51 protein-coding genes, 3 tRNA genes and 1 pseudogene (2 of these 55 only partly in view) are annotated in these 57338 nt (G+C 65.6%); 32 read left to right on the forward strand and 23 right to left on the reverse strand.

All coding sequences use genetic code 11. The features are described from left to right. The 5 genes in view from F2P44_RS21085 to mrtJ are tightly spaced (at most 24 nt apart) and all read right to left on the reverse strand, a layout consistent with a single transcriptional unit that may run on beyond the window. Positions 1-182, reverse strand: partial view of a DUF3570 domain-containing protein gene (locus F2P44_RS21085; RefSeq protein WP_167089012.1) — the beginning only. The gene continues 964 nt to the left of window position 1, outside the view; 182 of the gene's 1146 nt are visible here — the first part of the coding sequence; its start codon is at positions 180-182; its stop codon lies off the left edge, out of view. 17 nt (positions 183-199) lie between these two features. Next, positions 200-430 (reverse strand): DUF4266 domain-containing protein, encoded by a 231-nt coding sequence (locus tag F2P44_RS21090; RefSeq protein ID WP_167089013.1) that lies wholly within the window; start codon positions 428-430, stop codon positions 200-202. A gap of 5 nt (positions 431-435) precedes the next feature. Next, the gene (locus F2P44_RS21095) at positions 436-945 is read right to left on the reverse strand and encodes a TlpA family protein disulfide reductase (RefSeq protein ID WP_167089014.1); all 510 of its coding nucleotides are present in this window, start codon (positions 943-945) and stop codon (positions 436-438) included. 21 nt (positions 946-966) lie between these two features. Continuing rightward, positions 967-3075 (reverse strand): choice-of-anchor D domain-containing protein, encoded by a 2109-nt coding sequence (locus F2P44_RS21100; RefSeq protein WP_229423667.1) that lies wholly within the window; start codon positions 3073-3075, stop codon positions 967-969. Between the two features lie 24 nt (positions 3076-3099). Further along, the gene (mrtJ, locus tag F2P44_RS21105; RefSeq protein WP_167089015.1) at positions 3100-3453 is read right to left on the reverse strand and encodes a JDVT-CTERM system glutamic-type intramembrane protease MrtJ; all 354 of its coding nucleotides are present in this window, start codon (positions 3451-3453) and stop codon (positions 3100-3102) included. A 193-nt stretch (positions 3454-3646) separates the two neighbouring features. On the opposite strand from mrtJ, the gene F2P44_RS21110 reads away from it, so the two are divergent. Genes F2P44_RS21110 through F2P44_RS21125 form a run of 4 tightly spaced genes read left to right on the forward strand, consistent with a single transcriptional unit; the run spans position 3647 to position 6821 of the window. Beyond that, positions 3647-4243: an RNA polymerase sigma factor gene (locus tag F2P44_RS21110; protein ID WP_167089016.1), complete on the forward strand. Its 597-nt coding sequence runs from the start codon at positions 3647-3649 to the stop codon at positions 4241-4243. Further along, on the forward strand, positions 4240-4878 hold the full coding sequence (locus tag F2P44_RS21115; protein WP_167089017.1) for a zf-HC2 domain-containing protein: 639 nt from the start codon (positions 4240-4242) through the stop codon (positions 4876-4878). Before F2P44_RS21110 ends, F2P44_RS21115 begins: the two co-directional genes overlap by 4 nt. Beyond that, complete coding sequence (locus F2P44_RS21120; RefSeq protein WP_187363381.1) at positions 4878-6101, forward strand: S8 family peptidase; 1224 nt, start codon at positions 4878-4880, stop codon at positions 6099-6101. Before F2P44_RS21115 ends, F2P44_RS21120 begins: the two co-directional genes overlap by 1 nt. Positions 6102-6128: 27 nt before the next feature. Beyond that, positions 6129-6821, forward strand: a complete 693-nt coding sequence (locus tag F2P44_RS21125; protein ID WP_167089018.1) for a TorF family putative porin — start codon at positions 6129-6131, stop codon at positions 6819-6821. Positions 6822-6893: 72 nt separating this feature from the next. Here F2P44_RS21125 and F2P44_RS21130 read toward each other — a convergent pair. The 3 genes from F2P44_RS21130 to F2P44_RS21140 all read right to left on the reverse strand — a co-directional run bounded on the left by F2P44_RS21130 (position 6894) and on the right by F2P44_RS21140 (position 7405). After that, a tRNA-Arg gene (locus F2P44_RS21130) sits at positions 6894-6970 on the reverse strand. 140 nt (positions 6971-7110) lie between these two features. Beyond that, positions 7111-7187 (reverse strand) — tRNA-Arg (locus F2P44_RS21135). 141 nt (positions 7188-7328) lie between these two features. Further along, positions 7329-7405, reverse strand: a tRNA-Arg gene (locus F2P44_RS21140). A 233-nt stretch (positions 7406-7638) separates the two neighbouring features. Here F2P44_RS21140 and F2P44_RS21145 point away from each other — a divergent pair. Both F2P44_RS21145 and F2P44_RS21150 read left to right on the forward strand, forming a co-directional pair. Then, positions 7639-11550, forward strand: a complete 3912-nt coding sequence (locus F2P44_RS21145) for a two-component regulator propeller domain-containing protein (protein WP_229423668.1) — start codon at positions 7639-7641, stop codon at positions 11548-11550. A gap of 33 nt (positions 11551-11583) precedes the next feature. Further along, entirely contained in the window at positions 11584-12729 is a 1146-nt protein-coding gene (locus F2P44_RS21150; protein WP_167089019.1) for an alpha-hydroxy acid oxidase, read from the forward strand. A 38-nt stretch (positions 12730-12767) separates the two neighbouring features. On the opposite strand, the gene F2P44_RS21155 is transcribed toward F2P44_RS21150, so the two are convergent. Together F2P44_RS21155 and F2P44_RS21160 are read right to left on the reverse strand one after the other, a co-directional pair. Then, positions 12768-13712 carry a D-2-hydroxyacid dehydrogenase gene (locus F2P44_RS21155; RefSeq protein WP_167089020.1) on the reverse strand — a complete coding sequence of 315 codons (945 nt, stop codon included), beginning with the start codon at positions 13710-13712 and terminating at the stop codon, positions 12768-12770. 1 nt (position 13713) lies between these two features. Next, positions 13714-14631 carry a LysR family transcriptional regulator gene (locus F2P44_RS21160; RefSeq protein ID WP_167089021.1) on the reverse strand — a complete coding sequence of 306 codons (918 nt, stop codon included), beginning with the start codon at positions 14629-14631 and terminating at the stop codon, positions 13714-13716. Between the two features lie 133 nt (positions 14632-14764). Here F2P44_RS21160 and F2P44_RS21165 point away from each other — a divergent pair, with 133 nt between their 5' ends. From F2P44_RS21165 to F2P44_RS21195, 7 genes are all read left to right on the forward strand, one after another. Next, the gene (locus F2P44_RS21165) at positions 14765-14959 is read left to right on the forward strand and encodes a hypothetical protein (protein WP_167089022.1); all 195 of its coding nucleotides are present in this window, start codon (positions 14765-14767) and stop codon (positions 14957-14959) included. Continuing rightward, entirely contained in the window at positions 14956-15801 is an 846-nt protein-coding gene (locus F2P44_RS21170) for an alpha/beta hydrolase (protein WP_167089023.1), read from the forward strand. The genes F2P44_RS21165 and F2P44_RS21170 overlap by 4 nt, the downstream gene beginning before the upstream one ends. Before the next feature lie 167 nt (positions 15802-15968). After that, positions 15969-17231 carry an efflux RND transporter periplasmic adaptor subunit gene (locus F2P44_RS21175; protein ID WP_167089024.1) on the forward strand — a complete coding sequence of 421 codons (1263 nt, stop codon included), beginning with the start codon at positions 15969-15971 and terminating at the stop codon, positions 17229-17231. A gap of 5 nt (positions 17232-17236) precedes the next feature. Next, the gene (locus F2P44_RS21180; RefSeq protein WP_167089025.1) at positions 17237-20413 is read left to right on the forward strand and encodes an efflux RND transporter permease subunit; all 3177 of its coding nucleotides are present in this window, start codon (positions 17237-17239) and stop codon (positions 20411-20413) included. 8 nt (positions 20414-20421) lie between these two features. Then, positions 20422-21867 (forward strand): efflux transporter outer membrane subunit, encoded by a 1446-nt coding sequence (locus F2P44_RS21185; RefSeq protein WP_167089103.1) that lies wholly within the window; start codon positions 20422-20424, stop codon positions 21865-21867. A gap of 102 nt (positions 21868-21969) precedes the next feature. After that, the gene (locus tag F2P44_RS21190) at positions 21970-22551 is read left to right on the forward strand and encodes a sigma-70 family RNA polymerase sigma factor (protein WP_229423669.1); all 582 of its coding nucleotides are present in this window, start codon (positions 21970-21972) and stop codon (positions 22549-22551) included. Next, complete coding sequence (locus F2P44_RS21195) at positions 22538-23509, forward strand: hypothetical protein (protein WP_167089026.1); 972 nt, start codon at positions 22538-22540, stop codon at positions 23507-23509. The genes F2P44_RS21190 and F2P44_RS21195 overlap by 14 nt, the downstream gene beginning before the upstream one ends. A gap of 6 nt (positions 23510-23515) precedes the next feature. On the opposite strand, the gene F2P44_RS21200 is transcribed toward F2P44_RS21195, so the two are convergent. Together F2P44_RS21200 and F2P44_RS21205 are read right to left on the reverse strand one after the other, a co-directional pair. Beyond that, a complete protein-coding gene (locus F2P44_RS21200) occupies positions 23516-26395 on the reverse strand; it encodes a DUF2135 domain-containing protein (RefSeq protein WP_167089027.1) in 2880 nt (959 codons plus the stop codon). Positions 26396-26594: 199 nt separating this feature from the next. Then, positions 26595-26933: a hypothetical protein gene (locus F2P44_RS21205; RefSeq protein ID WP_167089028.1), complete on the reverse strand. Its 339-nt coding sequence runs from the start codon at positions 26931-26933 to the stop codon at positions 26595-26597. 188 nt (positions 26934-27121) lie between these two features. On the opposite strand from F2P44_RS21205, the gene ligD reads away from it, so the two are divergent. Then, positions 27122-29683 carry a DNA ligase D gene (gene ligD / locus F2P44_RS21210; protein WP_167089029.1) on the forward strand — a complete coding sequence of 854 codons (2562 nt, stop codon included), beginning with the start codon at positions 27122-27124 and terminating at the stop codon, positions 29681-29683. A gap of 37 nt (positions 29684-29720) precedes the next feature. On the opposite strand, the gene F2P44_RS21215 is transcribed toward ligD, so the two are convergent. Further along, a complete protein-coding gene (locus tag F2P44_RS21215; protein WP_167089030.1) occupies positions 29721-31172 on the reverse strand; it encodes a catalase in 1452 nt (483 codons plus the stop codon). Positions 31173-31334: 162 nt separating this feature from the next. On the opposite strand from F2P44_RS21215, the pseudogene F2P44_RS36620 reads away from it, so the two are divergent. Further along, positions 31335-31668: pseudogene (locus F2P44_RS36620) on the forward strand (transposase); the annotation flags it as partial. Positions 31669-31941: 273 nt separating this feature from the next. Here the strand turns inward: F2P44_RS36620 and F2P44_RS21225 are convergent. From F2P44_RS21225 to F2P44_RS21250, 6 genes are all read right to left on the reverse strand, one after another. Then, positions 31942-32394, reverse strand: coding sequence for a contact-dependent growth inhibition system immunity protein (locus F2P44_RS21225; RefSeq protein ID WP_167089031.1), 453 nt, complete (start codon positions 32392-32394; stop codon positions 31942-31944). Beyond that, entirely contained in the window at positions 32324-32626 is a 303-nt protein-coding gene (locus tag F2P44_RS21230) for a DDE-type integrase/transposase/recombinase (RefSeq protein WP_370662731.1), read from the reverse strand. The genes F2P44_RS21225 and F2P44_RS21230 overlap by 71 nt, the downstream gene beginning before the upstream one ends. A gap of 17 nt (positions 32627-32643) precedes the next feature. After that, a complete protein-coding gene (locus F2P44_RS21235; RefSeq protein ID WP_167089032.1) occupies positions 32644-32979 on the reverse strand; it encodes a hypothetical protein in 336 nt (111 codons plus the stop codon). A gap of 94 nt (positions 32980-33073) precedes the next feature. Next, complete coding sequence (locus F2P44_RS21240) at positions 33074-33310, reverse strand: hypothetical protein (protein WP_167089033.1); 237 nt, start codon at positions 33308-33310, stop codon at positions 33074-33076. 15 nt (positions 33311-33325) lie between these two features. Beyond that, a complete protein-coding gene (ku, locus tag F2P44_RS21245) occupies positions 33326-34324 on the reverse strand; it encodes a non-homologous end joining protein Ku (protein WP_167089034.1) in 999 nt (332 codons plus the stop codon). A 15-nt stretch (positions 34325-34339) separates the two neighbouring features. Further along, on the reverse strand, positions 34340-35335 hold the full coding sequence (locus F2P44_RS21250; RefSeq protein WP_167089035.1) for an SDR family oxidoreductase: 996 nt from the start codon (positions 35333-35335) through the stop codon (positions 34340-34342). A 186-nt stretch (positions 35336-35521) separates the two neighbouring features. Between F2P44_RS21250 and F2P44_RS21255 the strand changes: the two genes are divergently transcribed. The 16 genes from F2P44_RS21255 to arsH all read left to right on the forward strand — a co-directional run bounded on the left by F2P44_RS21255 (position 35522) and on the right by arsH (position 49251). Further along, positions 35522-36958 (forward strand): GGDEF domain-containing protein, encoded by a 1437-nt coding sequence (locus F2P44_RS21255; protein WP_167089036.1) that lies wholly within the window; start codon positions 35522-35524, stop codon positions 36956-36958. 120 nt (positions 36959-37078) lie between these two features. Further along, positions 37079-38713, forward strand: coding sequence for a SulP family inorganic anion transporter (locus tag F2P44_RS21260; protein ID WP_167089037.1), 1635 nt, complete (start codon positions 37079-37081; stop codon positions 38711-38713). Then, positions 38710-39390 (forward strand): phytanoyl-CoA dioxygenase family protein, encoded by a 681-nt coding sequence (locus F2P44_RS21265; protein WP_167089038.1) that lies wholly within the window; start codon positions 38710-38712, stop codon positions 39388-39390. Before F2P44_RS21260 ends, F2P44_RS21265 begins: the two co-directional genes overlap by 4 nt. A gap of 63 nt (positions 39391-39453) precedes the next feature. Further along, positions 39454-40155 (forward strand): 2OG-Fe(II) oxygenase, encoded by a 702-nt coding sequence (locus tag F2P44_RS21270; RefSeq protein WP_167089039.1) that lies wholly within the window; start codon positions 39454-39456, stop codon positions 40153-40155. Positions 40156-40197: 42 nt separating this feature from the next. Further along, positions 40198-40785, forward strand: coding sequence for a DinB family protein (locus F2P44_RS21275; protein ID WP_167089041.1), 588 nt, complete (start codon positions 40198-40200; stop codon positions 40783-40785). Positions 40786-40905: 120 nt separating this feature from the next. After that, entirely contained in the window at positions 40906-42651 is a 1746-nt protein-coding gene (locus F2P44_RS21280; protein ID WP_167089043.1) for a DUF1302 domain-containing protein, read from the forward strand. Between the two features lie 125 nt (positions 42652-42776). Then, entirely contained in the window at positions 42777-43616 is an 840-nt protein-coding gene (locus F2P44_RS21285) for an urease accessory protein UreD (RefSeq protein ID WP_167089045.1), read from the forward strand. Between the two features lie 17 nt (positions 43617-43633). Then, the gene (locus F2P44_RS21290; protein ID WP_167089047.1) at positions 43634-43936 is read left to right on the forward strand and encodes an urease subunit gamma; all 303 of its coding nucleotides are present in this window, start codon (positions 43634-43636) and stop codon (positions 43934-43936) included. Positions 43937-43950: 14 nt separating this feature from the next. Continuing rightward, a complete protein-coding gene (locus F2P44_RS21295; protein WP_167089107.1) occupies positions 43951-44274 on the forward strand; it encodes an urease subunit beta in 324 nt (107 codons plus the stop codon). 1 nt (position 44275) lies between these two features. Continuing rightward, entirely contained in the window at positions 44276-45976 is a 1701-nt protein-coding gene (ureC, locus tag F2P44_RS21300) for an urease subunit alpha (protein WP_167089049.1), read from the forward strand. 11 nt (positions 45977-45987) lie between these two features. Then, a complete protein-coding gene (ureE, locus tag F2P44_RS21305) occupies positions 45988-46500 on the forward strand; it encodes an urease accessory protein UreE (RefSeq protein ID WP_167089051.1) in 513 nt (170 codons plus the stop codon). Next, positions 46497-47162: an urease accessory protein UreF gene (locus tag F2P44_RS21310; protein WP_167089053.1), complete on the forward strand. Its 666-nt coding sequence runs from the start codon at positions 46497-46499 to the stop codon at positions 47160-47162. The genes ureE and F2P44_RS21310 overlap by 4 nt, the downstream gene beginning before the upstream one ends. Before the next feature lie 23 nt (positions 47163-47185). Beyond that, complete coding sequence (gene ureG / locus F2P44_RS21315) at positions 47186-47797, forward strand: urease accessory protein UreG (RefSeq protein WP_167089055.1); 612 nt, start codon at positions 47186-47188, stop codon at positions 47795-47797. 81 nt (positions 47798-47878) lie between these two features. Then, positions 47879-48202 (forward strand): ArsR/SmtB family transcription factor, encoded by a 324-nt coding sequence (locus F2P44_RS21320; RefSeq protein WP_167089057.1) that lies wholly within the window; start codon positions 47879-47881, stop codon positions 48200-48202. Next, positions 48199-48561, forward strand: coding sequence for an arsenate reductase (glutaredoxin) (gene arsC / locus F2P44_RS21325; protein WP_167089059.1), 363 nt, complete (start codon positions 48199-48201; stop codon positions 48559-48561). The genes F2P44_RS21320 and arsC overlap by 4 nt, the downstream gene beginning before the upstream one ends. A gap of 6 nt (positions 48562-48567) precedes the next feature. Then, positions 48568-49251, forward strand: a complete 684-nt coding sequence (gene arsH, locus F2P44_RS21330; protein ID WP_167089109.1) for an arsenical resistance protein ArsH — start codon at positions 48568-48570, stop codon at positions 49249-49251. 14 nt (positions 49252-49265) lie between these two features. Here the strand turns inward: arsH and F2P44_RS21335 are convergent, their stop codons facing one another. Together F2P44_RS21335 and F2P44_RS21340 are read right to left on the reverse strand one after the other, a co-directional pair. Next, on the reverse strand, positions 49266-49658 hold the full coding sequence (locus F2P44_RS21335; RefSeq protein ID WP_167089060.1) for a diacylglycerol kinase family protein: 393 nt from the start codon (positions 49656-49658) through the stop codon (positions 49266-49268). A gap of 127 nt (positions 49659-49785) precedes the next feature. Then, positions 49786-51690, reverse strand: coding sequence for a linalool dehydratase/isomerase domain-containing protein (locus tag F2P44_RS21340; protein WP_167089062.1), 1905 nt, complete (start codon positions 51688-51690; stop codon positions 49786-49788). Positions 51691-52000: 310 nt separating this feature from the next. Between F2P44_RS21340 and F2P44_RS21345 the strand changes: the two genes are divergently transcribed. Then, positions 52001-52948 carry a VirK/YbjX family protein gene (locus tag F2P44_RS21345; RefSeq protein WP_167089064.1) on the forward strand — a complete coding sequence of 316 codons (948 nt, stop codon included), beginning with the start codon at positions 52001-52003 and terminating at the stop codon, positions 52946-52948. 82 nt (positions 52949-53030) lie between these two features. On the opposite strand, the gene F2P44_RS21350 is transcribed toward F2P44_RS21345, so the two are convergent. Further along, positions 53031-57062 (reverse strand): Pls/PosA family non-ribosomal peptide synthetase, encoded by a 4032-nt coding sequence (locus tag F2P44_RS21350; RefSeq protein ID WP_167089066.1) that lies wholly within the window; start codon positions 57060-57062, stop codon positions 53031-53033. 160 nt (positions 57063-57222) lie between these two features. Beyond that, positions 57223-57338: the 3' end of a permease gene (locus F2P44_RS21355; protein WP_167089068.1), read on the reverse strand. Its footprint extends 1180 nt past the window's final position; only the last 116 of its 1296 coding nucleotides appear in the window; the start codon falls outside the window, past its right edge; its stop codon occupies positions 57223-57225.

Genomic DNA, 57338 nt, shown 5'->3' on the forward strand with positions numbered 1-57338 from the left:
GGCGCGCGCACGCGGATGCGGTCCATGCCGGACTGGTTCTCTTCGTAACTGAGCAGCTTGACGCTGATGGAGCCGTGCTCCGGCGGCGTTTCGGCGTGCACCAGGCCAGGCAGCATCAGCGCCGCCGCCAGGAGGGCGTGGCCAAGGGCCGCGGGTTGTGCGGGGGGCAGTGGGGTGGTCATGTGCTTGTTCATTCCTCTTAGTTGCAACCGCAGCCGCCGCCGCCGACACCGCTACCGCCGGACGCCGCCTCGCGGCTCGTGTAAATATGTTCGTTGAAGCGCGTTTCGAGGCCGTCGCCTTCCATCAGCATTTCCGGCTTGGCCAGCGTGCCCTTTTCCCAGGCTTGCACCGGCGTGATGGCCGAGCAGCCGGTGGCGCCGGCGGCCAGCGCCGCCAGCGCGCCGAGGCGGCACAACATTACGCTCATCGTCTTCATTTTTTCGCTCCCAGTGCAGCCTTGATCTTGGTTTCCAGCTGGTCGCGGTCGGCGGCCTTGAAGCCGCTATGCTCGAACAGCACCTTGCCGTCCGCGCCAATGAGCACGCTGCTCGGCATGCCCTTGACGCCGTAGCTGCGCGGCGTGGCGCCGGCCGGATCGAAGCCGATCGCGAACCTGGCCGGGGTGGTGGCCAGGAAGCCGCGCGCGTCGTCCACCTTGGCGTCGACGTTGACGCCGACGATCTGCAGGCCTTGCGCGCCGTACTTGGCCTGCATCTCGTTCATCCACGGGAACGATTGGCGGCACGGGCCGCACCACGATGCCCAGAAGTCGAGGTAGACCACCTTGCCGGCGTATTTTTCGAGCTTGACCGCGCCATCCGGCCCCGCGAGGTCGAACGCCGGTGCGGGCTTGCCCGCATCCAGCGCACTTGCCGGCACCGCCAGCAGCGCCAGGACGAGGGACGCGGCCAGCGCGCGTGTATTGCGTTTGAAGTTGTTCATGCCAATTCCTAAAGTGATCGGTCAGGGCTGCGCCGGATTGCGCCGGCGCCAGAAGAGGACGGCTGCCGCCATCAGTGCCAGCAGGGCCAGCATCGGGTCGCTGCCGTCGCGTACGGACGAACAGCCACCGCCGCCCTGGTTTTGTGCCGGCGGCGCATTGGCCGCAGTAGCCGCAGCCTGGCCGGCCAGCGCGATGGTCCAGCTGCCGCCGCCATCTGCCTGGAGCACGACGCTGCCGTTGCTGGCGCCGGCGGCGGCCGGGGTGTAGCCGATCACCATGTCGCACGATGCACCCGGTTGCAGCGCAAACGGCAAGGCCGGGCAGCCGCTGGCACCAAGCACGCGCGCGAATGGCCCGCTGAAGTTCGCTGCCGACAGGTTGATGGCCGCGCTGCCCGCATTACTGAGCGTGAAGCGTTTGGATGCCGCGCTGGCGCCGAAGTCGAATGATTGCGGCGCCAGCGTGAGCGCCGGCGCGGCGGCGATAGCGGTGCCGGTACCGGTGAGCGGCAGAGAAAACTGCGTGCCGCCGTCGGTGAGCAGCAGCAGGGTGGCGCTGCGCGCGCCCGGTGCGCCCGGCTTGAAGCTGGTCTCGATGGTGCAGCTGGCGGCGGGGCTGACGCTGCCGTTGACGGCGCACGAGCCGCCCAGGACGAAATCGGCGCCGTTGGTGCCATCGGCCACCAGGGTGGCGATCTTGAGCGCGGCGGTGCCGGGATTGCTCAATACCGTCGTGTGCGGCGCGGCGCTTTTGCCGACCTGGATTTGGCCGAAACCGATCGGGCCCGCGTCCGACAGGGTTGGCTTGGCGACGGCGGCGCTGGTGCCGGCGCCGCTGACGCCCACCTGCACGCTGCCGCCGTTGAAGCTGGCCACCAGCGTGGCCGTGACCGCGCCTTCGGCCGTGGGCGTGAACAGCAGCGGCACGCCGCAGCTGGCGCCAGGTGCCAGCGCCGCGCCGCAGTGGTTGCCCGGCGCCAGGCTGATGGCGGCGGACCCGTTGACGGCGAGCGAGGCGAATGTCACGGCCACGTTGCCGGTATTGGTCAGCGCGATGGTTTGCGTCGCGCCGGCCGCGCCGATGGCCTGGCTGCCGAAAGCGAGCACGCTTGGCGTGGCGCTTGCCGCCGCTGCCGCGCTGGCGCCGCTGCCGGCCAGGCCGATGGTGACGTTGCCGTTGGCGGCGTTCGACGCCAGGTTCAGGCTGGCCGCGAAGGCGCCAGTAGCTGTGGGCTGGGCGCGCACCGTCAAGGCGCAGGTGGCGCCGCTGGCGAGCGGCTTGCTGATCGCGCAGTCGCCGCCCAGCGTGAAGATGGCGCTGTTGGCGCCCGTCAGCGTGATGGCGCTGAAGGTGAGGGCGGTCTGGCCGCTGTTACTGACGGTGACGCTCTGTGGCGCGGACGCCACGTTGGTCACCAGCGCGCCGAAATTGAGGCTGGCGGCCGACACGCCGATGGTGGCCTGGGGCGATGCATTTCCGGTGCCGCTCAGGGCCACGCTGCTGCTGCCGCCGGTGCCGTTGTGGGCCACTGCCAGGCTGGCGTTGCGCACGCCGGCCACGCTTGGCTTGAAGCTGACCAGCACCGTGCAATCGGCGCCGGCGGCGAGCGCGCCGCCAGGGGCGCAGGTGCCGCCGGCGATGCTGAAATCGGCGGCGGCCGCGCCGGTCACGCCGATGGTGTCGATGTTCAGGGTGCCTGAGCCGGTGTTGGCCAGGGTGGCGCTCAGGGCGCTGCTGGCCTGTCCGAGCGCGGTGCCGCTGAAGGCCAGGCTGGCGGGGTTCAGGCTGGCCGCCGGCGCCGCGACGACGCCCGGATTGCCAATGAAGGCCGCCAGGTCGGCCAGGTCGACTGCGGTGAATTTACCGGCGTAGATATTACCCATGCCGCCCTTGTTGGCGGCAATCGCGGCGCTGATGGCGGCCGGATTATCGGCCGCGTTCAGGATCTTGCTGACGTTCGCCGCCGGTGAGGCGGTGTGGCAGCGGGCGCAGGCTGCGCCGCCGCTCGGGGGGCCGTTCAGGTACAGGCTTTTTCCGTGCAGGGCATCGGCCGCGTGGGCCTGGCCCATCGCCAGCAGCGCGCACAGCCCGGCGCCGAGGCCGGATTGGTTCAGTCGAAATCCCGTCATTGCTACTCCTGGTTGATGTATTGATTAATAGGTGCTGAAACTGCAAAAACTCAGTGCGAAACCGTTACACAGCGCGTGGACCAGGGCGCACAGCCGCCAGTCGCGCCAGCGGCGATAAACCAGTCCGAAGGCGAGGCCCGGCAACAACACCGCCGTCACCGCCTGCCAGCCCGAGGCCACATGCAGCAGGCTGAATGCGAGCGCCGGCACGCCCAGGACCAGCGCCGCGTGCAAGCGCCGCCGCATCAGCCATTCCTGCAGGCCGGCCCGCACGATCCATTCCTCCAGCAAGGGGGCGAGCAGCAACAGGCGCAACAGGCTGGCCGCCGAGTGATCGAGCAATTGGGGGCCGCACAGGGCGGGGAGGGCGAACAACATGCGGTCCTTGGTCGTCTTGTTGCTCGGTCAATACGCGCCCGCAGCCAAAAGGTTCAATGCTTTTTCAAAATATTTTGTAAAAATAGCCACGTGTAGAATCGTTGCCTGGGTCGGAACACCACATTTTTTCTCGGCAGCATGAACCTTTTCGATGTGAGCAAGTATTCACCGCATAATTGGAGAAAATCGCAGGATGCTTAGACAATGGAGAGCGCGTTTCGGGGGCGCGCCGGCGGCGCCGGCCGGCAGCGCCGAAACGGAGTTGATTGCCCTGATCGCGGGCGGGGACCGGGACGCCTTCCAGGCCCTGTACCGCATCTACTTCGGGCGGCTGGCGCGTTTCCTGGACCGGATGGTGCGCAACGCCGCCCTGATCGAGGAGATCGTCAACGACACCATGCTGGTGGTGTGGCAGAAGGCGCATACCTTCGACCATAGCTGCAAGGTGTCGACCTGGGTGTTCGCCATCGCTTACCGGCAGGGGCTCAAGGCGGTCAACCAGCGCGACGAGCCGGTGGAATCGAATTTTGAGCTGGAAGCGGGCGACGCGCGCCAGGAACCGGAGCACGCCATCGCGCGCCAGCAGTTGCAGCAGGGGGTGGGCGAGGCGCTCAAGGCGCTGTCGCTCGAACAGCGGGTGGTCGTTACATTGACTTATTACCACGACATGGGCTACCAGGAAATCGCCGAGACGATGGGTTGCCCGGTCAATACCGTGAAGACGCGGATGTTTCATGCGCGGCAGCGCCTCAAGGTGCTGCTGTCCGCACATCAGGAAGAACTCTTATGAACCTGAACCAAGAACCGACCAGCGCAGCGCACCAGGCGATGCGCGATTTGCTGCCGTGGTTCGTCAACGGCACCCTGGACCAAGCCGCGGCGGCCCAGGTCAGTGCGCACCTGCCGCACTGCGCCGAGTGCGCGGGCGAGGTCGAATGGCAGCGCCGCTTGCGCGCCGCCGCACCGGCCGAACCGTCCGGCCTCGATCCGGAACGGGCACTGGCGCGCCTGATGCCGCGCCTCGGCCTCCAGCAACGCGCGGCGCCGCCTTTTGCGGCGGGCCTGCGCGCCTGGCTTGGCGGCGGCTGGATGCCGTGGGCGCTGGCGGGACAGGGCGCGCTGATTGCGGTGCTGGCCGTGCGGCTGGCCATGCCTGGCGCCGAAGGCGGCGCTTACCAGGCGCTGAGTAATGGCGAGACGGCGCCGGCCGCTGCGATGGTGGTGATGTTCCATCCCGACGCCAGTCTGCGCGAGGTGCAGCGTATCCTGCAGGCCAGCGGCGCGCGCGTGGTCGACGGGCCGACTGTGACCGGCGCCTTCGTGCTGGGCGCGCCGCCGGAACGCCAGGCCGGCGCGCTGGCTGCGCTGCGGGCCGAACCGGCGGTGCAACTGGCCGAAGCGCTCACGCCGAGGAGCGCGCCGTGATGCGCTATCTGCTGGCGGCGGCGCTGCTGCTCATGTCGCTGGCCTGCCGCGCCGGCGGGCAGGAGGAGCCGGCGGCGGAGGCAAGCGCGCCGCGCCAGATCCTGGTGATGCTGCATTTGCCGGCGCCGCACTTCCGGCCCGACGCCTCGTACGGCGCCAACTACCGTGACGACGCCGGACGCCTGGCACGGCGCCGCGTTGCCGAGGCGCTGGCGCGCGAACATGGCCTGACCATCCTCGAAGGCTGGGCCATGCCGGCCCTGAACGTGGACTGCTACCGCATGGCCGAACCGCCCGGCGCCGAGCCGGGCAAGATCGTCGAGGTGCTCTCGCGCGACGCCCGGGTCGACTGGGCGCAAGCGATCAATACCTTTTCGGCCCAGGCCAGCGACCCGCTGTACCCGGTGCAGCCGGCCGCGCGGCAATGGCAGCTGGGCGAAGTGCGCAAGGCCGCCACCGGGCGCAAGGTGCTGGTGGCAGTGATCGACAGCGGCGTCGAAGCCGACCACCCGGACCTGGCCGGGCAGCTCGCCTTCCAGGAAAACTTCGTCGATGGCCAGCCGTATGCGGCCGAAACGCACGGCACCGGCGTGGCGGGGGTGATCGCGGCGCTGGCCGGCAACGGGGTTGGGATCGAAGGCGTGGCGCCGGACGCGCGCCTGATGGCGCTGCGCGCGTGCTGGCAGGTGGCAGGCGGCGCCACCCGCTGCAACAGCTTCACCCTGGCCAAGGCCCTCAACTTCGCGCTGATGCACGGGGCCCAGGTGATCAACCTGAGTTTGTCCGGCCCGGCCGACCGCCTGCTGCGCGAACTGATCGACGTGGCGTGCGCGCGCGGCGTGCGGGTGGTGGGGGCGGTCGATGCGGCCAGCGCCGATGGCGGTTTTCCGGCCTCGCACCCGGGCGTGTTCGCGGTGGCGGCCGACAGCCGCCGCCAACTGACGGCACAGGTGCTGATGGCGCCCGGACGCGACATCCCGACGGCGGCGCCGGGCGCGCGCTGGGGCATGGTGTCGGGGTCGTCCTATTCAGCGGCGCATATCTCTGGCATGATGGCCGTGCTGAGCGAGCTGCGTCCCGGGCTCACCTTGCCGCAGGTGCGATCGAGCATCGTGCTGCAGCCGGGCGGTATCAACCTTTGCGCCACCGTCACCCGCCTCACAGGAAAATGTACATGCGTTTGCGTCGAGGTCACGCCGCCCAAGATCGCCCGCCAGCCCTGAACCACGCCGCCGCGCGCGGGGGTGTCGTTGCGTAGATGGCCGCTGGCGCTGGCACTGGCGTGCTGCGGGGCCGGCAGCGACGCGCGCGCCCAGGCCAGCGGCAGCCTGTCGCTGGTCTCCGACTATTATTACCGCGGCGTCGGCTACAGCAGGGGCGACCCGGTGGCCCAGTTCAACCTGTCGTTCGACACCCGCAGCGGCTGGTATGCGGGCGCGTTCGCCTCCCTGCTCAAGATGAACAACACCCCGCGCGGGCTGTACGCGATCGGCTATGCCGGTTACGCGCGGCGGATGGCGGCGGGCGGCTCGTGGGAAGCGGGTGCCTCGAACCATACCTTCACCACCATGTCGGCCCTGAACTACCACGAAGTGTATGTGGGGCTGGGCAGCGACCGGCTCAGCGGCAGGGTGTCGTATTCGCCCGCCTACATGGGCACGGCGATGCACACTGTGTACAGCGAAGTCAATGGCGGCCTGGCCCTGAGCGACGACGTGGGCCTGTTCGCGCGCATCGGCTATCTGCGCGCGGTGTCGGCGGTGCCGCGCTACACCTCGGGCACCCGGCTCGATGGCCGCATCGGCATCGGCATGAGCGTCGATGCGTGGAAATTGCAGGCCGCGTGGGATGCCCTGCATGCGCAGCAGGGTGCGTACGCCCCGTCGCGAGAGGGGATCGCTTCGCGCAATGGGCTGGTGCTGACCGTCAGCCGCGCGTTCTAGGCGGACTGTGCTTTGGACAAAAGAAAAAGGGCCCGGGGATTTCTCCCCGGACCCTTCGTCCTGACGAATTTCTGGTGCGGCTGGCAGGAATTGAACCCACGACCCCTTGGTTCGTAGCCAAGTACTCTATCCAGCTGAGCTACAGCCGCAGAAGCAAAGATTATAGCAGCGTATTTTTGAAATGCCAAATCTTCCTGAGAAGATTTTTACTGATTGCCGAATAAAACACTGCGACACAAAGAAAAAGGGCCTGTAAATTTCTTCACAGGCCCTTCGTCATCACGAATTTTGGTGCGGCTGGCAGGAATTGAACCCACGACCCCTTGGTTCGTAGCCAAGTACTCTATCCAGCTGAGCTACAGCCGCTTAAGCAAATATTATAGCAGCCTATTTTGACTTTGCCAAATCTTCCCAAGCATATGGCGCAGAAAAGCCGAATAAAGAAATGGCACCGTAAAGAAAAAGGGCCTGTGAATTTCTTCACAGGCCCTCGATCTTGACGAATTTTGGTGCGGCTGGCAGGAATTGAACCCACGACCCCTTGGTTCGTAGCCAAGTACTCTATCCAGCTGAGCTACAGCCGCGTAAGCAAATATTATAGCAGCTTCACCTTGTTTCCGGAACCCTTGATTTGCTGGCTCGTTTCTTTCCGGTGCTTCTACCACGCTTCGGATCGCTTGCTTTCCGAAGAAGCGCTATTGTAGGGGCGCCCGCGCCGTTTGTCCAGAGGGGAAACATAAGGAGGAGGACAGCAAGTAATTGTCATCCGCGGCCGGGCATCTGTTAGATTACTCCTATTGCTGCGTGGAACGCCCGAATGAAGCTTCGATTCACCACCCGCCCGAACCCGATGCTGCCCCGTCTGGCCCTGGCCGGGCTGCTGGCGCTGGCGTGCATGGGCGCGGCGCAGGCGGCACCGGTGCGCAGCCTGCGCTTCGAACACATCGGACTCGAACAGGGGCTGTCGCAGGAATCGGTGCACAGCATCCTGCAGGACCGCCAGGGCTTCATGTGGTTCGGCACCCAGGCTGGCCTGAACCGCTATGACGGCTACCGCATGACCGTCTTCAAGAACGACCCGGCCGATGCCGGCAGCATCGCCGACAATTACGTCTCCGCCGCGTTCGAGGACGAGCAGGGCCGCCTGTGGTTCGGCACCAAGGGGGGCCTGATCCGGTACGAACGCGGCCCGCAAAAATTCGTCCGTTACGCCAGCGCCGGCAATGCGTCGGACGGCTTGAACAACCGCGTGGTGTCGGCCATCGTTGGCGACGGGCGCGGCGGCCTGTGGCTGGCCACCGGCGAAGGGCTCAAGCACTTCGACCCGGCCAGCGGCCGTTTCGCCACCACGCGCCACGATCCGGCCGACCCGGCCAGCCTGAGCGACGACCGGGTCAACACCCTGGCGCGCGATACCGATGGCAGCCTGTGGGTCGGCACCGCCTCCGGCCTGGACCGTCTCGCGCCCGGTGCGCGGCGTTTCGAGCGCTTTACCCTCGGCGCGCCGCAGGAAGCCGCGCGCAACCAGGTGCTGTCGCTCTCGCTCGGACCGAACCGCACTTTATGGATCGGCACCGGCGCCGGCCTGCATGCGTGGCAGCTGGGCGGGGCAGCGCCGGCGCGGCGCCAGATCGGCATGGACGACGGCGTCGGCGCGGTGCGCGTGCTGTCGCTGTACCACGATGCCAAGGGCGGCCTGTGGGTGGGAACCGAACTCGATGGCTTGCTGTGGCGCGACCCCGCCAGCGACAGGTTTGTCAGCTACCGCCACCTGGCGCTCGACCGCCATTCGCTGTCGGATAACCGGATCGCGGCCACTTTCCTCGACCGCAGTGGCACGCTGTGGGTCGGCAGTTGGTTCGGTGGCGTGAACCGGGTCGACATTGCCAGCGGCGGCTTTAACCGGCTCGCGCATATTCCGGAGGACGCCAGCAGCCTCAGTTCAAACAAGATCCGTGTCGTCGCGGCCGATGGCAAGGACACCCTGTGGCTGGGCACCACCGGCGGCGGCGTCAACCGGCTGGACGTGGCCAGCGCCACGGTCACGCGCCTGGTTCCCGGCGAACTGGTGACCGCGCTGGCGGTGGCGCCCGAACGCGTGTGGGTCGGCACGCCCACCGGGCTGTCGTGGATTGACAAGCAAAGCGGCCGTTCGACGCCGCTGCCGATCGGCAGCGACGCCGCCACTTCCTATATCCAGCGCCTGATGATCGACCGCGCCGGCATGCTGTGGGTGCTCACGCGCGGCGGGGTGCTGCGCTACGATCCGGCCAGCGGCAAGCGCAGCGCCTGGCGCCACGATCCGGACAATCCGTACAGCCTGGGCGAGAACCACGGCTTCGCGATGCTGGAAGACCGCCAGGGCTTCATCTGGATCGGCACCGACAACGGCCTCGAACGGCTGGACCAGGCCACCGGCCGCTTCACCCATTACCGCTACGACCCGGCCAATCCGGCCAGCCTGCGCCACAGCCGCATCTATTATCTGTTCGAGTCGCGCAAGGGCCAGCTCTGGGTCGGCACCGCGGGCGGCCTGCACCGGGTCGAAACCGGCGCGGACGGGCAGGTGCGTTTTCGCTTCTTCGCGCTCAACGGCGCGGCCGCTTCCGATCCGATCGGGGCCATCCTGGAAGACGACGCGGGCATGCTGTGGGTCAGCAGCACCGCCGGCATGGTGCGCCTCGACCCGTCCAACGGGCAGGTCAAGCGCTACACCTCGCGCGATGGCCTGACCGACGGCTCCTACTTTGTCGGCTCGGCCGCGCGCCTGGGCGACGGCAGCCTGCACTTCGGCGGCATCAATGGCCTGACCTCGTTCCGTCCCGAGGCGATCCGCGAAAACCCGTACCCGCCGGCGGTGGTGATCACCGACTTCCTGATCTTCAACCGCCCGCTGCGCGCCGGCCAGAAGCTCGATGGGGTTATCTTCGATGGCGCCATCGAAGATGCGAAATCGATCACGCTGTCGTACCGCGACAGCGTGCTGTCGCTCGAATTCGCCGCCCTGCATTTTGCCGACCCCCAGCGCAACCGCTACCTGTACCAGCTCGAAGGCTTCGACCAGGGCTGGGTCAGCACCGATGCCGGCAAGCGCTTCGCCACCTATACCAACCTCGATCCGGGGCATTACGTGTTCCGGGTCCGGGCCGGCAACAAGGATGGCGTGTGGGGCGAGGCGCCGACCGCGCTGGCGATCACCATCACGCCGCCGGCCTGGAAAACATGGTGGTTCCGCACGCTGCTGGCGGTGCTGGGGCTTGGCCTGGGCTATGCGCTGATGCGGGTACGGGTGCGCGCGCTGGTGCAGCAAAAATCCCTGCTCGAACGCCAGGTCGGCACGCGCACCGCCGAATTGCTGCTGCAGAAGGATTCGGTGGAGCGCCAGAAGGCCGAAGTCGAGCAGGCGCACCGCAACATCGCGCTCCTGAGCGCCATCGGACGCAAGCTGACCGCCAAACTGGATAGCGAATCGATCATGCTGATGCTGTATGCGCACGTCAATGAGCTGATGGATGCGAGCGTGTTCGGCATCGGCCTGTACCGGCCTGACCGCGCCACGATCGATTACCCGTTCGCGATCGAGGGCGGCAAGCGCTATGCGCCGTACTCGCGCAGCATGGACGATCCCAACCAGCTCGCGGTCTGGTGCATCGTCAACGAGCGCGATGTGTTCATCAATAACCTGGACAAGGAGTACGGCAACTATATCTCCGACCTCTCGCTTACCTCCAGCGAAGACAATCTGGGAACGCTCGAAGACGGCTCGCTGCCGACGCCACCGCGCTCGCTGCTGTACGTGCCGATTGCGGTCAACGGCCGCATGCTGGGAGTGGTGTCGGTGCACAGCTACGTCGAGAATGCCTACGAGCGCATTCACCTCGACATGCTGCGCACGCTCGCCTCCTACGTCGGGGTGGCCTTCGATAACGCCGACGCCTATCGCCAGTTGCAGGACGCGCAAACGCAGCTGGTGTCGCAGGAAAAACTGGCGGCACTCGGCTCGCTGGTGGCCGGCGTGGCGCATGAACTGAACACTCCGATCGGCAACAGCCTGCTGATGGCCAGCACGCTGCAGGAAAAGACCAGCGACATCGCGCAAAAGTTCGACGGCGCCACCATCCGCCGCTCGGAACTGAAGGTCTTCATCGATGCCTCGCAGGAGGCGTCGGCGCTGATCATGCGCAGCCTGTTCAACGCGGCCGAGCTGCTCAACAGCTTCAAGCAGGTGGCGGTGGACCAGGCCAGCGCGCAGCGCCGCCGCTTTCACCTGGAGCAGGCCACACACGAAATCGTCGCCACCATGATGAACCAGGTGCGCAAGGCCGGCCACACGCTCGAACTGGAGGTGGAAGCGGACATCGAGATGGACAGCTATCCGGGACCGTTCGGGCAGGTGATGATCAACCTGATTAATAACGCGATGCTGCATGCCTTCGAGGGCCGCAGCGGCGGGGCAATGACGGTCACCGCCACCCGGCAGGGCACGGAGCGGGTGCTGGTGACCTTCCATGACAATGGGGTGGGCATCCCGGTCGAACACCAGGCGCGCATCTTCGATCCGTTTTTCACGACCAAGATGGGGCAGGGCGGCTCGGGACTGGGCTTGAATATCACCTACAACATCGTCACCTCGCTGCTGGAAGGGAGCATCCGCGTCGAGAGCAGCGCCGAGCGCGGCACCACCTTCTTCATCGACCTGCCGCTGCGCGTGGCGCCGCTGGCGGCATAGAATACGACACGCACGACGTTAACAGGGAGATGCATGACCATCATCACGACGATTGAAGACCTGCGGGTTCTGGCGCGCAAGCGCGTGCCGCGCATGTTCTACGACTATGCCGACGCCGGTTCGTGGACCGAATCGACCTACCGCGCCAACAGCGACGATTTTGCGAAGATCAAATTCCGCCAGCGGGTGGCGGTCAATCTGGTCGACCGCACCACGCGCAGCACGATGGTGGGGCAGGAAGTGGCGATGCCGGTGGCCCTGGCGCCGACCGGCCTGACCGGCATGCAGCATGCCGACGGCGAAATCCTGGCAGCGCGCGCCGCCGAACGGTTCGGCGTGCCGTTCACGCTGTCGACCATGAGCATCTGTTCGATCGAGGATGTGGCGGCGCACACCACCAAGCCGTTCTGGTTCCAGCTGTACGTGATGAAGGACCGCGAATTCATCAACCGCCTGATCGACCGCGCCAAGGCGGCGCGCTGTTCGGCGCTGGTGCTCACGCTCGACTTGCAGGTGCTGGGCCAGCGCCACAAGGATATCCGCAACGGCATGACGGCCCCGCCCAAAATGACGCTGGCGAACATCGTCAACCTGATGACCAAGCCGCGCTGGGTCATGGGCATCCTGCGCACGCCGCGGCGCGGCTTCGGCAATATCGTCGGCCATGCCAGCGATGTATCGGACATGTCGTCGCTGTCGGCCTGGACCTCGCAGCAGTTCGATCCGGCGCTGTCGTGGGCCGATGTGGAGTGGATCAAGCGGCGCTGGGGCGGAAAGCTGATCATCAAGGGCATCATGGATGCCGAGGATGCGCGCCTGGCGGCCGACAGTGGCGCCGATGCGCTGATCGTGTCCAACCACGGCGGACGCCAGCTCGATGGCGCGCAGTCGAGCATCGGCGCGCTGCCGGCCATCGTGGAGGCGGTGGGCAAGCGCATCGAGGTGCACATGGATGGCGGTGTGCGCTCGGGGCAGGATGTGATCCGGGCGCTGGCGCTCGGCGCCAAGGGCGTGTATATCGGGCGGCCGTTCCTGTACGGCCTGGGAGCGCTGGGCGAGCAGGGCGTGAGCAAGTGCCTGGAGATCATCCGCAACGAGCTTGATCTGACGATGGCGTTTTGCGGCCTGCGCGACGTCAACGACGTCGACCGGAACATCCTGTTGCCAGGGACGTTCTGAGGCCCTGCCGCCGCGCGCGCGATGTGCGTCAGACGCGGTCAGACCACGTTCAGCGGCCGGCCGGCCTCGAACGCCTCCACGTTATCGATCAGCATATCGGCCAGGGTTTGCATCGCCCCCGCGCTGGCCCAGGCCACGTGCGGCGTCAGGATGAAATTCGGCAGGCGCAGGGCCAGCAGCGGGTTGTCCGGCGCCGGCGGCTCCTGGCTCAACACGTCGAAGCCGGCGCCACCGAGCACGCCGCCGGTCAGCGCGCGGGCCAGCGCCGCTTCGTCCACCAGGCCGCCGCGCGCCGTGTTGATCAGAAGGGCGCCGGGCTTCATTTGGGCCAGCTGCTGCGCGCCGATCATATTGGCCGTCTGCGCGGTCAAAGGCAGGTGCAGGCTGACCACATCGCTGGTGCGCAGCAGTTCATCGAGCGTGAGCACCTCGACCCCGGGGTCGTCCACTGTCGAGCGTGACACCACGGCGATGCGCATGCCGAAGGCGCGCCCGATGGCCGCCACCTTCTTTCCCAGCGCGCCGTAACCGACGATGCCGAGGCGGCTGCCCGCCAGGTCGGCAATCGGATGACTGTGCAGGCAAAACTGGCTCGACCTCTGCCAGTGCCCGGCATCGACGTCGGCGCCGTACGCTTTCAGGTTGCGGCGCAAGGCGAGAATGAGGCTGAAGCAGTGCTCCGGCACCGCCACCAGCGAGTAATCGCGGATGTTCGAGACGATGATGCCGCGCTCGCGGCAGGCATCGAGATCGACATTGTTGGTGCCGGTGGCGGAAATGGCCACCATTTTCAGCTCCGGCAGCTGCGCGATGTCGGCCGCGCGCAGCGCCACCTTGTTGGTGATGGCGATGGTGGCGCCGCGCAGGCGCTCGACCACCTCGCCGGCGCCGCTGGCGGCGTGTTCGCGCCATTCATGTCCGAACGCCGGGCGGCGCACATTGGCCTTGAGACTGGCGCGGTCCAGGAAAACGATGGTATGCATGTCAGAGCCTTTGCAGTTGCAGTTGTGGATAGGTGAGGAACAGGTCGGCCACCCATTCCACGAATACGCGCACCTTGGCCGACAGGTGGCGGTTTTGAGGGTACACCACGTTGATCGGCAGCGGGGTGCTGGTCCAGTCGGCGAGGACGATTTCCAGCGTGCCGGCGGCGACCATCGATTCGGCCATGAAGCTCGACATCTGCACCAGTCCCAGTCCCTGCATGCCGGCCCGCATATACGCGGTCGAATCGTTCACGGCCAGGCAGGCTGGCGCGGCGATGTTGATCACTTCGTCGCCGCGCGCAAAGTCCCAATCGTAGGTCTTGCCGGTCTTGGTGGAGAAATAGTTGATGCAGCGGTGGCTGGCCAGGTCGTTCGGATGCGTGGGCCGCCCATGCTGGTCCAGGTAGGCGGGCGTGGCGCAGGTGACGAAATGCAGGACCCCGACGCGGCGCGCGATCAGGGCCGAATCGGGCAGGTTGCCGCCGCGGATGGCGCAATCGACGCCTTCTTCGATCAGGTCGACCGGACGGTCGCTGCATCCGAGGTCGAGGCGGATGTCCGGGTAGCGATGGAAAAAGTCGGACAGCGAGGGAATCAGGAGGTCGTTGGCGATGCCGCTCGATACATCGACCCGCAGCCGTCCGCTCGGATTGGCGCGGTTGCGCGAGAGCGATTCCTCCGCTTCGCGCACGTCCGACAGGATGCGCAGGCAGCGCTCGTAATAGGCGGCGCCGTCGGCGGTCACGCTTACATGGCGGGTGGTGCGGTGCAGCAACTTGACTGCGAGCGCCAGTTCCAGTGCCTGCACCAGGGTCGAGACGGTGGCCTTGGGCAGCTGCATGTTCTCGGCCGCGCGCGTGAAGCCCCCAGCGTCGACCACCTGCACAAACACTTCCATCGCTTGCAATTTATTCATATTCCTCCGTATTGTTCAGAATCCTGAACAATCAATTCGCTGTTGCCCTCTTTATCAGATTGTAGAACAAGTTTAAAGTGGCCGTACTGCATCAAAGGATGTCAGGACAACGGGAAGGAAAGGGGAACTTTTTATGCGTTATCAAAAAGCAATCATGTTGGTCGCGACACTCGCGATGGCGATGCTGACGCTGACGGGTACCGCCCTGACCGACCAGTTTCCGCAAGCGGCGAGCGCCGAAAGCGTCGGTTTTGACGCACTTGCACACGACCTGTTCGGCAGCACGCTGGTGGCCAGGTCCGATGACGAGCCGGGAGTGGCGGAATGAATCGCGTGGACGCGCCGGCGCAGCTGAAAATCCGCGACCTGGAGGTTGCGGGGGCCGAAGGCCCGCTGGCTGCGCGTCTGTATGCGGGCGGCGACGCCGGCGCCAAGAAGGATGGCTTGATCGTGTTCTTCCACAGCGGCGGTTTTGTCGGCGGCGACCTCGATGAGGCGGACGAATTCCTGCGCCACCTGGCCAGCTGCTCGACCCAAAACCTGGTGCTGGCATCGTGCTATACCCTGGCGACCGAGCGCCCGTTTCCCGCCGCCGCCGAAGATGCGCACGCGGTGCTGGTGTGGGCCAAGAAGCACAAGGCCAAGCTGGGATGGAGCGGCAAGCGCCTGCTGGTATCGGGCATCGAAGCGGGCGCCAACCTGGCCGCCGTGTGCACGCTGATCGCGCGCGACCGGGGCGGCCCGGCGCTGCACGGCCAGATCCTGATCATGCCGATGCTCGACCCGGGCTTGTCGACCTGCTCGATGCGCGAAATTCCGCAGGACCCCAGCCAGGCCAGCGTGGCCGACAGCTGCGCCGCGAGCTACCGCGGCTACCTGCCGAATGCCGCCGACCGCACGCACCCGTATGCGTCGCCGCTGCAATCGAGCCGGCTCAAGAACCTGCCGCCGGCCCTGATCCTGTCGGCCGAAGACGATCCCCTGCGCGACGAGGCGGAACAATATGGCGCCAAGCTGGCCACCTGCGGCGTCACCACCACGGTCAAGCGGATGGCGCCGGCGCCGCTGCAAGACCCGGCCGCGCGCAACGACTGTGCCTGCAAGGCCGTTGCGCTGCATGAAATCGGCAATTTTTTACATGGCCTGGATGCCCCGCCCAGCCCACCCTGATACGACGCGTTACCCGTAACACCACCACCAGTTACCCCCGTGCAGCTGCGCTGAGAGATCCTCGGCGCAGCGTACGGACCCTTTTCGCCTTTTCGCAACACCGCAGGGCGCTGTAGCCTCGCTTACCGCCTGATTCATTAAATATTTTCATCAATAAGAGGAACAACATGAAAACCACTAATCGATTAATGACCTTCGCCCGGCCGCTCGCCGCCGCGATGGCACTGGCGGGGCTGGCGGCATTGTCGCTGGCGGGTTGCGACGACGCGAACAGCAAGGCCCAGCCGGCAGCACCGGCCGGGCCGCCGATCACCGCCGCCACCGTGATCGAGCGCTCGGTCAACGAGACCCAGGAGTTTTCGGGCCGCCTGGAAGCGGTCGACCGGGTCGACATCCGGGCGCGCGCGAATGGCTTCATCACCTCGGTGAACTTCAAGCCGGGCAGCGTCGTCAAGAAGGGCGATGTGCTGTTCGTGATCGACCCGCGTCCGTACCAGGCGGAAGCAAACCGCGCCGAAGCGGCGGTCAGCTCGGCCCGCGCGCGCGCCGACCTGGCCAAGCTGGAACTGGCCCGCGCCGAGCGCCTGCTGGGCGACAAGGCGATCGCGCAGCGCGAGTTCGACGAAAAGGCCTCGGGCCTGAAGGAACTCGACGCCAACGTGCGCGCGGCGCAGGCCTCGCTCGAAGCGGCGCGCCTGAACCTGAGCTACACCAATGTGCACGCGCCGATCGGCGGGCGCGTCTCGAAAGCCGAAGTCACCCTTGGTAACCTGGTCGATGGCGCCGTGATCCTGACCTCGGTCGTGTCGAGCAATCCGATCTACGCCACCTTCGACGGCGACGAAGATACCTACCTGCGCGTCGGCCGCGTGGCCCAGAAGGGCGCGACGGTGCCGGTCAATATCGGGCTGGCCAACGAAAGCGGCTTTCCGCACGAAGGCAAGCTCGAATTCGTCGACAACCGCCTCGATTCGGCCACCGGCAGCGTGCGCATGCGCGCCATGTTCGACAACACCGACAACACGCTCGTCCCGGGCCTGTTCGCACGCGTCCAGTTGAGCGGCAGCGACAGCACGCAAGCGAAGGCAATCCTGATCAGCGACCGCGCCATCGGCACCGACCAGAATCGCAAATTCGTCTACGTGATCGGCGCCGACAGCAAGGCCGAATACCGCGCCGTGACGCTCGGCCCGTCCATCGACGGCCTGCGCGTGGTACGCAGCGGCGTCAAGCCGGGCGAGAAGATCGTCGTCAACGGCTTGCAGCGCGTGCAGCCTGGCGCGCCGGTGACGGCCCAGATCGTGGCGATGGACCAGGACAGCAAGGCGCCGCAAGCAAAAACGGACGACACCAAGACAGCCGAACCGAAGCCCGCCGACACCAAGGCCGAGATCAAGGTCGCCGACGCATCGGCTAAAACCAAGGAATAATTCACATGAACTTTTCACGATTCTTTATCGACCGGCCGATTTTCGCGGCCGTCCTGTCGATCATCATATTCGTGGCCGGCCTGCTGTCGATCTTCAAGCTGCCGATCTCCGAATACCCTGACGTGGTGCCGCCATCGGTGGTGGTGCGTGCCCAGTACCCAGGCGCGAACCCGAAAGTGATCGCCGAAACCGTCGCCGCCCCGCTGGAAGAGCAGATCAACGGCGTCGAAAACATGCTGTACATGTCGTCGCAGAACACCTCCGACGGTTCGCTGACCCTGACGGTGACGTTCAAGGTCGGCACCAACGTCGAACAGGCCGAGTCGCAGGTGCAAAACCGCATCCAGCGCGCCTTGCCACGCCTGCCCGAGGAAGTGCGCCAGATCGGCGTGACCGCCGTGAAAAGCTCGCCCAACCTGACCATGGTGGTCCACCTGGTCTCGCCAACGGGCCGCTACGACGACGTCTACCTGCGTAACTACGCGGTGCTGAACGTGAAGGACCAGCTGGCCCGTATCCAGGGCATGGGTGAAACCCAGCTGTTCGGCGCGGGCGACTACGCCATGCGCATCTGGCTCGATCCGCAAAAGGTCGCCGCGCGCGGCATGACCGCGTCCGACGTCGTCGCCGCGGTACGCGAGCAGAACGTGCAGGTTGCCGCCGGCGTGATCGGCGCGTCGCCCTCGAAAGGTTCCGAGTTCCAGCTGACCGTCAACACCCAGGGCCGACTGACCAGCGTCGAGGAATTCGGCGACATCATCGTGCGCACCGGCTCCGACGGCGCCATTACCCACCTGCGCGACGTGGCCCGCATCGAACTGGGCTCGAACTCGTACGCCCTGCGTTCGCTGCTGAACAACAAGTCGGCTGCGGCCATCGCGATTTTCGAGGCGCCGGGCGCCAACGCGCTGCAACTGTCGGCCGATGTTCGCGCCAAGATGGCGGAACTGAAGAAGGACTTCCCGGATGGCGTCGACTTCAGCGTCGTGTACGACCCGACCCAGTTCGTGCGCGAGTCGATCAAGGCGGTCATTCACACCCTGCTCGAAGCGGTGGCCCTGGTGGTGCTGGTGGTGATCATCTTCCTGCAAACCTGGCGCGCATCGATTATTCCGCTGCTGGCCGTGCCGGTATCGATCATCGGTACCTTTGCCGTGATGCTGGGCTTCGGCTTTTCGATCAACACGCTGTCGCTGTTCGGCCTGGTGCTGGCGATCGGTATCGTGGTCGATGACGCGATCGTGGTGGTGGAAAACGTCGAACGCAACATCCAGGATGGCTTGAGCCCGCGCGACGCCACGGTGCAGGCCATGAAAGAGGTGAGCGGTCCGATCATCGCCATCGCGCTGGTGCTGTGCGCGGTGTTCGTGCCGATCGCCTTCGTGGCCGGCCTGTCGGGCCAGTTCTATCGCCAGTTCGCGCTGACGATCGCCATTTCGACCGTGATTTCGGCATTCAGCTCGCTGACCCTGTCGCCGGCCCTGGCCGCCGCCTTGCTCAAACCGCACCATGCGCCGAAAGATCGCCTGACCCGCGGGATGGACAAACTGTTCGGCGGTTTCTTCGCCTGGTTCAACCGCTTCTTCGGCCGCGCATCGACCCGCTACGAAGGTGGCGTGAACATTGTCCTCAAGCGTAAAGGCATCTCGCTGGTGGTGTACGCCGTGCTGGCCGTGGCCGCCGTGTTCATGTTCAAGGTAGTGCCGAGCGGCTTCGTACCGGCCCAGGACAAGCAGTATCTGGTCGGCTTCGCCCAGTTGCCCGACGCCGCCTCGCTGGACCGCACCGATACCGTGATCCGCAAGATGTCGGACATCGCCGCCAGTGTGCCTGGCGTGGAATCGTCAATCGCCTTCCCTGGCCTGTCGATCAACGGTTTTACCAATGCGCCGAATTCGGGCATCGTGTTCTTCTCCCTCAAGCCGTTCGACCAGCGCACCGGCAAGGGCGAATCGGGTCCGGAAATCGCGCAGGAAGTGAACAAGCGCCTCGGCGCCATCCAGGATGCATTCATCATGGTGTTCCCGCCACCGCCGGTCAACGGCCTGGGAACCATCGGCGGCTTCAAGATGATGCTGGAAGACCGCGGCAACGTGGGCTACGACGAGTTGTACAAGGCCAGCCAGGCGATGCAGATGAAAGCGTGGCAGAACCCGCAGCTGGCCGGCGTGTTCTCCAGCTTCCAGATCAACGTGCCGCAGCTGTTCGCGGACGTCGACCGGGTCAAGGCCAAGCAGCTCGGCGTGCCGCTTGCCACCATCTACCAGACCTTGCAGATCAATCTGGGCTCGCTGTACGTGAACGACTTTAACCAGTTTGGCCGTACCTACCAGGTGCGTGTGCAGGCCGATGCGCCGTTCCGCTCGCAGCCCGACCAGATCGCCCAGCTCAAGGTGCGTAACGACAAGGGCGAAATGATCCCGCTGTCGTCGCTGATGCGCGTCAAGGACACCTATGGTCCGGACCGCGTGCAGCGCTACAACGCTTACGTCTCGGCCGACATGAACGGTGGCCCGGCTCCCGGCATTTCGTCCGGCCAGGCCCAGGCCGCGCTGGAAAAGATCGCCGCCGAAGTGCTGCCGAAGGGTGTCGCGTTCGAGTGGACCGAGCTGACCTACCAGGAGATCTTGTCCGGTAATACGATGGTGCTGGTGTTCCCGCTGTGCGTACTGCTGGTGTTCCTGGTGCTCGCCGCGCAGTACGAAAGCTGGACCCTGCCGCTTGCCGTGATCCTGATCGTGCCGATGTCGATCCTGTGCGCGCTCATTGGCGTCAAGCTCACCGGTGGCGACAACAACATCTTTACCCAGATCGCGCTGTTCGTGCTGGTCGGGCTGGCGTCGAAGAATGCGATCCTGATCGTCGAATTCGCCCGCGAACTCGAAGACCATGGCCGCACCATCGTCGAAGCCGCGCTGGAAGCTTGCCGCCTGCGTCTGCGTCCGATCCTGATGACGTCGATCGCGTTCATCATGGGTGTGGTGCCACTGGTGTTCTCGAGCGGCGCCGGCGCCGAAATGCGCCATGCGATGGGCGTGGCGGTGTTCGGCGGCATGCTGGGCGTGACCTTCTTCGGTCTGTTCCTCACGCCGGTGTTCTACGTGCTGCTGCGTACCTTCGCCAAGAAGATGGAAAAGAAATCAAGCGTGGCAGTGCCTGCGCATCTGGAAGGAGCAGTGTAATGACTGATATGACGAGAACCATCACCAGGCGCGTCGCGCCCTTGCTGGCGGCGCTGCTGCTGGTGGCCTGTTCCAGCGTGCCGGAACTGAAAGCGCCGGCGCTCGACATGCCGTCGAGCTTCAAGGAATCGTCCGAGCCGCTGCAGGCGGCCGACGGCACCCGCTGGAAGGTGGCGCAGCCGGCCGAAGGGCAGGCGCGCGGCGAGTGGTGGCTGGCGTTTAACGACGCCAACCTGACCGCCTTGATCAAGGAAGCCACCGACGCCAACGCCAGCCTGGCGGTGGCTGCGGCGCGCGTGAAGCAGGCCAGGGCGCTGGCCGGCCTCGCCGAGGCGGACCGTTCGCCGCAGCTGGGGGCGGGCATGGGCGCGCAGCGCAGCCGCACGTCGGGCGTGTCGCGCGGCCTGGCCGACGATGCGCCGGCCGTACCCGGCAATGTGTACCAGGCCAGGCTGAGCGCAAGCTACGAGCTCGATCTGTTCGGCCGCGTGGCCGCCAGTGTCAGCGCATCGCGAGCCGATGCGCAAGCTTCCGAGGCGACCTACAAGTCGGTCTTGCTGGCCTTGCAGGCCGACGTGGCGCAGACTTACTTCAAGCTGCGCGAAACGGACGCCGAACTGGCGACCCTGGCGCGCACCGTGGACCTGCGTGCGCAAAGCGTGAAGGTGAACCAGAGCCGCTACGACAATGGCGACATCGGCGAATTCGACCTGGCCCGCGCCAGGACCGAACTGTCGACGGTGAAGGCCGAGGCGATCGGCTTGCAGCGTCAGCGCGTGCAGTATGAACACGCACTGGCGGTGCTGCTGGGGAAACCGGCGGCCATGTTCAGCGCCGACGTCAACCCGTTGCTGGAATCGGCGCTGCTGCCGGCCATTCCGGCCGGGCTGCCATCGTCACTGCTTGAGCGCCGTCCCGACATCACCGCCGCCCAGCGCGCGATGATTGCCGCGAACGCCCGCATCGGCGTGGCCAAGACGGCGATGTATCCGTCCCTGAGCCTGACCGGCGGCCTGGGTACCGAGTCCGGCAGCGGCGGCAATCTGTTCAGCTGGAGCGCGCGTTCATGGGTGCTGGGCGCGCTGCTGTCGATGCCGATCATCGACGGTGGCCGCAACAAGGCCAATATCGCGCGCAGCGAAGCGGTGCTGGAGGAGTCGGTTGCAACGTACCGCCAGAACGTGCTGGTGGCCTTTGCCGAAGTCGAAGACAACCTGGCCGGCCTGCGCATCCTGGCAGGCCAGACCGAGCAGATCGACGCGGCGGTGGTGTCGGCGCGCCGTTCGGCCGACCTGGCGCAGAAGCTGTACCAGGCGGGCCGTTCGAGCTATCTCGACCTGCTCGACGCCCAGCGCAACCTGGCTGCGGTCGAACGCAACGCGGTCAAGCTGCGCGGCGACCGCGCCACGACCACCGTGGCGCTGATCCGCTCCCTGGGCGGCGGCTGGCAGTAATGATCCGGTAATCATCAGGTAAGATTCCCACCATCGCAATTGGCGCGGCTTTCATGCCGCGCCAATTGCGTATTCACAGGGCAGGCCATACAATGGCCGCACATGCGCGCCACCTTACCAGACGAGCAGCTGATGCTGCGCTACCGCGATGGCGACCTGCTCGCCTTCGAGGAACTCTATCGCCGTCACTCTGCGGGCCTGTACCGCTTCGTCGCCTGGCGTTCGCCGCGCGCGGACTGGGTCGACGAGATCGTGCAGGACAGCTGGATCAACCTGCATCATGCCCGCAGCCGCTACCAGCCGGAGGCCGCGTTCCGCACCTATCTTTACCAGATCGCCCGCAATCGCCTGCTCGACCTGCTACGCCAGCAGCAACCGGTGCTGGCGGCGGAACTGGGTAGCGGCACGGATGGCCGCGACGTATTTGACTCGCTGGCCGATGCGGCGCAGGATGTGGTTTCGCCCGACGTCGCGCTCGAACACAAGCAGCAGCAAGACAGCCTGCACCTGGCACTGGCCAGTTTGCCGAGCGAGCAGAAAGAGGCGCTGGTATTGCAGCAGTTTTGCGGCATGAGCCTCGAAGACATCGCCGCCCTGGTGGCAGCGCCGGTGGAAACGGTCAAGAGCCGGTTGCGCTACGCCATGCGGAAACTGCGCGAAGGGAGACTGAGTGAACAACGATGACATGAGCGACGAGGAGTTCGACGCCTTCCTGCGCGGGGAAGACGATCTGTCGCGCCGTCTGCACGGGGTGACCCAGCCGGCATCGAGCGCGCAGCTCGATGCCGCGATCCTGGGGTATGTGAAGGCGGGGCTGGCGCAAGAGGCGCGGCCGGCGGCGGCCAACGACGCCACCGGCGGCGATGCATCGCCACGCCTGGCGCCGGGCCTGGGCCGGCGCTGGCGCATCCCGGCCGGGATTGCGGCGGGCGTGCTCGCCGGCGTGCTGGGACACCAGCTGTACCAGGGAGGCGTACGGATGGAAGGCGAGATGACCGCAGCCCAGGTGGTGCGGCACGAACCGCCCGCAGCGATGGCGCCGGAGCCGGCGCCAGTGGTGGTCGCCGAGGCGGCGCCCGCGGCGGCTCCACCGCCACCGCCAGTGATGGCGCAAGCGCCTTCGGCGCCGCCACGGGCGCCAGTGACGGTTGCCGCCGCGCCGGCCCTTTCCAAGCCCACCGCGCCGCCGCCTGTCGTGGACGAAGGCAAGGCAAGCGCCGCTGCCGAGCCGAAACAGCAAATGCAGGATAACTATGCGTCTGCGCCAGCATTGGCGCGCGTGCGGGGAGAAAAAGACATTGCGGCGGACCTGCCGGCAATGAAAGCGGCGGCTGCTCCACCGTCGGAACGCGTGGCCGTCGACGCGAAGCGCAGCGCCGAGACGACGACCCAGCGGTTCTCCAACCATGCAGCGGCGCCGGGCCTGGCGGTGCGCAAGGAAAACGAGGCGTTCGGGCGGCGCGCGGACCAGGAAGCGGCACATGCCAAGCGCGCGCGCGACTGGCTGTCGGTGATCGACGCGATGCTCAAGGCGGACTTGAAAAGCGACGCGCTGGCCGAGTGGACCAAGTTCCGCGTCGCCTATCCCGACTATCCGGTGCCGGACGAGATGCTGGCCCGGATCGCGGCAGTCAAGCGCTGATGCTCTTCACGGCTTGACTTCGAACTCTCCCACAAACACCGTTTCGCTGCGCTCTTTCAGGCGCAGCGTGATGGACTGCTCTTTCTGGCGCGGCGTGCCGAACGCCGTAAACAGCTTCACCTGCAAGGTCGTGGCGCCCGCCACCAGCTGCTGGCGGTTGCCGTAATAATTTGCTTCGATCCGGTATTTGCCGGGCGCGGCGCGGCGCAGCGAAAACTCTTCCGGTCCGTAGCCGCCCATGAAATCGTTCGACATGCGCGCGCCCTGGCTCGACAAGCGGTGCTGGTAGCTCGATTTTTCGCCGTTCGGCGCCGTCACCCACAAGTCCATATCGCTGTTGTCGGCGTCCCAGGTCAGCACCACGCGCAAGTCGAGCGGCAGGCTGGCGCGCAGGCGCGGATCGATGCGGCGCACGTCCAGCGGCTTGGCCGACGCCGCCACAATGGCGTTGATTTCAGCCAGGACGATCGTCTCGATATCCGGAAAGCGGCCGTCCCAAGGGCGCTCGACGACCTCGTACAGCGTGTCGATGGCTTCCTGCGTGCGGCCGGTGGCCGCCAGCGCCAGGCCCAGGTCGCGCCAGGACTGCGGTTCTTCACCGGCCAGGCGCTGCACCTTCTCGAATACCGGCACCGCCAGCTGCGGCGCATTGGCCTGCAGCAGGCGATAGCCGAGAATGCGCAGCACCGCGCGGTTTTCCAGGTCCATTTCGGCCAGGTTGGACAGCACCCGCAGCGCCAGGTCGCGCTGGCCTTTTTCCAGCAGGATGTCGGCGGCGTCAAGGTAAAAGGCGCTGCTGTCGGCGTAGTCCGGCTTCTGGTCCAGATAAATGGCGTACACGCTGCCGGCATCGGCGTCGCGCATGCGCTGGATGTAGGGCGCGTTGGGCACCCATTTTTTCAGCCCCATGCCAATCGCTGGCGTCTTTTGTCCGCTCATCGTTTCGTGCTGCCGCACCAGCATCCCGGGTTTGAAATTGCTTCTTTCATCCACGGCCGACGAGAACCTGTTGAAGCTGGCCGGCGTATCCGCCACCATTTTCGCTGAAGGCGCTGGTGCCGGCGCCACCATAACCGGCCGCGAATATTCCTGGGTGAGCGCTGGCGCGACCTTCACCGGCACGCGCGGGAACGTGCTGTTCCACCAGGCCGTACGGTTCTGGAAATTCCTCACTACCTCGTCAAGGTGCTTCACGCGCGCCGCGCCGCGACCGGCATTGAGCAGCTCCTTGCGTTTGCGCCAGGCGTCAAGATCGTCCGCCGGTGGTTCGATCTCGTAGCGCACATAGTCGTCAAGCGTCTCCAGCACGATCAGCGAGGTATCCCGGGTCGGGATGCCGAAGCGGCGTCCGATGCGGGCAATTTCGGCGCGATGCAGGTCGGCGTCCGCTTCGAGCGCGTGCAGGCGCATTGCCGCCCACGTCAGTGCGGCCAGGGGATGCTGCGGCGCGCCGGCATCCACCTGCAATTTGATGGTGTCGGTCTTTGCGCCGTTCGCCAGCGTCACGGACAAGGTGGTGTCGGGTGCCAGCAGGCGTCCCGCGATGCGCAGCATGCCGCCTTCGACCGTTCCCGTGCCGGCTTGGATATCGGTCGCGCCGGTCGCCTCCACGTGTTCGACGCGCATCGGTGCGAACATCAGCGCACCGATGCCGTCCGCTGCGCCTTCCCCGATCCTGATGAACTGGCCATGATGACGTTCAGCCAGCGCCGCGAGGCGGCCGCTATCGGCCGACAATGACGAGGTCATGGCAAACAGCGACTGGTGCGGCGCCAGCACGGGCGCCCTGGCCGGTCCATAGTTGGACAGGCCATCGCTCATGAGCAGGTACTGGTCGACATCCGCTTGCGGCTTCCAGTCATTGAGTGCGCTGGCCCCATCGTAGCGGGTGCTTTCCAGTGCGCGCCGCAGTGCGCTCCAGTTGCCGCCGCGGATATCGAACACTTGCTGCGCTTCCGGGCGGTCGCGCAAGCGCGTCAGGCGCACCTGCACCTGGCCAAGCGCACGGAAGTACTGATCGAGGGTGGCCAGTTCGGCGTTGATGTCGCGTTTTTCGGCCGATCCGGAGCTATCCCACAGCAGGCCGATGATGCGCGGTGGCGTACGCCGTTCCAGCACTTGCGCCACCGGGATCTCGGCCAGGAACCACCTTTCACCGAGGCGCTTCTCGGTGTAGACGCGCGTTTTGCTGCCGGCGGCGGTCCGGATGACGATATTTCCGCTGGCTGCGAAGTCCTGGCGCCGCATGTGTGCCTGCCAGGCGCCCGCAGTCGGCTCAAACTGCAAGCCGGGTTCCAGTCCGTCCACCACCGGGGCCGTGGCGGCGCCGTTCACACGGACGGTCAGGTCCATGTCGCGCACTTTTCCATATTCGAGCGGCAGCCGCCAGGTCGCCAGGCCGCCGTGCTGGGACAAGGCTTCGCCGTAGCTCAGTTCCACCGTGCGTGTACTGCGCCCCATGATCGGATACACGCGCAGCTTGAAGTTGTTCCCCTCGGTGACTTCGAGCAGGGCCGGGTCGACCCCGCGCCGGACGATTGCCTCGAATACGGCGCGGCCACGCTCTTTTTCGACCGGAACCGCAGGGCGCATCTTGCCGCCGATGTCGAGGGCGAAGGCATTGATCTGCTGGCCCGCGAGCAGGGGGAATTGCAGATTGCCTTCGAGCTGGCGCGGGTTCGGGTTGTAGAACACCATGCGCACGGTGGTCTGGGCCATATTGCCGCTGATGACGGCACTGACGGTCAACTGGCGCAGCTCGATCGGCTGGGCCGCTGCTTCGGTTGGCATCAGGCGTACCGGCCGTGGTTCGGACATGGTGCGCGATGCATGGGTGAGGGGGCAAGCGAGGCACAGCAGCGCCGCGGCTAAAAATCGGTTCAACATGGGAGGCTCCGGTTGGCCGGTCGTACCGGCATTGCCTGTGAAACGGAGCATCGGGTGAAAAGGGGTTAGAACGGAAGCAAAGCGCGCTGTTTTTTGTCGAAATATTGTTTCTTTATGGCATTGAAAAAGAATATTCGCAAACGTGCGGACGAAAAAAAAGACAGGCAAGCTGTCTTTTTCTTCTCACTACCGGTGAAACTTACTTCATTGCTGCGTCTTTTTTGGCTTCAGCATTGTCGACAGCTTTGTCGGCTTTGGCTTCTGCTTTGGCTTTTTTCGCTTTCGAATGCGCTTTTGCCTTCGATTTGGTGGCGTCAGCGTTGGCTACAGCGACGTCGGACTTGGCTTCAGCGTGCGCTTTTTCTACTTTTGCATCAGCTTTGGCATCGGCTTTGGCTTCTTTTGCGTCGGCTTTGGCGACCGCTTTCATTTCTTTCGCTTCTGCTTTGACCGCTGGTGCGGCGGGAGCGGCGGGAGCCTGGGCGAAAACCGAGGTAGCGAACAGACCGGCGATCAACGATGCGATAACTTTTTTCATGGTGTTTCCTCAGTGTGGTTATATGGTGGAGCAATTCTTGGGTGCTACAGAGTCACTAACGCGGCCGCTTGCGCATCAGTTGACGCGATTTACAACTACTTACATTCAGCTCCGTTAGCTGGCGAACAGTCGTGCGGCCTGCCTGGCTCTAGACTCGGCAAAAAAACCACCAAGCGGAGGTCGCCGTCATGGCGGAGGCACTGAAGGTCTATCGGTCCAAGCGCAATTTCTCGATCACGTCTGAACCGGCCGACGGCGGCGAACCTGCGGCCGGCGCGCTGACCTTCGTGATCCAGAAGCACTGGGCCAGCCGCCTGCACTACGACTTCAGGCTGGAACTGGACGGCACCATGAAAAGCTGGGCCGTGCCCAAGGGGCCGAGCTACGACACCAGGGACAAGCGGATGGCGGTGCACGTCGAGGATCATCCGATCTCGTACGCCAGCTTCGAGGGCACGATCCCGGAAAAGCAGTACGGTGCCGGCAAGGTGATCATCTGGGACAAAGGGACCTGGCAGCCGCTCGACGATGCGCGCAAGGGCTACGAGAGCGGGAACCTCAAGTTCGAGATGCACGGCCATAAAATGCACGGAAAATGGGTGCTGGTGCGGATGAAGGGCAAGGGCGAAAAGCAGGAGCCCTGGCTGCTGATCAAGGAAAAGGACGATTTCACCAGGCCCGCCGCCGAGTTTTCGGTCGTCGACGAGATGCCCGACAGCGTCGGCAAGCTGCCGATGCCGGGCTTAAAAGCCGTGAAAGCGAAGGCAAAGGCGGCGCCCAAGGCCGGCGGCCGTGGCATGCCCGAGGGCGCGCTCAAGGCGGCCCTGCCCGCATCGCTGTCGCCGCAACTGGCGACCCTGGTCGACCAGCCGCCCCCTGATCCGGCCGACTGGATCTTCGAGGTCAAGTTCGACGGCTATCGCTTGCTGGCCCGGGTCGACGGCAAACAGGTGCAGCTGTTTACCCGCAATGGCCACGACTGGACCCACAAGCTCGAACCGCTGCACAAGGAACTGGTCAAACTCAAGCTGCCGGACGGCTGGTACGACGGCGAAATCGTGGTCCATGACGAGAACGGACGGCCCGATTTCGGCCAGTTGCAGCTGGCCTTCGATGGCGCGAACACCGCCGATATCGTGTACTTCCTGTTCGATGCGCCGTACTTCAAGGGCTACGACCTGCGCGACGTGCCGCTCGAAGCGCGCCGCGCGCTGCTCGGTGCCGCGCTGGAAAAGACGGCGTCCGGGGCGGTGCGGTTCTCAAGCGAATTCGGCACCGATCCCGGGGAACTGGTCGTTGCCGCCTGCAAGCTGGGACTGGAAGGGGTGATCGGCAAGCGGCGCGACTCGCGCTATGTCACGCGCCGCTCGCCCGACTGGATCAAGCTCAAATGCGGCCAGCGCCAGGAATTCGTCATCGGCGGCTATACCGATCCGCAAGGCGCGCGCGCCGGCATCGGCGCGCTGCTGCTGGGGACCCACGACAAGGATGGTGTGCTGCAGTACGCCGGCAATGTCGGCAGCGGATTTACCCAGGCCGTGCTGCGCGACCTGAAAGACAAATTAAGCGCCCTCGATACCGGCGAGAGCCCGTTTCCACCCAAGGCGGTCGCGGGCCGCAAGCACCATTGGGTCAAGCCCACGCTGGTCGCGGAGGTCAGCTTTGCCGAGTGGACCAGCGCGGGGGCAATCCGCCATGCCGTATTCCAGGGCCTGCGCAGCGACAAGCCAGCCAAAGGAATTCGGCGCGAAGTGGCCAGACATGTGGAGGATGTGATGCAGACGCAAACGACGACAACGGCGGCCAAGACCAAGGCCAGGGCCGCAAGCAGGAAGACGGAACCGGTGGCGCCGGAAGGCAAGCTGCCGGCCACGCTCAAGGTCACCCACGGCGAGCGCGTGATCGACGCGCAAAGCGGCACCACCAAGATCGACCTGATTCGCTATTACGCGCTGGTCGGCACGCTGATGATGGAGCATCTCAAGGGCAGGCCGGTGTCGCTGGTGCGTGCCCCGTCCGGCGTGGGCGGCGAGCTGTTTTTCCAGAAGCATGCGGAGGTGGGCAAGCTGCCCGGCGTGAAGCAGATGGACCCGGCGCTCGACCCCGAGCATCCGCCGATGCTGGAAGTGGGCGGCGTGGGCGGCATTTTGTCGGCGGCGCAGTGGAACGTGGTGGAGTTCCACACCCAGAACGCCATCGGGAAAAGCTACGAGGCGCCCAACCGCATGGTGTTCGACCTCGACCCGGGCGAGGGCGTCGATTGGGGCGCCATCCAGGAAGCGGCGCAGCTCATGCACGCGTTCCTGGACGAACTGGGCCTGCCGTGTTTTCTGAAGACCAGCGGCGGCAAGGGCTTGCACGTGGTGGTGCCGCTCAAGGGCAGCCTCGATTGGGATACGGTGAAGGACTTTTCGCAGGAAGTGGTGCGCCATCTGGCGGCCACGCTGCCGGACCGTTTTGCGTTCAAGAGCGGGCCGAAAAACCGGGTCGGCAAGATCTTCATCGATTACCTGCGCAACGGGCGTGGCGCCACCACCGCGTGCGCGTGGTCGGCGCGGGTGCGGCCGGGGCTGGGGATTTCGGTGCCGGTCGGGTGGGATGAACTGGCCGGACTCAAGTCTGGCGACCAGTGGACCGTGCATAACGCGCACGCGCGGCTGGACCACGGCAACGCACCGTGGGCCGGCTACGCGAAGGCCGCCAAAACGCTGGCGGCCGCCATGAAGAAGCTGGGCTTCAAGAAGGAGTGACGTAGCGCGCGGGCCGCCGGGCCCACGCGCTTCACGCTTATTTGATGTTGAGCGCGTCCCGCACGCCGGCGCCGTAGGCAGTGTCGGCCTTGTCGAAGTGCGCCAGCTGGCGTTGCAGGATCTCGTCGTCGACCTGGCTCAGAGGCCCGGCCAGGTTGGCGCACAGGTTCAGCTTTTCCTGCGGCGTGAGGAGGCGGAACAGGTTGCCGGCCTGGGTGTAGTCGTCTTCCATGCCACGCCCATCGAAGCGGCCGGCGCCGCCGCGCAGCCCCAGTTCCGGTTCGCCGTGGCCCATGCCGCGCGGGGCGCTGCCCACCGCGTTGACGGTGGCGTAGTTCTGCGCGGCGCCGCCGTTGTGCACCGCCATCGTGCCGTCGCGCTGCTGGTTGTGCATCGGGCAGCGTGGCGCGTTCACCGGCAAGTGCTGGTGGTTGGTGCCGACCCGGTACAACTGGGCGTCGTGGTAGGCGAACAGGCGGCCTTGCAGCATCTTGTCCGGCGAGTAGCCCATGCCCGGCACCGCGTTGGCGGGCGAAAATGCCACTTGTTCGACTTCGGCGTGGTAATTGTCGGGATTGCGATTGAGCTCGAAGATGCCGACCGGCTGGAGCGGGAAGTCGCGGTGCGGCCAGACCTTGGTCAGGTCGAACGGGTTCCAGCCGGTGCGCGCTTCCCAGTCGTCCAGTTGCTGCTCGGTCGCTACCTGGAGGCGTACTTCCCACTGCGGGAAGTCGCCGCGTTCGATGGCGCCGAACAGGTCGCGCTGGGCGTAGTCCGGATCTTCGCCGGCGATGCGCGCGGCATCGGCTGCGGACAGGTTCTTGATGCCCTGGCGCGTCTTGAAGTGCCATTTGACGTAGACACGTTCGCCGGCGGCGTTGATCAGGCTATAGGTATGGCTGCCGAAACCGTCCATGTGGCGGTAGCCGTCCGGGGTGCCACGGTCGGAAAACAGCATCGTCACCTGGTGCAGGCTTTCCGGGGCCTTGCTCCAGAAGTCGAACATCATCGTCGGCGACTTGAGATTGCTGCGCGGGCAGCGCTTTTGGGTGTGGATGAAGTCGGGGAACTTGATCGGGTCCTTGATGAAGAACATCGGCGTGTTATTGCCGACCAGGTCCCAGTTGCCTTCTTCCGTGTAGAAGCGCAGGGCGAAACCGCGCGGATCGCGTTCGGTGTCGGCGCTGCCGCGCTCACCGCCAACGGTGGAGAAGCGGGCGAATGTCGCGGTTTGCTTGCCGATGTCGCTGAACAGTTTCGCTTTGGTGAGGTGGCCGATGTCATGCGTGACAGTGAAGGTACCGTAGGCGCCAGAACCTTTGGCGTGCACCACGCGCTCCGGAATGCGCTCGCGGTTGAAGTGCTGGAGCTTTTCGATGAGGTGGAAGTCCTGTAGCAGCAAGGGGCCGCGTGGACCGGCGCTGATGGAGTTCTGGTTGTCGGCGACCGGGATGCCGGAAGCGGTGGTGATCTGTTGGTCTTGGCTCATGCTTGCAACTCCTCAGTGGTGATTCGATGCGAGGAGTGTAGTTGAGTCAGCTATTTAGACAAAGGTAATTAATATTATAGATCTAATAGATTTTTACAATGATCTCGTACTGCAGCTTCGGGGGCAAAGCGAAGACGCATCGGCGGTACGCTTCACCCGGGATTGGGCGATGCAGGATACCAGAGCCTTGAAACACGCGAAGAGAATCTCGACACCAAGGTGACCTGGTACGTCGCCATGAAGCGGTCCAAGCGCACGCCGCTGCCTCCCAACAGGCTCGGTCGAATGACGGAAAAGCCGGAGCACTTGAAGGCAGCGTGCGAGCCAAGGTTGAGTATCCGTTTCATGACGTGAAGGACCTCTTTCGTCATCGGAAAGGGCGTTACGGCGGCTCGGCGAATAACACAGCTCAATTGTTCACTTTTTGCGGCTTTGCGGACCCGTCATGCTCGCAGGCCGACAATGTAGGGTCTCGGAAACGGGCGCTACGTCGTGACGATGAAACGGCGACGAAAAGCCGATAAGACAGAAGCATTGGCTGGCTCAACGGCTTGAACATGAGCGATACGGCCAATCGGAAACGCGGCCCTAAAAATGTCGCGCGGCTGGCAGAATCTTCAATTGATCAGCGCTTCCCCAAGTGCTCATTGCCGGGTAAACGATCTCCCGGTATGCGAGGTGCATGATTGGGCAAGCGCCTTCCCGGAAATAAACGCGCATTTTGCTGCCAAATTATTGTTTATGCACGCATCCGGCGCTCTGCCTTTACCTAAGCTCGGCTGGCTAACTCCATTTTTGCGTACAGCTTCTCCCATTCGGAGATCGATTGGCGCAATCCAGAAACGGTACTGTCCGCAGTCGACATGCTGATCCATGGATCGGTTCCGTACTGCTGGGTAGCGAGCCAGTCGCTCCAGTCGTACTCCAGCGTCAATTGCAGCAGATCCCCGCTGCCTACATCCCCGCAAATCAACGGCTCTTCCGAGACGATAAACAGCCCGAGTGCCAGTGCTATCGTCCCACCCATACGCTGTCGCAATAATGTGCAAAGTTCGTCCGTCATGAGATCCTTTATCGGTTTTCCTCTGGCCTCAGCCACGCGGCGGGTCAGATTGGTACGCGGATCAGCGACATTGCCTTGTCCATCAATTTCATCGATCGACTTTTCCAGCATCCCATCGGACATGAATAAGCGGACAAAAGGATAAATTTTCTGAATCATACAAAGGCTCCAGCGGGCGCTCCACGAAGATGTTGTCCGAGGCGCGGCCCCGCCCATCCATGCTGATATCCACGCTCTCCCGCTTCAAGACGCCCGTGAACGTCAGGCTCGTGAACTGGCTGCCCTGGTCTGTGTTGAAGATATCGGGCGTGCCATGATCGACCAACGCCTCCACCAGGCAGTCCACGCAAAATGACGCATCCATGCTGTTGCTGATGCGCCAGGCCAGCACGCGCCTGGAGTACCAATCTATTCTTTCTCGACGACGATGCCGCGACCATATCCGCCATGCGCGCGCGCGAGCAGCATGCACACCATAAAGCCTTTTTCGCCTTTTGCCATGGTCTCGACCACGTTGCGCTGATCGGCGTAGTCCTCCGTGGCGCGCAATTGTTCCGCCGTTTTGCCGGATTTTTTGATCTGTTCGGCCAGGCGTTCCTTGTCGACGCCCAGCTTGGGGCACTTTGCGGCGGCATAGTCGGCCGACGCCATCGCGCCCGCAACCTGGGCTTGAATGGCTTCTTGCTCGGTAACGTCGGCGAGTGCCGCGCCGGCGCTCAGTGCGAGCAGGGCGGAAGCCGCCAATGTGGCAAATTTCATGGTGATGTCCTGTTAAACGTTGGCAGCTACACTGCGAAGCGACGAACATTATCACATGAGTATCGCCCGTATCGGGGGCTCAAGCATCCTCATTCTTGCGAATGCCGCGCACGTTCAGGGCCAACAGGCCGGCGTTGAGCGCGATGAGGGCATAGGCGGCTTCGCCCCAGCCCCAGGCGATCCACATCAGGTTACCGGCGATGAGCATCCAGAATGCGACGATGCGTTTCCCCGGTTTTTTAGACCCCATCCACCATGCGGCGGCAAGGCTGATCGCCATCGCCGGCCACTCAAGTAAAGTAAAGATCTCTTCCATGCGTCTCCTGCCAGCTCACGCGGCCTTGCGCCGTGCCGGCGCCGCCTTGGCCGGCGCCGCCCTCGGTTTGGCGGCCGGCTTCGCGGCCGTTTTTGCGGCGCTCTTGGCTGCCGTCTTGGTCGCGGTGGTTTTCGATGCCGACTTGCGCGGCTTGGCTGGCGGCGTTTCCTCGTCGTCGGCATCGTCCTCGTCGTCGTTGGCCGCCTTGCCCTTGCCGGGCTTCTTTCCCAGGCTTTGCTGAAGCAGCGCCACCAGGTCGATGACGTTGCCTTTGCCGGCCGGCGCATTTTCCTTCTCCGGCATGGTGATGCTCTTGGTCTGTCTGGCCTTGACCTTCTTTTCGACCAGCGCCAGGATGTCCTCGCGGTAGGTGTCGTGGTACTGCTCCGGCTCCCAGTCCTCGCTCATGCCTTCGACGAGTGCCATCGCCATCTTCAATTCCTTGTCCGTGATGGCGGCAGTCTTCGATTTGGCGGTCGGGATCTTGAGTTCATCGGTGGGACGAATCTCGTCGCTGTAGCGCAGCGTGTTGAGCACGATCGTGTCGCCCTCGCACACCAGCGCCGCCAAGTGCTGCTTGACGCGGATGATCACCGTGGCGATGCCGATCTTGCCGACCTTGCGCAAGGTTTCGCGCAGCAGCGCATACACCTTGTCGCCGCCCTTGCCGGGCGCCAGATAGTAGGGCTGCTCGTAGTACAGCAGCGGTACCGTGCCGGCGTCGACGAATGCCAGGATGTCGATGGTGCCGGTCGCCTCGGGGTTCGCGCGGCGCAGGTCTTCCTCGGACAGCACCACGTATTCGCCGTCGCCGTACTCGTAGCCCTTGACGATATCGTCCCAGGCGACTTCCTTGTTGTTGCCCTTGTTATAGCGCTTGAAGCCGACCGGCGAGAAGTCGCGGCGGTCGAGCATGGTCAGGTCGAGCGCGTTGTCGCGCACCGCCGGATACATCTCGACCGGAATATGCACCAGCCCGAAGCTGATGGCGCCTTTCCATAGACTGCGTCCCATATGCCGGTCCTTTCCCTAGCTGCCTACGCTGCCTGTGACCGGCAACACGATGCCGGTGATATAGCTCGAACACACCGCCGAGGCAAGGAACACATACGCCGGCGACAGCTCCTCCGGCTGCGCCGGACGGTGCATGTCGGTGTCCTGCCCAAATTTGGCGATCTTCCCGGGCGGCTGGTCGGCCGGATTAAGCGGCGTCCATACCGGCCCCGGCGCAACCGCATTCACGCGGATGCCCTGTTCCAGCAGATTGGATGCCAGCGACATCGTGAACGCGTGGATCGCGCCCTTGGTGGCCGAGTAATCGAGCAGCTTGCCCGAACCCTGCAAGCCGGTGACCGAGCCGGTATTGATGATGGCCGCGCCGCGCTTCAGATGGGGCAGGGCGGCTTTGGCCATGTGGAAGTAGCCGTATATATTCGTGCGCATGGTTTCGTCGAAGCGCTCTTCGGTCAGGTCCAGCAGCGACGCCGCATGTTCCTGGAAGGCCGCGTTATTGACCAGCACATCGAGGCGCCCGAATTGCGCGACGACCTTGTCGACGGCCTCCTTGCAGAATGCCATGTCCTTGACATCGCCCGCCACCATGACGCAGCGCCGGCCTTCGGCCTCGATGCAGCGCTTGGTTTCTTCCGCGTCTTCATGCTCGTTCAGGTAAAAAATGGCCACGTCGGCGCCTTCGCGCGCGAACAGCACGGCCACTGCGCGTCCGATGCCCGAGTCGCCGCCGGTGATGATGGCGGTTTGCCCTAGTAGCTTGCCGCTGCCCTTGTAGCCTTCGGCCATGAAGCGCGGTTTGAGTTCCATCGACGCTTCGATGCCCGGCTTGACCAGGTGCTGCGACGGCAGCGGCGGCGCCGGCTGCACCGGACCGCCGGTCTGCACCGCTTCCTTGCTTTCTTCCTTGCTGGCCGAGGCGTCTTTCTGATCCTGCCTGCCCTGGATCGCGCGCTGCTTGTCGGCGACCGCCTCGACTTGTGAATTCAGTCCGTTCTGATCCGTATTTGCCATGGTGCTTGCTCCCTTCAAACAGGCAGTATCCGACCGGGGCGCAGGGCTGACGGTGCGCCCGCGCACACTGCGCACGCGTTGATGTTTGCCGCTTTGGTGCTTTATGGCAAACTGTGAGGCGGGCAGACGCAAGGTATGTTGCCACTGCGTATTTATCCCGCATGATTTCGTGCTCAAGGAGACCCGATGGCGCAGCAGATTGGACTTTTTCTGAATCCGGTAGGACAGCGTCGAGTCGATTTCCAGGGCATGTACGCCGACATGTTCGCGCGCCTGTTCATCGCCGACGGCACCGAGCAGGCCACGCTCCTGCTGGGGCAGGAGCGGGTCGACCTGCTCATCATCGATCTCGAACGGTTCGACAGCAGCTTCGATCTTGACGCGATCGCCGAACTGATCGCGCGCCGCGCCGGTGCGCCGGTGCTGCTGCTATGCCCCTTCATCAGCGCCGGCTGGCTGCCCGCGCTGATGAAAGCCGGTCCGCTGGCCTACGCCATCGCGCCGCTCGACGATACCGACCTGCGCGTCGCGATCACGGCGCAACTGGACACGCCCACCACCTCCGGCACGCCCGCCGACGACCTGCGCGCGCTGCTGGCGCTGCGCACCCGCATGCAGCAGGCGCTGCTTGATGTGGACGACATCACCAACGTGGCCGAGCAGATTTGCGTGGCGCTGTGCGATGTTCCCGGCGCCGTGCACGCCTCGCTGTTTCGCATGGACGTACCGGGCGACCTGCAGCTTGAAGCGCAGTATTCGCCCACCGGCCTGAATCTGGCGCGCGTGCTTCACCGCAGCGACAGGCTGCTGCAATCGCCGCTGCGGCATGCCTTTCCGGGCCTGGTCGCCGCGTGCAGCAACGAGATGGCCCTGCTCGACGCGCCGGCCAAGGCGGGCGAGCCGGAACTGGCACTGTCCCTGGTCGACAAGGGCGTCGAGATGGTCATCGGGCTGCCGCTGGGGGCTGCGCCGGGGAGCGCGCTGGCCGGGTCGCTGTGCCTGATGTTCGGGCGCGCGCGCCAGTTCAGCTGCGCGGAACTCGATTCGTTCATGGCGCTTGCGCAGCTGGCCGGTTTCGGCCTGCGCATGGCCGCGATGAGCCGCGAGAACGAAGCCTTGCTGGGGCGCGTGACGCATTTGGCTACGGTCGATGCGCTGACCGGGGTGGCCAACCGGCGCCACGGCGAGCACCTGCTCGAACTCGAAATCAAGCGCGCCCGCCGCTACAAGGTGCCGGTGGCGCTGATCGGTTTCGACATCGACCGCTTCAAGGCCATCAACGACCAGTTCGGCCATCCGGTGGGCGACGCCGCGCTGCGCACGGTGGCGGAAGTGACCCAGTCGGTGCTGCGTGCCAGCGATGTGCTGATACGCTCGGGTGGCGAAGAGTTTTTGATCATCGTGCCGCATACCAGTGCGATCGACGCGCTCAAGATCGCTGAAAAGATCCGCGTGGCGGTGGCGCAGACCGATATCGCGGGCTGCGACCGACTCACCATTTCGCTCGGCGTGGGCCAACTGGCGGACCAGGAAAGCGCCGATGCGCTGATGCAGCGGGTCGACGCGGCGCTGGGCCGCGCCAAGCGCGCGGGACGCAACTGCGTGGAGCTGGCGATGTCGTAAGCTCCGTCGCCTTCCCGTCGCTCCCGCAGCCACCGTCGCTCCCGGAGCAACGAACGCGCGCGCGCGACGGAGGGTATAATCCGCCATCACCGGCGCAAAGGATAGACAGATCAAGTGGGCATGCTGCATTGGTTAAGAAACTACCAGCGCGTGTCGCTGCCCGGTGATATCAGCGCCGGCATCGTCGTCGCCCTCATGATGATCCCGCAGGGGATGGCGTACGCCCTGGTGGCCGGCCTGCCGCCCGTGGCCGGCATCTACGCCAGCATTCTCCCTCCCATTCTGTACGCTCTGTTCGGATCGAGCATGACCCAGTCGGTCGGCCCGATGGCGATCATTTCGCTCATGACGGCGGCCGCCCTGGCGCCGCTCGCCGCACCCGGCTCCGGCCTGTATATCGTGCTCGCCGCCCAACTGGCACTCGCTTCCGGCGCGGTGCTGCTGCTGTGCGGCCTGCTGCGGCTCGGCTACGTGGCCAATTTTTTCTCGCGTCCGGTCATGAGCGGCTTCACCATCGGCGCCGCCATCGTGATCGCCTTTGGCCAGTTGAAGGTGCTGGCCGGAGGCGCGCTGCCGCTGGTGCACGTGCCGAGCGCCATGCTGGGCGGCGGGGCGATTGCCTTGCTGCTGCTTGCAAAATACTACCTCGCTGCGCTGCTGCGCCGCGCCGGCTTGCCGGCCAGCGCGGCCGATATCGGCGCGCGCCTCGCTCCCATGCTGGTGGTGCTCGGCGCCACGCTGCTGTCGGCCGTCATGGACTTGCCGGCGCTGGGCGTGCAATGCACCGGCGAAGTCGCCTCCGGCCTGCCTGGCCTGAACCTGGCCACCTCCGGCGCCCACTGGCGCGCGCTGCTGCAACCGGCCCTGCTGATCGGCTTCATGATCTTTTTGCTGGGGATGTCGGCCGCCCAAACGCTCGCCCTCAAGCGCCAGGAAAAACTGCAAAGTAATATGGAGCTGATCGGCCTGGGCGTGGCCAACATCGGCAGCGCGCTCACCGGCGGCTTGCCGGTCACCGGCAGCCTGTCGCGTTCAGGGGTGAATTTCGCCGCCGGCGCCAACACGCCGCTGGCGAGCATCATCACCGGCGTGCTGCTGGCACTGGCGCTGGTCGCGCCGACCGGCTGGCTGGCGCTGCTGCCGCTGCCCGCGCTGGCGGCCACCATCATCGTCGCGGTACTGGGCATGCTGGAACTGGACACCCTGCGTACCGCGTGGCGCTACGATCGCGGCGACGCGCTGGCCCTGCTGGCGACGGCGGGCGGGGTGATCGCGCTGGGTGTGGACTATGGCGTCGTTCTGGGCGTGCTGCTTTCGCTCGGCACCCTGATCTGGCGCGCCAGCCGCCCGCATATCGCGGTTCTGGGGCGGATCGCCGGCACCGAGCATTTCCGCAATATCGAACGCTATCCCGCCTGCACCGTGCCCGACGTGCTGATGCTGCGCATCGACGCCAATCTCTTTTTCGGCAATGTGGAAGCGGTCAACGCGCGCATCGAGGAAGAACTGGCGCTGCATCCCGCCACCCGCCACCTGGTGCTGGTGATGACGGCGGTCAGCTCGATCGATACCTCGGCCCTGTTCGGCCTGGGCGAACTGAATCTGGCGCTGCGCCAGCGTGGCATCGGCCTGCATCTGGCCGAAGTCAAGGGGCCGGTGATGGACCGCCTGAAAGCGAGCGACTTGATTGGCGCGATGAATGGCAGGATTTTCCTGAGCGCGGCGATGGCGTCGGACGCACTGGCGCTCAAATGAAGGCGCACTTCGACCGGCACGGCTACGCACTGGTGCCCGCCGTGCTGTCGGCGGCCGACTGCGCGCAGCTGGGCGAACTAATTCAGCCGGCCACCGCGGCGTCGGGCGGCACGCGCTGCCTGCTGTCGCAGCCGTGGTGCGCTGCGCTGGCCGCGCGCCTGCGCGCCGATCCCGCGCTGGGTGCCTGCCTGGCCCCCGATGCGCTGGCGGTGCAGTGCACCTACTTTGAAAAATCGGCGGGCCGCAACTGGCTGGTGCCGATGCACCAGGACCTGAGCATTCCGGTGGCGGCGCGGGTCGACGCACCCGCCTTGCGCGGCTGGTCGCTCAAGGAAGGCGCCATGTTCGTACAGGCGCCGCCGGCGCTGCTGGAAGAACTGGTGGCCGTGCGCCTGCACCTGGACCCGTGCGGCCCCGATGACGGCCCGCTGGTCGTGGTGCCGGGGTCGCACCGCGCGGGCGTGATCGCACCGGCCGGCGTGGCGGCCGCGCGCGCTGTCACCCCGGCCGTGGCCTGCATCGCCGGTATCGGTGGGGCGCTGGTGATGCGCCCGCTGCTGCTGCATGCGTCGTCCAAGGCGCTCGGGCAGAGCCGGCGCCGGGTGCTGCACTTCGTCTTCGGCCCACGTACCCTGCCGTACGGACTGAATTGGAACGTCGCCGTGCAAGCCGGCTAGTGACCCGGCGGCGCGCCTTGTGTACTATGCCGGTATCAGAAAAACCAGATCCGGAGACCGACGTTGGACGACTTCATCGAGATTTACGACAATGCCTTGAGCAGCGAACAGTGCGCGGCAATCATGGCGCGCTTCGACGCCAGTGGCAAGGTCGCGCGCGGCAAGACCGGCAACGGCGTCGACACGGCCAGGAAGGACAGCTACGACCTGACCATCTCCGCGCACGAGGAATGGCAGGACGTGGCGGGCATCATGTTACAGGCGGTGCGCGAGCATCTGTGCGCCTACATGAACAAGTACCGCATGATGCTGATCGGCGCACTGTCGCCGCAGGTGATCCATCCGGAGACCGGCGAACCGGTGGTGCTGTCGCCGGAGAATTTCGACGAGTGCGGCACCGCCCACATCGATGAGCTGATGCGCATGATGTACCGCGCCGGCCAGATCAACGTGCAAAAATACGTGCGTGCCAGCGGCGGCTACCATCACTGGCATTCCGAGATCTATCCGCAGAACGCCAGCTGCGAGAGCCTGCACCGCGCATTGCTGTTCCAGTTCTACCTGAACGACGTGGAAGAGGGTGGCGAGACGGAGTTTTACTACCAGAAGCGCAAGATCGACGCGCGCCAGGGGCGCCTGATCATCGCGCCGGCCGGCTTCACCCATTCGCACAAGGGCCACGTGGCGCGCAGCGGCGACAAATACATTGCCACCTCATGGATCCTGTTCCAGCGCGCCGAGGTCCTGTACGGCGCACCCGCCTGATCGCATCCCCCGTCTTCCACTTCCACCAGCTATGGTCAAATCATGAACCAATTCTTGCGCTACCTGATCGCCCAGGCCTACAACAATGCCTGGGCCAATCACCGCCTGCTGCGCGCCTGCGCCGAACTGTCGCAGGCGCAGTTTGAACTGGCCACGCGCACCAGCTTTTTTCCGTCGATCAAAATGACGCTTAATCACAACCTGACGGTCGATTGGTTTTATATCGACGCCATCGAACGCGCGGCGCGCGGCGACGAGCCCCATCCCGATTACTGCGAGGCTTTCTTCGAGCCGGAAGAACCGTTTGCCACCTGCGCCGCATTGTGGGCCGCGCAAAGACTGTGCGACCAGCGCCTGATCGCCTATTGCCTCCAGCTCGACGAGGCCACCCTCGCGCGCGACGTCGGCATCCTGCGCGACGACGGGCTCAAACTCGACACGCCCGCGCGCCTGCTGGCGCACCTGTTCCAGCACCAGATCCACCACCGTGGCCAGGTTCACGCCATGCTCGCCGGGACCGGCGTCGAGCCGCCGCAGCTCGATGAATTCTTCAGCCGTGGCGAGAGCGAAGACCGGGCGCCGGACTTCGCGGAACTGGGCTTCACCGAGGCCGATGTCTGGGGTACTTGAGCATCCGTGACAAGCAGCGATGACCCGTGGTAAATTTTAATTGTAACTAAAAGTAAGTATTCTGGCGCAAGCCCCGCAACTTCACAGGCACCCCACATGCATCGAACCAGGCGTCGGCCTTTGCACGCCGTTTTCACCCTTGCCGCGCTGGCCGGAACGCCGGCCTGCGCGCTCGAGACTCAGGCGAGCGGGCGGATCGGCTTCGGCGCCAGCTTCCGCACCGAGGAGTCGGCGCCGCACTTGCTGGCTCCGTACAACGCGTCGGCGGTGGGCCTGTCCGGGGTCGCCAGCGGGGGCCAGAACAGCGACGATGCCAACCTGAACTTCCGGCGCGGCGATGCCGTCTCGCGCGCGCTCAAGGGCTATCTCGACCTGACGGCGCGCGAGGGCGGATTCAGTGCGCTGCTGCGGCTCAAGGCCTGGCACGATTTCGCCCTGAGCGGCCATCCGCGCGCCTGGGGCAACAGCATCAACGGCTACACCGCCGGGCAGCCGCTCGACGATGCCGGCGGCGCGCGCCTGTCGCGCTTTTCGGGCGTGGCGCTGGGCGACGTTTTTGTCCAGCACAGCGTGCAGGCCGATGGCGTGCGCGTGCTCGGGCGTCTTGGACAGCAGTCGCTCGCGTGGGGTGAACGCAGCGGTTTTCCCGGTGGCCTCTCCGCGATCAACGCGGTCGACTTCCCGGCCCGGCGCCGCCCCGACGCCGTGCCGCAGGAAGCCCTGGTGCCGGCGCCCATGCTGTTCGCGCGCGCCGAGGCGGACAACGGTGTCGGGGTCGAAGGCTTTTACCAGACCCGCTTCCGGCCATCGGCGGTGGACCTGTGCGGTACCTTCTGGGCTAGTACCGACTACGTTGCGCAAGGCTGCGACCATGCCCTCGCCGGGCCGATGCCGATTAGCGACCGGGCGCGCCTGGCGCGCGGCGCGTTCGTCAAGCGCATGGACGATCCGGCCCCTGCCGACGATGGCCAGTACGGCGCCGCCTTGACCTGGAAGTCGGTGCCGCTGGCCCTTGACGTGGGCCTGTACCATGCGCGCTATACCAACCGCAGCCCGCTGCCGGGCGCGCGCAAGGCGCAGCGGACCGGCGCCGGCTTGATCGCGGGCGACCCGGATGGCAAGAACATGCGCTACTTCACCGAGTACGTGGGCGGCATCGCCATGACGTCGCTGACGCTCGCGCACCGGCGCGCGCACGGCAGCCTGTTCGGGGAGCTGACCTACCGCCCCAAGCAGCCGATCCAGCTACCGCCCGGGGATGCCTTGCCGGCCTTTGTCAATCCCGCTGTGGTCACCTTGCTGCGCAAGGACGTCGACGCGCTCGCGCCAGGCGCGCTGTATCACGCCTACGACCGCTATCGCACCTACCAGTTGCAGGCCGGCGTGCAGCAGGACTGGCCGCTGCTGGCCGGGATTGCCTTCAGTACGCTGGGCGAAGTGGTGCTCAAGCGCGTGGCCGGACTGCCCGATCGGTCGGTGCGCCGCTACGGCCGCGCCGACCAGTATGGCAATGGCCCCGTCAACGGCGCCTGCCCGGTCACCAGCAGCGACGCCGCCCGCCAGTGCAGCGCCGACGGCTATGTGAACCCAAGCGCCCATGCCTACCGGGTGCGGGTGGATGCGCGCATGGCGCAGGTGGTGAAAGGGCTGAACCTGCACGCATGGGCGCAGCTGCAGCATGAAGTGAAGGGATGGTCGTACGATTTTCTTCTCAACGAGGGCCGCCGCACCATGAACGTGGGCCTGCGCATGGAATTGTTCAAGCGCTACGTGGCCGAGGTGGCGTACCTGCCGGTGTGGGGTGGCGTCTACAACACCCAGGTCGACCGCGATGTGGTGTCGGTGTCGATGGCCGTCAAGTTCTGATTACACGCCGCACGCACCAATCCGGTGCGTATGCGCCGTGGCGGTGCGCCTGATCACCGCTCGCGGGCGCGCCGCACCGCGAGCGTGCCCCGCGCGCTGGCACGCATCCTGCTCTTTCGACAGGTATGCGAGATTGCCACCAGACCGATTCTACCCACACTGCATGGCAGGCCAGCCTGCGGCTGCGCTTTGCCGGCGACGCCGGCACCACGCGCCTGATGGAGCGTGTCCACAGCGGGCCGCTGCGCGTGCAAAAACCGCTGTATCCGGAAGGCCCGCGCATTTGCCACGCCATCATCGTGCATCCGCCCGGCGGCGTGGTTGGGGGCGACCGGCTGTCGGTCGGCATCGGCGCGGGTGCCGCGACCCATGCTTTTCTCACCTCGCCCGGCGCCGCCAAATGGTATCGCGCCAACGGCAAGGTCTCGCGCCAGGAGGTGCTGATCGACGCCGGCGCCGCTGCGGCGGTCGAATGGATGCCGCAGGAAGCGATTTTCTTCAACGGCGCCCACGTGGCGCTGGAACAGCGGGTCGAGCTGGCGGCCGACGCCAGCTACATCGGCTGCGACATCCTGTGTTTCGGCCGGCGCGCCTCGGGCGAGACCTTCGACAGCGGCACCATCAGCCAGCACACGCAGATCCGCCGTGGCGGCAAGCTGCTGTGGTGGGAGCAGGGCGCGCTGCACGGCGGCAGCGCGGCCATGCACAGCCCCCTGGGCCTGAACGGCGCCAGCGTCTGCGCCACCCTGGTCGGCGTGGGCAAGCCGGCCGGCGGCGCGCTGATCGACGCCATGCGCGCGCTCGATCCGGCGCTAGCCATCACGCAAATCAAATCGGTGTTCGTGGCGCGCTACCTGGGCAACGACAGCGAAAGCGCGCGCCGCGCCATCTTCAGCGTGTGGCAGTTATTGCGCCCGCACCTGCTCGGGTGCGCCGCGCCGCTGCCGCGCATCTGGAATACCTAGACAAGAGAGCACGATCCATGGACCTGACCCCGCGCGAAAAAGACAAGCTGCTGATCTTCACCGCCGCCTTGCTGGCCGAACGGCGCATGGCGCGCGGCCTCAAACTCAATTACCCGGAAGCGGTGGCCCTGATCAGCGCGGCCATCATGGAGGGCGCGCGCGACGGCAAGACCGTGGCGCAGCTGATGTCCGAGGGCGCCGCCATCCTGACCCGCGCCGACGTCATGGAGGGCATCGCCGAGATGATCCCGGATATCCAGGTCGAGGCGACTTTCCCGGACGGCAGCAAGCTCGTGACCGTCCACAACCCCATTCCCTGAGGGCCGACATGAGCATGATACCCGGCGAATACCTGCTGGCCGATGGCGACATTGAAATCAACGCCGGCCGCGCCACCCGCACCGTGGTGGTGGCAAACAGCGGCGACCGGCCGATCCAGGTCGGCTCGCACTTCCACTTTTTCGAGGTCAATACCGCGCTGCGGCTCGCGCGCAGCGCGGCGATCGGCATGCGCCTCAATATCGCCTCCGGTACCGCCGTGCGTTTCGAGCCCGGCCAGCAGCGCACCGTGGAACTGGTGGCACTGGGCGGCGCGCGCATGGTATTCGGCTTCAACGGCCTGGTGATGGGCGAACTGCCGCCGCACGGAGGCAACTAGCATGCCCTCGATCAGCCGCCGCGCCTACGCCGACATGTTCGGCCCCACCACGGGCGACCGCATCCGCCTTGCCGACACCGACCTGTTCATCGAGATCGAACGCGATTACGCCATGTATGGAGAGGAGGTCAAGTTTGGCGGCGGTAAAACCATCCGCGATGGCATGGGCCAGTCGCAGCGGCTGCACGCCGGCGTGATGGATACCGTCATCACCAACGCCGTCATCGTCGACCACTGGGGCATCGTCAAGGCCGATATCGGCCTGAAAAACGGCCTGATCGCCGCTATCGGCAAGGCCGGCAACCCGGATGTGCAGCCCGGCGTGACCATGGCCATTGGCGGCGCCACTGAAATCATCGCCGGCGAAGGCATGATCGTCACCGCCGGCGGGGTCGACACGCACATTCACTTCATCTGCCCGCAGCAGATCGAAGAAGCCTTGATGAGCGGGATCACCACCATGATCGGCGGCGGCACGGGGCCGGCGACTGGCACCGCGGCCACCACCTGCACGCCCGGTCCGTGGCACTTGCATGCGATGCTGGGGGCCGCCGACGCCTTTCCGATGAACCTGGGCTTCATGGGCAAGGGCAACGTGAGCCTGCCAGGACCGCTGGAAGAACAGGTGCTGGCCGGCGCCATCGGCCTGAAACTGCACGAAGACTGGGGCAGCACCCCGGCCGCCATCGACAATTGCCTGGCGGTGGCCGAGCGCATGGATGTGCAGGTGGCGCTGCATTCCGATACGCTCAATGAAGGCGGCTTCCTGGAAACCACGCTGGCCGCCTTCAAGGACCGCACCATCCACACCTTCCATACCGAAGGCGCGGGCGGCGGCCATGCGCCGGACATCATCGCCGCCGTCGGGCAGGACAACGTGCTGCCGTCGTCGACCAATCCGACCCGCCCATTCACCGTCAACACGCTCGACGAGCACCTCGACATGCTGATGGTATGCCACCACCTCGACCCGGCCATTGCGGAAGACGTGGCGTTCGCCGAGTCGCGCATCCGGCGCGAGACGATAGCCGCCGAGGATATCCTGCACGACCTGGGCGCGATTTCGATGATGTCATCCGACTCGCAGGCCATGGGCCGGGTGGGCGAGGTGATCATGCGCACCTGGCAGACCGCCCACAAGATGAAGCTGCAGCGCGGGGCGCTCGCACCGGATTCGGCGCGCAGCGACAATTTCCGCGTCAAGCGCTACATCGCCAAGTACACCATCAACCCGGCCATCACGCACGGCGTGTCGCACGCGGTCGGCTCGCTGGAAGCGGGCAAGATCGCCGACATCGTGCTGTGGAAGCCGGCCTTCTTCGGCGTCAAGCCCTCGCTGATCCTCAAGGGCGGCATGATCGCGGCGGCCCAGATGGGCGACCCGAATGCCTCGATTCCCACGCCGCAGCCGGTGCACTACCGCATGATGTTCGGCGCCTTTGGCGGCGGCCTGAAAAAATCGTTCACCTTCGTCTCCCAGGCCGCCTACGACGCCGGCATCGGCGCGCAACTCGGGTTGACCAAAACGCTTATTCCCGTACACGGCATGCGCCACCTGCGCAAACGCGACATGATCCACAACGGCGCCACGCCGCACATGGAAGTCGATCCTGAAACCTATGAAGTGCGCGCCGACGGCCAGTTGCTGGTCTGCGAGGCGGCGGCCGTGCTGCCGATGGCGCAGCGCTATTTCCTGTTCTGAGAGGCTTTACGATGATGACATTGCACACCAAGCTGGCGCACGCCGGGCGCGTCGACGATGAACTGGTGCTGGCCTACGACCAGCGCGAAAAGTGCCGCCTGCGCGCGCGCCTCGCATCCGGCGAGGAAGTGGCACTGTTCATGGTGCGCGGCACGGTGCTGCGCGACGGCGAACTGCTGACCGGCGCCGAACAGCGCGTGGTGCGCGTGGTCGCCGCCAGCGAGCCGACCTACGTGGTCCATTGCGACACGCCCCTGATCATGGCGCGCTGCGCTTTCCATCTGGGGAACCGGCATACGCAGGCGCAGATCGGCGACGGCTTCCTGCGCATCCGGGTCGACCCGGTGCTCAGGGAGATGGCCGAGGGCCTGGGCGCGCGCGTGGTGCAGGAGAACGCGCCGTTCGAGCCGGAGGCGGGCGCGTATGCGGGGGGAGGGCACAGCCACGGCCATGAGGGCCATCTGCTGGCGCCGGTCCCGCTGCGCCAGAAGATACACCGGCCCAGCGATCCGGCGCCGGCATGAACGCCGGCGCGCTGCTGCACCTGCTGCAGTTTGCCAGCCCGGCGCTGCCGATTGGCGGCTACAGCTATTCGCAAGGCCTGGAAGCGGCGCTGGAGGCGGGCCTGGTCACGGACGCCGACAGCGCCCGCGCATGGATCGCGCGCCACCTCGACGAGGTCGTCGCGCAGTGGGATGCGCCCCTGTTCTGGCGCCTGCTCAAGGCCTTCGAGGCGCATGACGACGCCTCGGTGGCGCTGTGGAGCGAGCGCTTCCTGGCCTCGCGCGACAGCGCGGAGTTCCGCGCCGAAACCGTCCAGATGGGCTATTCGCTCACGCGCCTGATCGCTGAGTTGGGGGTGGCCGAAGTGGCGGCGCTCGGCCCGGAGGTGGCGCTGCCGACTGCCTTTGCCTGCGCGGTCGACGCGCTCGGCATCCCGCACGAGGAAGCGCTGCTGGCGATGCTGTTTTCGTGGGTTGAAAACCAGGTGCTGGTGTGCGTCAAGTCGGTTCCGCTGGGACAGGTGGCCGGCCAGCGCATGCTGCTGTCGCTGCGCCCGCACATCGAACAGGCGGCGCGGCGCGCGCAAACGCTGGGCGACGACGCCATGTCGAACTGGTCGCCCGGCCTGTCCATGCTGTCGATGCGGCACGAAGCGCAGCACGGCAGATTGTACCGATCATGATTTTCAAGGAAGAGAGAGACGGCATGACATCAAATCCCCTGCGGGTCGGCATTGGCGGCCCGGTTGGTTCCGGCAAGACGGCACTGTGCGAAATGCTTTGCAAAAGCATGCGCGACCAGTTCGACATGGCGGTCATCACCAACGACATCTACACCCGCGAAGACATGGAGATCCTGCTGCGCGCCGGCGCGCTGCCGGCCGAGCGCCTGATGGGCGTGGAAACCGGCGGCTGTCCGCACACCGCGATCCGCGAGGACGCCTCGATCAACCTGGAAGCCATCGCGCGCATGCAGGCCGATTTTCCCGACCTGGACCTGATCCTGATCGAGTCGGGCGGCGACAACCTGGCGGCCACCTTCAGCCCCGAACTGTCGGACCTGACCCTGTACGTGATCGACGTGGCCGGCGGCGAAAAGATACCGCGCAAGGGCGGGCCGGGCATCACCCGTTCGGATCTGCTGATCATCAACAAGACCGACCTGGCGCCACACGTGGGAGCCAATCTCGACATCATGGCGCAGGATGCGAAACGCCAGCGTGGCGAGCGTCCCTTCATTTTCACCAACCTGCGCAGCGGCGAAGGCGTGGAGGCGGTGGTGGCTTTTATCCGCGAACAAGGCTTGCTCGATGCCTGACCGGATCCGGGCGGTGCGGCCGCTTGCGCCAGGTTGACTATTCGATTATTATTGAATTATCGAATCAATAGAATACCTCTCATGGATACCAAGCAGGCCTTGTCTGCACTGAGCGCCGTGGCGCAGGAATCGCGCCTGGCGGTGTTTCGCCTGCTGGTGCGGGCGGGGCCAGCTGGCGTGGCTGCCAGCCATATCGCCACGCAACTGGGCATCGCGCCATCGTCGCTGTCGTTCCATCTCAAGGAACTGACGCATGCGGCGCTGGTCACGGCGCGCCAGGACGGGCGTTTTGTGATCTATGCGGCCGATTTTTCGACGATGAACGCGCTGATCGGTTTTCTGACCGAGAACTGCTGCGGCGGCGCGCCGTGCACTCCTCCGACCCTTCCCGAGACACCTCAATGACCATCACCATTTACCACAACGCGCGCTGCAGCAACTCGCGCCGCGCGCTTGAACTGATCCTTGCCAGCGGCGCCGAGCCGCATGTCGTCGACTACCTCGCCGAACCGCCCACGCGCGCCGTGCTGGCGGAGCTGATCGCACGCGCGGGACTTGGCGTGCGCGACGCCATGCGCAGCAAGGAACAGGAATACGCCGACCTTGGCCTGGCCGATCCGGCCGTTGGCGACGACGTCCTGCTCGACGCCATGGTGGCCCATCCGACCCTGATCAACCGCCCGTTCGTGGTCACGCCGCTGGGCGTGCGCCTGTGCCGTCCCGGCGACCTGGTACTCGACATCCTGCCGCGCAAGGAAGCCTGAATGGACATGACCCTACCCAACCTGAGCGAAGCGCAGTTCGACCTGCCTACCCAGGACAAGCTGGCGGCGCCGGTGCGCTTCGACCATCCGCCGCGCATCCTGCTGCTGTACGGCTCCCTGCGCGAGCGCTCGTTCAGCCGCTTCCTCACCGAAGAAGCGGCGCGCATCCTGGCGCACCTGGGCGCCGAGGTGCGCATTTTCGATCCGCACGGCCTGCCCGTGACCGACAGCGAAGCGGCCACCCATCCCAAGGTGGCCGAATTGCGCGCCTTGTCGCTCTGGTCGGAAGGGCAGGTATGGTGCAGCCCGGAGCGGCATGGCGCGATCACCTCCGTGATGAAAAACCAGATCGACTGGATTCCGCTCGAAGTGGGCTCCACCCGGCCGACCCAGGGCCGCACGCTGGCGGTGATGCAGGTGTCGGGCGGCTCGCAGTCGTTCAATACCGTCAACACCCTGCGCCTGCTGGGCCGCTGGATGCGCATGGTGACCATTCCGAACCAGTCGTCGGTGCCGAAGGCGTACGAGCAGTTCGACGAGGCCGGGCGCATGAAGCCGTCGCCGTTTTACGACCGCGTGGTCGATGTGATGGAAGAGCTGTTCAAGTTCACGCTGCTGGTGCGCGAGCGCAGCGATTATCTGGTCGACCGCTACAGCGAGCGGCGCGACGCCGCCCAGCGCCAGGCGTAAAAGCGGCGCGCCGCCTAGCGCCAGCAATACGGCCAGAAGGTGAGCGCGCCGATCAGCACCGCCCCGACGGCGGCGATCAGCACGCCGCCGGCCGCGATGTCCTTGGCATGCTTGACGGCGATCGCATAGCCCGGCGAGACCACGTCGCACACATACTCGACCGCCGTGTTGATGGTTTCGGCCACCCACACGGCCACCATCGCCACCACCAGCCAGCGCCAGTCGGACGCGCTGACCTTGAAATAGAACGCCAGCCCGGCCACGGTCACGCTCGCGATCAGGTGCAGCCACGCGTTGTGCTGGGTCTTGAGCATGAACACGATGCCCGCGATGGCGTAGCCGAAGCTTTTGGAGCGCGCCGCCAGCGAAAATGGCTGCGGCGTGCCGACGTTTTTAGTCTCGTTCATGGTTGGTCCGTAGGGTTGATCAAGCGCCAGGCCTGGGCCTGGCCCGGCCGCCGTGCAGCCACGGTCAGCCATGATGTTAATCCGATGACGCCACCGATAACAGCGGCGAGCAGCACGCAGCAAGCCATTATCCGCCTCCTTGCGCGCGCACGTGCAGGCTGGTGCGCCCGCCCAGGGTCAGGTTGAAGCGTGCAGCGCCGCTGGCGTCGGCCGTCATCGCGATGTCGTTGGCAAGGTAGTGCGCGTTCGGCCGCAGGCCGCTCAGGCCGATGGCGTGGACGCCGTCGGCGTACAGCACGGCGCGCAGGCCATCGCCATCGGCGTGGGCGCTGGCGACCAGGATGCCGGGGTAGGCCAGGCTGTCCAACTGGGGTCGCGCGAGCGCCGGCGGCGCCTGGATCAGCTGGCGGAAGCCGTCGCGGGTGCCGGCGCGCGCCATCAGTTCCACGCCATGCGCCCAGACCGACGCCTTGCGGCGGTGGATCACGCCATCCTTGAGCACACTCGGACATTCCGTTTCCAGCGCCGCCATGCAGGCGCGGTAGACCGTGCTGTCGCCCAGTTCCGCCGCCGCCAGCGCGGTGGCGCTGTAGGCGCTGGCGCGCGAGAAGCCGTAATTGCCGGTATCGATAGGCCAGAAGGCGCGGCGGCGCAACGCGCCGTTGCGGCCGAACAGCTGGCGGCGCAGCAGCAGCCACTGGCGCCGTGCCAGGTCGGGCGCGATCGTGTTGAGGAAAAAGCAGGGCATCGCCAGCGGCATCACGCCGCCGATGGCTGGCAGGGCCAGGCCGGTGCGGGCCGATTTGCAGGGCACGTAGCGCCCGAAACCGTCGAGGAATTCGGCTTCCAGATGGTGGCGGAAGTCGCGCGCGCGGCCGGCCCAGCGCTGCTCGCGGTGCTGGGCGTCGAACGCCATGATCGCGCTGGCGCCGATGGTATTGCACAGCGGGTAGACCCAATTCGGTTCGCACGCGATCAGGTAAAACGGCGAGGCCGTGTATTCATGTTCAAGGCGCCGCAGCAGCGAGCCGGCATCATGCACGTAGCGCTTGCCGGACGGGTGGGTGAGGGTAAAACGGCCCGCTTCGGAAAAGTCGCGCCGTCCCGTGCTGGCACTGAACAGCGCCATTTGCAGCGCGACGAAGCCGGTGTACATGATGTTTTCGCGCGCCACCGGGTCGGGATCGGCTTGCAGGTTGCCCCACAGGTTTTCCAGGCCCCAGTACGACCAGACCTGGTGCTGCGCCTGTTTATCGAGCAGCGCGATCTGGGCCGCGTGCATGTAGCCGCGAAAGGCGGGCGTGAAACGCGCCTGGGTCAGCGCCACGCCGTATGCCAAAAAGTTCAGTTGATAGCGGGTGGCGGCGGTTTGAAACTGGTCGATTTTCTCGAAGCCGTTGAACTGGTCGAGCGGCTGCAGGGCGCGGTCGAGCGCAAAGCGCAGGCGCTGGAGGTGGTCGAGCGACATCTCGGGTGCGTCGGCGGCGTCGCCGGCGGCGTTGAAGATCACGGCCAACTGGCCGCACTGGCTGGCCAGGTAGGCATTGTCGATCCGCCGTTGACGGCGCGCCAGCGCGAACCAGGCGCTCATGGCGATGGCAGTGGCGCCCAGCGCCAGCGCCAGGCCGGCGTAGACCATCTCGATGGTGGACGAGCGCAGGGCGCCGTGGCGCATGGTGGCGGCGCCGATGGCCAGTCCCAGCCAGGCCAGGGGCGGCGCCAGGATGTTGCCGGTACCGAACCAGACCAGCAGCGACACGCCGAATGCGGCCATGCCAGCCAGGGCAGCCAGCAGGTGGCCGATGCCATCTCGGGTGCAGATGTCGGCATGGGCCAGGAATCCGCCGCCGGGAAAAATCAATCCCATGCCGAAGATGCGCAGGCTGTCCTGGTGCGCCAGGAACAGCAATGCCGTTCCGGCGCCAAGCAGGGCCAGGTAGGCCACGAACAAACGGATGACGCGTGCCTGCGTGACGGGGCCGAACAGGCGCGTGTACGGTGGCAGCGGAACGATGTCGGTGTGGGGGTGCATGCCTGCCAGCCAGTCGGATAAAGCGGATATTTTACTTGAAATGCAATACGGAAATATTTAATTGGTATCAATTTCAGCCCGAATTCATTCCTCCTCGCAGGGCCAGGATGTGGCCTGCATGCCGGTGCCTGCAATAAACAACGCTTTATGACAAGCAATGCGCACCGGATTACTCATTAGCATGCCTTTATTCTTCCGACAGGAAATAAAATGTATTTACTCCGGATATTTTAATTTACAATGAGCAATTATTTGCAACGGTGCTGCTTAGAACTGTTGCACCGTTCAGATTGTCAGCCGGAGTTGAGTAATGAATTTTCAAGAAGGCCCTTTCGCAGGGGGGCTGGAGACGTTTATCCGGACCCCGTCGATCACGATCCGCTCCGGCGTACCGGTCGGCTTGCCCGCCTCGCAATACTGGCGTGAACGGCTCAAGCTGCATGCGCGCGCGCTCCTGAACCGCCGCGTCACGGGCCAATGGCTGCGCGTGCTCAACGCCCATCCGGCGTTTTCCGACCTGGTGCGTGACACCCCCAAGCTGCTTTACAAGATTTATCGCCCGTACATGAGCAATGTGCTGTGCGCCGAAGCGCGCTTGCGCGTGCTGGCGGCCCATTACGGCTTCGTGTTCAGCCGCGGGCTGGGGCCGATGATCGTCGCCGCCGCGCGCGCCGGCGTGCCGCTTGGCGCGGTCGAGGGCAAGACCGGCACCATCTACGAACTGCAGTTGCGCGCCGTGTCCACCATGGAACGCGAAGGCGAGCTGGTGCTGCAACTGTGCGACGCCGGCACCCCGGTGTTTTCGCTGGCGTTCACGTTCGCGGAAGAAGAGGGCGAGACGATTGTCTGTATCGGCTGCATCCAGGGGCCGAAAGGCGGCGATGGGCTGGAAGCGATCCGCAACGCCACGCGCGAGTTGCATGGCGTGCGGCCCAAGCATTTGCTGGTGACCCTGGTGCGCCAGCTGGGCCACGCCTTCGGCTGCGGCCGCGTGCGGCTGGTTGGGAATGCCAACCGCGTGGTGCACGGGGCGATCCGGCGTGGCAAGGTGCTGGCCGATTACGACCAGATGTGGAACGAGCTCGGCGCCGAACCCCGGCCCGACGGCGATTTCGGGCTGGCCTGCGAGCCGGTGCGGGAACCCGACATGGAACAGATCCAGTCGAAAAAGCGTTCGGAAGCGCGCAAGCGCCATGCCGTCGTGATGGCGCTGGCCGATGCGCTGGTGGCCAGCATGGTCAAGCGGGTTGCCGGCTGACCTCCATTCCATTGCCGATCAGCAAAATTGCCCAACCGGGCTCAGACCCCGGTTGGGCAATTTTGCTTTATGGGGCGTCCGCTCAGTGCCGGGCCGGTGCCGCCGGGCAGCCGGCCCAGCTGGTGCCGGCGGGAATGTGTTCCCCCTTCATCACCAGGGTCAGGGGCCCCAGGCGGGCATTGTCGCCGACCTTGGCGCTGTAGAGCACGGAACTGCGCGGTCCCATCGTTACCTTGCTGCCAATCTCCACGTGGTCGATTTTCATTACCCGGTCTTCAAACAAATGGGTCTGGGGACAGGCGAATGCGTTGAGCTCGCTGTAATCGCCGATCGATACGCAGTCGAACTCGGTAATGTCGGTCGTGTCCAGGTACACGCCACGCCCTATCTTGCATCCCAATAAGCTGAACGCCACCGGCAACCACGGCGTGCCGCGCAGATAGCGCATGAAATTGGGCACGGCAATGCCTTCGTACAGATTGGTCACGCCTTCCGACAGCCATACGAACGGGGTCCACATCGGCGCGGAACGCTTGCGGTAGTGGCCCAGCAGCAGCCATTTGAGCGTGAGTACGAACAAATAATTGCCGATGCCGTACCCCAGCCCGGCCAGCGCCAGGTCGGCGATGACGTCGCTCCACTGGCCGGCGGCCGCTTCCGGCATGACGTCGAGCACGACGGTGTAGCCGACCGCAATCACCAGTGCATGCGGGGCGACGATGCGGAACGTTTCCACCAGCGTGCGTCCGATGCGGCGCAGCGCCGATGGCCGGTAGGTCAGCCATTCGGGATAGCCGCTTACCTGTTCGCGCGCCGGCAGGTGGATTGCCGGCGATCCGAGCCAGGTGTCGCCGCTTTTCATGCGTTCGTTCTCGGGTGCATGGGTATGCACGCCGACCAGTACCCGTTCCGGCAGGATCGTGCCATCCGGAATGTAGCTGCCATTGCCGACGAAGCTGCGGTGCGAGATGACCGTCGCTTGCATGGTCATCCAGCCGCCATCGATATGTTCGTCGCCCAGCATGACGGCATCGGCGATGAAGGTTTCGTCGCCCAGGGTCAGCATGTCGGGCACTACGCCGAGCGCGGTCGAAATCTCGGCATCGCGCCCGACCTTGGCCCCCAGCAGCCGGTACCAGAAGGGCGCGAACACGGTGGCGTAAATGCCGTGCAGCACGTTCAGGCTGGATTCCTGGATATGGCTGACCAGCCATTTGGCACAGTAAATATTGCTATGGACCGCAGAGCGCCCCGGTTGCAGGCGCGGCAGTCCGCCCCAGCGGATCGCGGCCGACACCAGCGCCGTCAGCACGATCAGCACGGCACTGGCGGGAAACGCCAGCAGGAAGTAGCGCACCAGCTGGGTCGTGACCTGCTTGCCTTGCAGCCAGGGCATGACTTCCATTTCATCGAGCCAGTCGATCAGCACGAAGCTCGGGAAGACCGGCATGAAGAACACGGTGGTGACCAGCAAGATGCCGAGCACGAAGAACACGGCTTCGCCGGCCAGGCGCGCGCGGCTGACCGGCGGCCGTGGCGGCAGGCTGGACACGAAGGGGCCCTGGTCGCGCGCGGGCGAGCCGCCCCATACGCGCGCTTCCGGCACCCGGCTGCCATCGGCCATGGCGGCCTGGCCTTCGAGGTGGCCGAGCGCGCCAATGGCGGTGTTGCCTTCCATGACGGCGTAGGAGGCCACGGACGCGTTTTTGCCCAGCGAAATGGCGCCCAGCAGCAGGCGGCCGCGGTCGACCCGGGCGTTTTCGAGGTTGACGGCGTTGCCGATGCTCACGCCATCGCCGATGTCGAGCAAGTCCGGCGCGCGCAGGGTCATGGAACCGACCAGCACCTCGTTGCCGACGCGCGCGCCGAGTGCCCGCAGCCACCACACGTATAGCGATGAGCCGCTCAGCAGGTACACCGGCGCCGATTCGACCAGCCGGTCGGCCAGCCACCAGCGGTAATAGGTCCAGCCCCACAGGGGATAGGAACCGGCCTTCAGGCGGCCTGCGATGAGCCACTTGCCGGCGATGGCGATGACAAATTCCATCAGCGTGGCGAACAGGAACACGCCGATCGAGGCGGTCACGGCCAGCGCCACCGAGTCGCCCGCTTCGCCTGTGAAGAAGTGATAGGTAAAGAAAGGCGCCAGCCACTGCGCCATGCGCAGGGTGACCATGGGTGGAATGGCGAGCGCCTGGCCGGCCGCGCAGATCCAGCGCCGGGTGGCCGAGGGGGCCGTCCAGTCTTGTTCGGCGGCGCCGGCGGCGGGCGCGTCGGCCAGGGCGATGGCGATCTTGCCGAGCTGGCGTTGCTGGTAAATATCGCGCACGGTGACGTGGGCGAAGGCGGGATCGGTGCGCAAGGCCGAGGCCAGGCGCGCGGCCAGTAGCGAGTGGCCGCCCAGGTCGGCAAAAAAGTCGGCCTCGCGCCGGATCGGCTGGCCCGGGAACAGGGTGGCCAGCGCCTTGAACAGCGCGGCTTCGGCTACCGTTTCGGGCTGGTCCGAGCCATCGGCGGCGCCGCTGGGCGCGGCCAGCGGCATGGCCTTGAGCGCCTTGCGGTCGATCTTGCCCGACGTTAAGCGCGGCATCAGCGGCAGCGCTTCGTAGCGGCTCGGGACCATGTAGGCCGGCAAGTGTTCCGACAGCGCGCGGCGCAGGGTGGCGCCGGAAATCGCGCCGTCGCTGGCGCCGCTGGCCGCGACCAGATAGGCGACCAGCTGGTCGATGCCATCGTCCTTGCGCAGCAGCACCGCGACCGTGCCCACGCCGGCCTGCTGGGCCAGCACGGCTTCGATTTCGCCCAGTTCCACCCGGAAGCCACGAATTTTCACCTGGTCGTCGGTGCGGCCCAGGCATTGCACTTCGCCATCGGCATCGATGCGTGCCAGGTCGCCGGTGCGGTACAGGCGCGCGTCGTGCGGCCCGCTGGTCCAGGGATTGGCGAGGAATTTCTCGTCCGTCAAGTCGGGCCGACCCAGGTAGCCGGCCGCCAGGCCCGGGCCGGTGATGCACAGCTCGCCCGTAGTGCCGCGCGGCTGCAAGGCCAGCAGCGGGCCTTCGGTGCCGATCACCAGCAAGCCGTAATTGGGCAGCGGCGTGCCGATGGTGATTGCGCGCCCCGGTTCCAGGCGCGCCAGGCTGCACGAGACGGTGGCCTCGGTCGGCCCATAGGTGTTGAAGATCTGGCGGCCCGGGCTGGCCCAGCGCTCGACCACGGATTCGGGGCACATTTCGCCGCCGAGGTTAATCAGGCGCAAGGTCTGCACCTCTTCGCTGAACAGGGCCAGCAGGGTCGGCACCGCGTGCAGCACGCTGACCCGGTTCGCCGCCAGCATGCGCGGCAAGGTTTCCGGATCGCCCGCGATGTCCTTGGGGCCGATCCAGAGCGTGGCGCCGACCAGGTAGGAAATCCAGATTTCCTCGAACGACATGTCGAACGCCACCGAAAAGCCCTGGTACACGCGGTCGTCGGCGCGCACGCCCAGCACCGCGTTTTCACTGCGCAAGAAGTGACAGATGCTGCGCTGGGAAATCAGGATGCCTTTCGGCTTGCCGGTCGAGCCGGAGGTATAGATGACGTAGGCGGGCTGGTCGGGCGACACTGCGCCGCGCCGCTGCACGCTTTCGCCCGGCGCCAGCGGGGAGAGCAAGGTTTCCGCGCACCAGGCGGGGGTGGCGCCGCAGGCCAGCTGGGCGGCGAACGCCGCGCTGGTGACCACGCCGATGGCGCTGGCGTCGTCCACGCACACTTGCAGGCGCTCGACGGGGGTATCCTGGTCGACCGGCAGCCAGGCGGCGCCGGCCTTGGCGATGGTGGCTTGCGCCACGAGCAGTTCGATGCCGCGCATCATCCACAGCCCGACAATATGGCCGGGACGCACGCCCAGGCCGATCAGGCGCGAGGCGCCGATATCGGCCAGCTGGTCCAGTTCGGCGTAAGTGAGGCTGCGTTCCTGATAGATCAGCGCGACCTGGGCCGGGGTGCGGCGCGCACTCGCTTCGAGCAGGTCGGCAAGGATTTCGTGTTTGAGCAGGGAGGGTTCCGCAAGCCCGTACAGAATGTCGGGATGGGCGGCGACAGCTGCGCCGGAAAGCAAAGTTGATTCAAGCATTTATACCACGTGGTTGGACGGCGCGGGGGACCTCGGCGCCACGCGTCAAGATATAACATTTCCATTCGGACGTGTTGCTGCACGGTTCTTAAATCAGGGAAAATTAAGTGTGTAACCCGGAAGTGCCAGTGCACACGCGGGGTTAATTGCTGTATGTGAATTATTCAGCGCGCCGGCGCAGCGCCGCGCGGGCGCGCCGCACTCCCAGCGCCAGGTTCAGCAACAGCCAGGCGGCCGACAGGCACATCGCGCCGGCAGCCGGCCGCGCCAGGAGGT

Source organism: Massilia frigida, from assembly GCF_011682175.1.
Lineage (GTDB): Bacteria > Pseudomonadota > Gammaproteobacteria > Burkholderiales > Burkholderiaceae_D > Telluria_A > Telluria_A frigida.

Coding starts and splice junctions, on each gene's coding strand:
- F2P44_RS21090 (WP_167089013.1), bottom strand. CDS start 430: ATGAGCGTAATGTTGTGCCGCCTCGGCGCGCTGGCGGCGCTGGCCGCC.
- F2P44_RS21095 (WP_167089014.1), bottom strand. CDS start 945: ATGAACAACTTCAAACGCAATACACGCGCGCTGGCCGCGTCCCTCGTC.
- F2P44_RS21100 (WP_229423667.1), bottom strand. CDS start 3,075: ATGACGGGATTTCGACTGAACCAATCCGGCCTCGGCGCCGGGCTGTGC.
- mrtJ (WP_167089015.1), bottom strand. CDS start 3,453: ATGTTGTTCGCCCTCCCCGCCCTGTGCGGCCCCCAATTGCTCGATCAC.
- F2P44_RS21110 (WP_167089016.1), top strand. CDS start 3,647: ATGCTTAGACAATGGAGAGCGCGTTTCGGGGGCGCGCCGGCGGCGCCG.
- F2P44_RS21115 (WP_167089017.1), top strand. CDS start 4,240: ATGAACCTGAACCAAGAACCGACCAGCGCAGCGCACCAGGCGATGCGC.
- F2P44_RS21120 (WP_187363381.1), top strand. CDS start 4,878: ATGCGCTATCTGCTGGCGGCGGCGCTGCTGCTCATGTCGCTGGCCTGC.
- F2P44_RS21145 (WP_229423668.1), top strand. CDS start 7,639: ATGAAGCTTCGATTCACCACCCGCCCGAACCCGATGCTGCCCCGTCTG.
- F2P44_RS21150 (WP_167089019.1), top strand. CDS start 11,584: ATGACCATCATCACGACGATTGAAGACCTGCGGGTTCTGGCGCGCAAG.
- F2P44_RS21155 (WP_167089020.1), bottom strand. CDS start 13,712: ATGCATACCATCGTTTTCCTGGACCGCGCCAGTCTCAAGGCCAATGTG.
- F2P44_RS21160 (WP_167089021.1), bottom strand. CDS start 14,631: ATGAATAAATTGCAAGCGATGGAAGTGTTTGTGCAGGTGGTCGACGCT.
- F2P44_RS21165 (WP_167089022.1), top strand. CDS start 14,765: ATGCGTTATCAAAAAGCAATCATGTTGGTCGCGACACTCGCGATGGCG.
- F2P44_RS21170 (WP_167089023.1), top strand. CDS start 14,956: ATGAATCGCGTGGACGCGCCGGCGCAGCTGAAAATCCGCGACCTGGAG.
- F2P44_RS21175 (WP_167089024.1), top strand. CDS start 15,969: ATGAAAACCACTAATCGATTAATGACCTTCGCCCGGCCGCTCGCCGCC.
- F2P44_RS21180 (WP_167089025.1), top strand. CDS start 17,237: ATGAACTTTTCACGATTCTTTATCGACCGGCCGATTTTCGCGGCCGTC.
- F2P44_RS21185 (WP_167089103.1), top strand. CDS start 20,422: ATGACGAGAACCATCACCAGGCGCGTCGCGCCCTTGCTGGCGGCGCTG.
- F2P44_RS21190 (WP_229423669.1), top strand. CDS start 21,970: ATGCGCGCCACCTTACCAGACGAGCAGCTGATGCTGCGCTACCGCGAT.
- F2P44_RS21200 (WP_167089027.1), bottom strand. CDS start 26,395: ATGTTGAACCGATTTTTAGCCGCGGCGCTGCTGTGCCTCGCTTGCCCC.
- F2P44_RS21205 (WP_167089028.1), bottom strand. CDS start 26,933: ATGAAAAAAGTTATCGCATCGTTGATCGCCGGTCTGTTCGCTACCTCG.
- ligD (WP_167089029.1), top strand. CDS start 27,122: ATGGCGGAGGCACTGAAGGTCTATCGGTCCAAGCGCAATTTCTCGATC.
- F2P44_RS21215 (WP_167089030.1), bottom strand. CDS start 31,172: ATGAGCCAAGACCAACAGATCACCACCGCTTCCGGCATCCCGGTCGCC.
- F2P44_RS21225 (WP_167089031.1), bottom strand. CDS start 32,394: ATGATTCAGAAAATTTATCCTTTTGTCCGCTTATTCATGTCCGATGGG.
- F2P44_RS21240 (WP_167089033.1), bottom strand. CDS start 33,310: ATGGAAGAGATCTTTACTTTACTTGAGTGGCCGGCGATGGCGATCAGC.
- ku (WP_167089034.1), bottom strand. CDS start 34,324: ATGGGACGCAGTCTATGGAAAGGCGCCATCAGCTTCGGGCTGGTGCAT.
- F2P44_RS21250 (WP_167089035.1), bottom strand. CDS start 35,335: ATGGCAAATACGGATCAGAACGGACTGAATTCACAAGTCGAGGCGGTC.
- F2P44_RS21255 (WP_167089036.1), top strand. CDS start 35,522: ATGGCGCAGCAGATTGGACTTTTTCTGAATCCGGTAGGACAGCGTCGA.
- F2P44_RS21260 (WP_167089037.1), top strand. CDS start 37,079: ATGCTGCATTGGTTAAGAAACTACCAGCGCGTGTCGCTGCCCGGTGAT.
- F2P44_RS21265 (WP_167089038.1), top strand. CDS start 38,710: ATGAAGGCGCACTTCGACCGGCACGGCTACGCACTGGTGCCCGCCGTG.
- F2P44_RS21275 (WP_167089041.1), top strand. CDS start 40,198: ATGAACCAATTCTTGCGCTACCTGATCGCCCAGGCCTACAACAATGCC.
- F2P44_RS21285 (WP_167089045.1), top strand. CDS start 42,777: ATGCGAGATTGCCACCAGACCGATTCTACCCACACTGCATGGCAGGCC.
- F2P44_RS21290 (WP_167089047.1), top strand. CDS start 43,634: ATGGACCTGACCCCGCGCGAAAAAGACAAGCTGCTGATCTTCACCGCC.
- F2P44_RS21295 (WP_167089107.1), top strand. CDS start 43,951: ATGATACCCGGCGAATACCTGCTGGCCGATGGCGACATTGAAATCAAC.
- ureC (WP_167089049.1), top strand. CDS start 44,276: ATGCCCTCGATCAGCCGCCGCGCCTACGCCGACATGTTCGGCCCCACC.
- ureE (WP_167089051.1), top strand. CDS start 45,988: ATGATGACATTGCACACCAAGCTGGCGCACGCCGGGCGCGTCGACGAT.
- F2P44_RS21310 (WP_167089053.1), top strand. CDS start 46,497: ATGAACGCCGGCGCGCTGCTGCACCTGCTGCAGTTTGCCAGCCCGGCG.
- ureG (WP_167089055.1), top strand. CDS start 47,186: ATGACATCAAATCCCCTGCGGGTCGGCATTGGCGGCCCGGTTGGTTCC.
- F2P44_RS21320 (WP_167089057.1), top strand. CDS start 47,879: ATGGATACCAAGCAGGCCTTGTCTGCACTGAGCGCCGTGGCGCAGGAA.
- arsC (WP_167089059.1), top strand. CDS start 48,199: ATGACCATCACCATTTACCACAACGCGCGCTGCAGCAACTCGCGCCGC.
- arsH (WP_167089109.1), top strand. CDS start 48,568: ATGACCCTACCCAACCTGAGCGAAGCGCAGTTCGACCTGCCTACCCAG.
- F2P44_RS21335 (WP_167089060.1), bottom strand. CDS start 49,658: ATGAACGAGACTAAAAACGTCGGCACGCCGCAGCCATTTTCGCTGGCG.
- F2P44_RS21340 (WP_167089062.1), bottom strand. CDS start 51,690: ATGCACCCCCACACCGACATCGTTCCGCTGCCACCGTACACGCGCCTG.
- F2P44_RS21345 (WP_167089064.1), top strand. CDS start 52,001: ATGAATTTTCAAGAAGGCCCTTTCGCAGGGGGGCTGGAGACGTTTATC.
- F2P44_RS21350 (WP_167089066.1), bottom strand. CDS start 57,062: ATGCTTGAATCAACTTTGCTTTCCGGCGCAGCTGTCGCCGCCCATCCC.